The organism is Antarcticimicrobium sediminis (assembly GCF_004348975.1).
Lineage (GTDB): Bacteria > Pseudomonadota > Alphaproteobacteria > Rhodobacterales > Rhodobacteraceae > Antarcticimicrobium > Antarcticimicrobium sediminis.
Genome location: NZ_SMFP01000007.1, coordinates 168,050 through 225,720, shown reverse-complemented (window position 1 = coordinate 225,720; position 57,671 = coordinate 168,050). Strand labels below are relative to the sequence as shown.

Here is a 57,671-nt window from a genome sequence, read left to right as displayed (position 1 = left end):
GGCCGGATCGAGGCGCAGTTGACCCCGGCGGGCCGCAGTGCCGCCTGTGCCCTGTCCGACTGGATATGGCCGCGCAACCTTGTGCTGTTCGCCAGCCCGCAGCACCGCGCGCAGGACACGGCGCGCCTTGGCTTTCCGGGGCGCACGCCGGTCGTGCTCGAGGGGCTGCGCGAACGGGATTGGGGCGCGTTCGAGGGGCGCCCGGTGTCCGAACTACCGCCGCGTGAACAGACCCCGCCGGCGGGTGAGGCGTGGCTTGATATGCTCCAGCGCGTCGCCGCCGCGATCACCGCAGCGCAGGCGCAAGGCGCAGGTGGGCTGCCGGTCTTGGTCGCCCATTCAGGCGTCATTCGGGCCGCTCGCCACCTCACCGGCGGAACGGCGCACGGGCCATCGCCGGCCAACTCCACCCCCTATCTTTTCACACCCAGCACAGATGGCTGGCGCGAAATCATGCCAGCAAAGAAAGACAAAACATGGATTGCGTGATCTTCGACATAGACGGAACCCTTGCGGAATTCGATGCGGAGCGGTTGGGCCATCTGGTCCACGGGAAGACCAAGCAGTGGCAAGACTTCCACGAGGAAATGGCGAGCGCCCCGCTGATTGAACCTGTTGCGCGCCTGTTGCACAAGCTCAAGGCGCAGGGGGAGGCCGTCGTGCTTTGCACTGGCCGCCCCGAAGGGTGGCGCGGCTATACCCTCGCGTGGCTCGACGATATGGGCATCCCCTTTGATGCGCTTTATTTGCGCAGGCAGGACGAAGACCATGCCAGCGATCCAGATGTCAAACGCTCGGCGCTGGGGCGGATCCGCACGGATGGCTATCGGCCTTGGCTGGTTGTCGATGACCGCAGCTCGGTCGTCGCCTTCTGGCGCGAGGCCGGGCTGACCTGTCTGCAATGTGCGCCGGGAGACTTTTGACGGCGCAAGGCCCGTCGTGGCGTGCAGCGTTCGCCTGCCGATCTATCGCGTCGTGGCAGCGAGCGTGCGACAGGCCGGGGTCTTGACTCTTTCCTGCGCGCGCTTCCTTCTCGCGACAACTGAGAGGACGCCAGATGCAAAACAATTTCGCCAAAGAACTCGAAGATCGGCTGGTCCGATACGCCGCCATCGACAGCCAAAGCGACGAAGATTCCGCCACGTCGCCCAGCACCGACATTCAGTTCGACATTCTGCGCGTGCTGGAAGGGGAACTGAAAGGCATCGGGGCCACAGATGTGCAGCTTACCGAATATGGCACTGTTCTGGCGACGATACCGGGCACCCGTGCGGGCCCGAGCGTCGGTTTTCTGGCGCATGTCGATACCGCGCCACAATTCAACGCGACCGGGGTCAAACCGCGTGTTGTCCGTGGCTATAACGGCGGCGACATCACCTTTCCCGATGATCCGGCTCTGGTGCTGTCGCCCGAGGCCTACCCCTATCTGGCGACGAAACAGGGGCATGATATCATCACCGCCTCTGGCACCACGCTTCTGGGGGCTGATGACAAGGCGGGGGTTTCGATCTTGATGACCGCCGCGCGCCACCTGTTGGCGCATCCTGAAATTCCGCACGGGCCGATCCGCATTGCCTTTACCCCGGACGAGGAAATCGGCCGTGGCGTGGCCAAGGCGCTGCCCGCCGATCTGGGCGCGGATTTCGCCTATACGTTTGACGGCGGCAAGGTGGGCGAGATCGAATTCGAGACCTTCTCGGCCGATGCCGCCGAGATCACCGTCACCGGCGTGTCGATCCACCCCGGCTTTGCCAAGGACAAGATGGTGAACGCCATCCATCTGGCCGCGAAAATCATCCAGACCCTGCCGCAGGCGACCATGACGCCCGAGGTCACCGATGGGGTCGAAGGCTTCATCCATGCCACCGAGATGACCGGCGGTTCGTCCGAGATGAAGATCAAGCTGATCCTGCGCGATTTCGAACGCGATGGCCTTGCCGCCAAGGGCGACTTGGTGCGTCAGGTCTGTGCGGCGGTGCAGGCGACAGAACCGCGCGCCAGCATCACCTGCGACATCCATCCGCAATACCGCAACATGCGCTATTGGCTGGAAGAGGATATGACCCCGGTCGATCTGGCCCGCGACGCCTGCCGCAAGCTTGGGATCGACCCTGTTTCTGTCCCGATCCGCGGCGGCACAGATGGCTCGCGCCTGACCGAAATGGGGGTGCCGACGCCGAACCTGTTCACCGGGATGCAGAACATTCATGGCCCGCTGGAATGGATCTCGGTGCAGGATATGGCGGTCGCGACCGAGCTTTGCCTGACCCTTGCCGAACTGGCAGCAAAAGAGGCCAAATAGGCGGCCCTGAGCCGAGGTCTGATCCACAGTAAAAGAAGATCTGAAAAGATTGCAGAAGGCGGGTGCACGATCGAGAGTGTGCCCGCCTTTTTGCTGTGCCCGCCTTTTGATCGTGGCTGATCCTGTTCCGGCCCCTGTGAAATCACGCAGGAACGACCATGCCCAAAGGCCTGCCGGACAAGATTCAGCACTCGCAAAGCCCGACGGGCGGGCGAGTTTGACCCCCCGGGGCCACCTTGACACATGTCATTCCGTCCGCGCCGGATCGGGCGTAGTCAGAACGCGCCCCGAATTCTACAGCGAAAGTCGACACACCATGAAGAACATCAAGATCGCCTTGTGGGGAATATTGGCCATTCTCAGCGGTCTTTGGCTTATTGCCAATCTCCCCTTTCCTGACGCTCCCGGTGTTTTCGGGGTCCGAAAGCTGCTGGTGCAATTCTCTGGCGTGATCGCCCTTGGCGCCATGAGTGTCGCGATGATCCTTGCCACCCGCGCGAAATGGCTGGAGCCTTGGCTGAAAGGGCTGGATAAATCCTATCGGCTGCACAAATGGCTGGGGATCACGGCGCTGATCGTCGCGATTGCGCACTGGCTGGCCGTCAACGCCCCGAAATGGCTTGTCGATCTTGGCCTGTTGGAGCGCCCCAATCGCGGACCCCGATCCGGCAATGGGGCAGAGTTGGGCGGGCTTCAGACCTTTTTCAACAGCCAACGCGACACCGCCGAGATGATCGGCGAATGGGCGTTCTATGCCATCGTGCTTCTGATCGCGCTCGCGCTGATCAAACGCTTTCCGTACAAATATTTCGCCACCACCCATACGGTGATCGCGGTGGCCTATCTGACGCTGGTGTTTCACGGCGTGGTGCTGATGGATTTCGACGCATGGATGCAACCGGTCGGTCTGGTCACGGCGGCCTTGATGATCGGCGGCGTGATCTCGGCGGTGCTTGTGCTGAGCCGGCAGGTCGGGCGCAGCAAGACGGTCTCGGGCACCATCGAAAACGTGCGGACCTTCCCGAAGATGGGGGTTACAGAGGCCCAGATCAGGCTGGACGAGGGCTGGGCCGGGCACGAGGGCGGGCAGTTCGCCTTTGTCACCTTCGAGCGGCGCGAGGGGAAACACCCCTTTACCATAGCCTCGGCTTGGGATTCGGCCACGCGCAAGGTCATGTTCATCACCAAGGGGCTTGGCGATTATACCGCCCTGTTGCCTGAGCGGATCCACCCGGGCGACGCGGTGCGGGTTGAAGGCCCCTATGGGTGTTTCACCTTTGATGACAACAAAAAGCGGCAGATCTGGATCGGTGGCGGTATCGGCATCACGCCGTTTATCGCCCGGATGCAGCAGCTTGCCCAAGGCACGACACCGCAGAAGATCGACTTGATCCACAGCGTCAACGAGATCGAGCCAGAGGCGTTGGAGCTTTTGAAAGCCGACGCCGAGGCCGCCAACGTCACCCTGCATGTCATGCTGCCCGACCGGGACGGGTTTTTGAACGGGGACCGGCTGCGCGCGATGATCCCGGATTGGAAATCGGCCAGTGTCTGGTTCTGCGGCCCTGCGGGGTTCGGTCAGGCGATCCGCAAGGACATGATGGCCCATGGCCTGTCGGGGGATGCTTTCCATCAGGAGTTGTTCAACCTGCGTTGAGCGCGCATCGACCTGTCGTGTGATGTCACAGGGCGCCCGGAACCGAGTCCGGGCGCCTGCATATTCGAGTGCATAGGGGGGAGCCATGCCAGAAACTACAAGGAACGATCAACGGAGTGCGGCGAAGGGGGCGCTTGGCGCGGTCTTCGGGGCCATCGCTCTCGTGTCTGGGCTGAGTGCGACTCCGGTCGCTGCCGGGGCGCTGGAGATTCAACCGGTGGCGCCGGATGTCTGGGCGTTGGTCGGGCCGATGGACCAGCGAGACGCTGAAAATCTGGGAAATAACGCGACCTTTGGCGTGGTGGAGACGACGCAAGGTGTGGTGTTGATCGACCCGGGCGGGTCCTGGGCCGGGGCGGCGATGATTGATGCCACCATTGACCAGATCACCGATGCACCGGTCGCCTATGTCATCGACAGCGGCGGGCAGGATCACCGCTGGATCGGCAACGGCTATTGGCAGGCGCAGGGGGCAAAGGTCATCGCGTCCGAAGCCGCCGTGCGCGATCACAAGGATCGCGGCTCGATGCAGATGACGGCGCTCGCCGCCTTTCTGGGCGACGCGCTGGCCGGGACAGAGCCGTCCTATGCCGATATCACCTTTGCAGACAGCTATACGCTGGAACTGGGCGGTTTGAGCCTTGAGATCACCCATGCCGGGCAGGCCCATACCCCGGGGGACAGTTTTATCTGGCTCCCGGCGCGGGGCACGATGTTCACCGGGGATATCGTCTATGTCGACCGGGTGTTGGGGGTCGGGCCGCAATCCAACGTGCGCAGTTGGATCGCTGTGTTCGAGGCGATGGCGGCGCATGAGCCGGTGCATCTGGTGCCCGGGCACGGCATGGTGACGACGCTGGAACAGGCGCGGGGCGACACATATGCCTATCTCGTCAACCTGCGCCATCGCATCGGCGCGCTGCTCGAGGCGGGCGGAGATATCCTGCAAGCGCCAGAGATCGATCAGTCTGCCTTTGCCCATCTGGCGCAATTTGACGCGTTGGCCGGTCGCAATGCGCAGGCCACCTATGAACAGATGGAGTGGGAATAGGGCGCCAGTTCAGACCGGGGAGGGGGACCTGAGCTGGCCTATTCCGCCGCCATATGCCTTTCGCCCCGGGCATGGGCCAGCGCGATCTGTTTTTGCCGCTCGCGAAAGCGCGCCTTGTCCGCCTCGGAGGTCTCGTTGATGCAGTGATGACAGGAAACGCCGGCCTCGTACTCCGGGCGGGCCTTGTCCTGCGGCAGAATCGGGCGGCGGCAGCCGTGGCACAGCTCGTGCGGGCCCTCTTTCAGCCCGTGGCCGACCGAGACGCGGCTGTCGAAGACAAAGCATTCGCCCTGCCATGTGCTGTCCTGTTCGGGCATTTCCTCAAGATAGCGCAGGATGCCGCCTTTGAGGTGATAGACATCCTCGACCCCCTGTTCGAGCAGGAAGTTGGTGGATTTCTCGCAGCGGATGCCGCCGGTGCAGAACATCGCGATCCGCTTGTTGTGAAAGCGGTCCTTGTTCTTTTCCCACCAGGCGGGAAAGTCGCGGAAGGTGTCGGTTTCGGGATCGACCGCGCCTTCAAAGGTGCCGATGGCGACCTCGTAATCGTTGCGGGTGTCGATCACCGCCACATCGGGCGCGCGGATCAGGTCGTTCCACGCCTCGGGCTCGACATAGTGGCCGACGCGGGCGCGCGGATCGACATCGGGTTGCCCCATGGTCACGATCTCGCGCTTCAACCGCACCTTCATACGGGGAAAGGGCGGATGGTCGCTGGTTGCCTCTTTCCACTCCAGATCGGCACAGCCGGGCAGGGCGCGGATATGGGAAAGTACCGCATCGATCCCGGCGCGGGGACCGGCGATGGTGCCGTTGATCCCCTCCTGCGCCAACAGCAGGGTGCCCTTGACGGTCTGCGCGAGACAAAGATCCAGCAGCGCCGGTTTCAGCGCGGCGGGATCGGCGAAGCGGGTGAAGTGATACAGGGCGGCGATGGTATACATGGCGACGGATTTAAGCGCTTGGCTCGGGCGGAGCAAGGGTACAGATCGGCGCAGCCCCGGGTGCTATCGTTGGCGCTGTCGCCGGCACAGGTCCAGCCAGCGCGGCAGTTGCCATTGACTAGGCCGCGACGGGTTTCTACCCCTTGTACAAAGGAGAGTGCCCATGACCCATGCCCTGATCGTGATCGACGTCCAGACCGATTTCTGCCCCGGCGGCGCATTGGCGGTGCCCGAGGGTGATGCCGTGGTCGACCCGATCAACGCGATGATGCCCGATTTTGATGCGGTGATCCTGACCCAGGATTGGCATCCCTCGGGCCATTCCTCTTTCGCGTCCTCGCATCCGGGCAAGGTGCCCTATGACGTGATCGACATGCCCTATGGGCCGCAGGTTCTTTGGCCTGATCACTGCGTCAAGGGAACGCCGGGGGCCGAGTTCCAGGCCGGGCTGCGCACCGATGCGGATCTGATCCTGCGCAAGGGGTTTCGCCCCGCGATCGACAGCTATTCCGCGTTTTTCGAGAATGACCACGAGACCGCCACCGGGCTTGAAGGCTATCTGCGCGCCCGCGGAATCAACCAGCTGACGCTGGTCGGGCTGGCCACCGATTTCTGCGTGCATTTCTCGGCGATGGATGCCGCACGGCTGGGATTCGACGTGACCGTGCGGCTTGACGCCTGCCGCGCCATCGACCTTGAAGGATCGTTGCAACGGGCGCTGGACGAGATGAAAAACGCCGGTGTCGCGCTCGCCTGAAGAGTTTGTTAACGCTGCGGTGGCTTACTGGGCTGGAGACGGGTTCAGCCAACAGGGATCTACCGATGCCCAACGGGATTTTAGCGTCCTGCGACCCGCGTGCGGAGTTCGAGGCGCGCAATAGCAAATCCGGTCTGATGCGGCGCTATGCGCGTGGGCGGGTTGATAATTTCGGCAGCCGCCAGATCATGACCGTCGCGGGCGGGGTGTTCTTGTGGATGATGAACGGGCCGTTGCTTGGTCTCATCGCGATGTCGATCGCCCTGATCGGGGAAGCGGTGGATTGTCTGTATCTGCGCAGCGTCGCGGGGCGGCTGGAGGAGGGGGAGGCGCAGAAGCGGGTCTATGCGATCAGCACGGCGACCGCCGGGTTTCAGGCCGTCACCATCGCGATCTGCATCTGCCTGTCCTGGTTCGGCCCCGTTTCTGGCGCCTCGCCGTTGTTTGCCATCGCCTTTCTGACTGGCGCGGCGATCAACGGCGGGCTGGTCCTGCCCTATCACCGGGCGGCGGGGACGATCCGGTTGTCGGTCTACGCGGTGGTCGCCTTTGCTCTGTTCCTGCTAAGCGGGATTTTGCACGGTCCGCCTGACACCGAGTTTTCGATGAACGCCGCCGGAACGTTGATGCTGGGCTTCATGGTCTTTTCCTTTATCGATTACGTCGTCGGTGGGTTTCAAAGGCATAGGGTCGTCACCCGTGACGTGATCGAAAAAAGCGCGGAGCTTGAACAGGTGAACCGCGCGCTGGCGGCACGGCAGAAAGAGGCGCACAGGCTGTCTCTGGTTGCACGCAACGCCCATGACAGCGTGCTGCTGCTGGACCGCACCGGCCGGATCACATGGGTCAACGAGGCCTTCACCCGTATCACCGGCTATGCCTTGGAAGAGGCCGTCGGGCAATGGCCCGGTGATCTTCTGAACGCCCCGGAAACCGATCCCAAAGCCATTGCGGCGCTGAACGACTCGCTCGCGCTCGGGGTGCCGTTTCGCGGCGAAATCTTGAACCGCACCAAGGCGGGAGAGCTGATCTGGATCGAGACCAACCAAGTGCCGGTCGTCGACGAGGCCGGGCATGTGGACGTGATCGTAGCGATCGAACGCGACATTACCGCAGCCAAACGGCACCAGCGCGAGATGATCCTGGCCCGTCAGGCCGCCGAAGAGGGGGCGCGCGCCAAATCCGAATTCCTCGCAACCATGAGCCATGAAATCCGCACGCCGATGAACGGAGTGGTCGGGATGGCCGATCTGTTGGCTGAAACCGGTCTGTCGGCGGACCAGCGCGTCTATGCCGATACCATCCGCAGTTCGGCTCTGGCGCTGTTGACGATCATCAATGACGTGCTGGACCTGTCGCGACTGGATGCCCGCAGGGTGAAACTGGACCCGGTGGATTTCGACCTCAAGTCCTGCATGCAGGAGCCGGTTCGCCTGCTGCGTCCACAGGCCCGCGACAAGAATCTGTGGCTTCGCTTCGAGTATCAGGGATCGGGAGGGCAAGGATCGGAGGGGCAGGAACAGGGGGGCGCGCGGCTGCACGGGGATGACAGCCGGTTGCGCCAGATCCTGATCAACCTGATCGGCAATGCGATCAAGTTCACCCAGACCGGCGGCGTGACCGTGCGCGTGCGCAGCCGCAAGGTGGTCGCGGGGGCGGCCGATCTCAGGATCGAGGTCGCGGATACCGGCATTGGCATCCCCGAAGACAAGCAAGACCATATCTTTGAGCGTTTCGCGCAAGCCGATGCCTCGACCACCCGGCAATTCGGCGGCACTGGGCTGGGGCTGACCATTTCGCGGATGCTGATCGAAGAGATGGGGGGCACGATCTCGCTCAGCTCCGAACCGGGTCGGGGATCGTGTTTCGCCGTCGAGCTTCGCCTGCCGCGGGCCCAGGGCGCGCAGGGGGCCGCAATCGCGAATGCCCGGGGGCCGGACAAAAGTGGTCTTGCCCTGCTGGTGGGCAAACATGTCCTTGTGGCCGAAGATGCCGAGGTCAACCGTATCCTGATCAGCAAGTACCTTAAGGGTCTCGATCTCAGGCTTAGCTATGCCCATGACGGGCAGCAGGCGATTGACCAGACACTGGTTGAGCAGCCGGATATCGTGCTGATGGATATGTCCATGCCCTTGCTCAGCGGTATCGAGGCAACCCGACGCATCCGTGCCGAGGCAAAGAAACAGCCGGTCATCATCGCGCTGACCGCCAATGCCTTTGACACCGACAAGGCGGCGTGCCTTGAGGCCGGGATGAACGGGTTCCTGACCAAGCCGGTGCGCCGGGCAGAGCTGTTGTCAGGCATGGTGGCGCAGGTCGGCAGATTGCACCCGGAACCGGCGCAATAGGGCCGCGCACCGGATTTCCCTTGGCCAGAGGGGGTGGTGTGACGTATCAGGCGTGGACAGAAATTTACGAGGCCCGCCTTGGACATCGCAACCCGCGTCTATAATCACAAATGGAAGATCGACCCGATCGTCCGTTCCCTGATCGACACAGACTTTTACAAGCTGCTGATGTGCCAGTCGGTGTTTCGCAACAAACCCGACACCCGGGTGACCTTTTCGCTGATCAACCGCTCCGATCACGTGCCCTTGGCCAAGCTGATCGACGAGGGCGAGTTGCGCGAACAGCTTGATCATATCCGCTCGCTCAGCCTCAGCCGCGGAGAGAGCACATGGTTGCGCGGCAATACCTTCTACGGCAAGCGGCAGATGTTCCGCTCCGATTTCATGGAGTGGTTCGAAGGGTTGCGCCTCCCTCCCTATCATCTGGAACGGCGCGGCGATCAGTATGAGCTGACCTTCGAGGGCACCTGGCCCGAGGTGATGATGTGGGAAATCCCGGCGCTTGCAGTGCTGATGGAGCTGCGCGGCCGTGCGGTGCTGAACGAGATGCGCCGGTTCGAATTGCAGGTGCTTTATGCCCGCGCGATGACCCGGGTCTGGGAAAAGATCGAACGCCTGCGCTCGGTCGGTGGCCCGCTGATCGCCGATTTCGGCACCCGGCGGCGGCATTCCTTTCTGTGGCAGGATTGGTGCGTACGCGCCATGGTCGAAGGGCTGGGCAGCAGCTTTACCGGCACCTCGAACTGCCTGATCGCCAAGAACCGCGATCTCGAGGCGATTGGCACCAATGCGCATGAACTGCCCATGGTCTATGCCGCGCTGGCCGAAAACGATCAGGACTTGGCCCAGGCCCCCTACAAGGTGCTGGAAGATTGGCACGAAGAACACGATGGCAATCTGCGCATCATCCTGCCCGATACCTTCGGCTCGAAAGGGTTTTTTGACAACGCACCCGACTGGCTGGCCGGCTGGACCGGCATCCGCATCGACAGCGGCGATCCGGTCAAGGGCGGCGAGATGGCGATCAACTGGTGGAAATCCCGTGGCGAGGATCCGCGCGAGAAACGGATCATCTTCTCCGACGGGCTCGACGTCGAAAAGATCGTCGCGCTCCATGATCACTTCAAAGGCCGGGTAAAGATCAGCTTTGGCTGGGGCACGCTGCTGACCAATGATTTCCGGGGTCTGGTGCCCAATGACGCGCTGGCGCCGTTCTCTCTGGTCTGCAAGGCGGTCAGCGCCAATGGCAAGCCCACGGTAAAACTGTCGGACAACCCGGAAAAGGCGATGGGCCCGGAGGCCGAGATCGAGCGCTACAAGCGCATTTTCGAGGTCGGCGAACAGGAGCGGATCAAGGTCGAGGTGTAAGGCCCCCCGACCTTTGATTTCGCCTCGCGCGGCTCCCCCAAAACAAGCCCGTCCCGGCTTCTTCTTGTCCCAAATACTCCCGCCGGAGGCCTCGTCGCCGCAGGCGGCGATTTTCGCCCCTATTACGCGGCCCCCAGTTCGGGGAGCCGGGGCGCGGCGGCGATCAGCGTCTTTGTATAGTCATGCTGCGGATCGGCAAAGACGCGTTCGGTCTCGCCCTGTTCCACGATCTCGCCCGCCTGCATCACCAGCACCCGGTCGGTGACGGTGCGCACCACGCTCAGGTCGTGGCTGATGAACAGATAGCTCAGATCATAGGCGCGACACAGATCGGCCAGAAGATCGAGGATCTGGGCGCGCACAGAAACGTCCAGCGCGCTCACCGCTTCGTCGAACAGGATCAGATCGGGCCGGATGATCAGGGCGCGGGCGATGGCGATGCGCTGGCGTTGGCCACCGGAAAATTCGTGGATGAACTTGCTCGCGTCCTCGGGGCGCAGCCCGACGGCGCTCAGCGCGTCACCGATGGCGGTGCGCCGCGCCGCGCTGCGCGGCGGATCGTCGAGCAAATGGAACGGTTCGGTGATTAACCGCTCGACCCGATGGCGCGGGTTGAACGATCCGAACGGGTCCTGAAACACCACCTGCATCCGTCGGCGCACCTCCAGATTGGGCCGCTGTCCGGTAAAGACCGGCGCGCCGCCCATCAGGATTTCACCGCTCTGCAAGGGCTCCAGCCCCAGAATTGCGCGGGTCAGGGTGGATTTCCCGCAGCCCGATTCGCCCACCAACCCCAGTCGCTCGCCCCGATTGAGGGTAAAGCTGACCTCGTTCACCGCCCGGTAGTGGCCGGGCTCGCGGAACAGGTGGCGGCGCGGCAGGGTATAATCGCGCACCGCGTTGCGCACTTCCAGCAAGGGCACCGCCGGCGGCGGCGCGGGGAGCGCGACCTGATGCCCCGAGGCCTCGAACAGCGCGCGGGTATAGGGGTGTTTCATCTGCGCAAAAAGCTGCCGCGTCTCGCCCTGTTCGACCACCTCGCCCTGTCGCATCACCACGATGCGGTCGGCCAGATCCGAGACCACGGCAAGATCATGGGTGATCATCAGCAACCCCATGCCGGAATCCGCCACCAGCCCCTTCAAAAGGTCGAGGATCTGCGCCTGCGTCGTCACGTCCAGCGCCGTGGTCGGCTCGTCCGCGATCAGCAGCTTGGGGCGCAGCGCGATGGCCATGGCGATCACCACCCGCTGCCGCTGCCCGCCTGAAAGCTCATGCGGATAGCGCGACAGCGGAAACCGGTCTTGCGGCAGGCCGACCCGGTTCAGCACGTCGATGGCGCGGGCGCGGGCGGCGGTGGGGTCCATCGCCTTGTGGATCAGGATCGTCTCCATCACCTGATCGCCGATTGTCTTGACCGGGTTCAGCGCGGTCATCGGTTCCTGAAACACCATGCCGATTTCGCGGCCCCGGGTGGCGCACATTGCCGCCTCGGACTGGCTCAGCAGATCGCGCCCCTCCAGCATGATATGGCCGGTGGCCTGCATCTGCTCGGGCAACAATTGCATCACCGCCAGCGCGGTCATCGACTTGCCCGAGCCGCTTTCGCCGGTGACGGCCACGATCTCTCCCGGGGCGACGCAAAGGCTCACCCGGTCGAGGATCTTGAATGCCCCGATATGCAGGGACAGATCGGTGATCTCCAACAGGTTCATGGGCGTTTCTCCCGCAGTCGGGGGTCAAGCCAGTCGCGCAGCCCGTCGCCCATCAGATTCAGCCCCAGTACGGTCAGGATGATGGCCATTCCGGGGATCAGCGCCATATGCGGGGCAAAGCTGACCATGGTTTGCGCATCCGCCAGCATCCGCCCCCAACTTGGCACCGGCGGCTGTGCGCCCAGCCCGACATAGGACAGCCCGGCCTCGGCCAGGATCCCCAGTGAAAACTGGATGGTGCCCTGCACGATCAGCAGGTTGGCCAGATTCGGCAGGATATGTTCCGCCGAGATGCGCGCCGCGCCCTTGCCCGCCACCCGTGCGGCCATGATGAATTCGCGTTCCCAAAGGCTGAGCGCGGCGCCACGGGTGACGCGGGCAAACACCGGGATGTTGAAGATGCCGATGGCGATGATCGCATTGACCGCGCCGGGGCCAAAGACGGCGGTGATCAGAATGGCGATGACGAGCGAAGGAAAGGCAAAGACCAGATCGTTGCTGCGCATGATCAGCTCGTCGGCCCAGGTGCCCCTGCGGGCCGCCGCCGCCAGCCCCAGCGGGATCCCCAGCATCATGCCGATCCCGACCGCCAACAGCGCCACCGCGATCGAGGTGCGCGCACCGACCATGATCATGCTGAACATGTCGCGCCCGAAATGATCGGTGCCGAACCAATGCAGCGCATTGGGCGATTGCAGCTTGTCGGGGATGTTCATCGCCGCCTGGTCGAACGGGGTCCAGACGAAAGAGGTCAGCGCCGCCAGCAGCACCAGCGCGGACAGGAACCCGCCCAGAATCAGATTGCGGTTCATGTGCGCTGCCTCAGTCTCGGGTCGACCAGCGCATAGGCCAGATCAACCAGGAAATTCACCGCGATCACCGCAAAGACCAGCAGCATGACCACCGATTCGACCACGATCAGGTCGCGGGCGCTGATCGCCTGAAACACCAGCCGCCCGAGGCCGGGCAGATAGAACACCTGTTCGATGATGATCGAGCCGGCCAGCAGGAACGAGAATTGCAGCCCGATGATGGTCAGCACCGGGATCATCGCGTTGCGCACCGCGTGTCGCCACAGCGCCTGTCGCCGGCTCAGCCCCTTGGCGCGGGCGGTGCGCATGAAATCCTCGCCCAGAATGTCCAACAGCGCCGAGCGCATGACCCGCGCCAGAATCGCCGCTTGCGGCAGCGCCAGCGCGATCGCGGGCAGGGTCAGTGAATGCAGCCCGACCCAAAGCCCCTTGTCCCAGCCGGCAAAACCGCCCGCGCCGAACCAGCGCAGGTTGATGGCAAAGATCAGCACCAGCATCATCGCGAACCAGAAGTTCGGCACCGCCACCCCCAGCTGCGTGGCCCCCATCACGACGGCATCGCCGGGTTTGCCCCGGCGCGCGGCGGCATAGATACCGGCGGGAAAGGCGATCAGCGTGGACAGTGTCAGCGCATACAGCGCCAGCGGCAGCGATACCCACATCCGATCCATGATCATGCCCGCCACCGGCGTGCGATAGGTGTAAGAGGTGCCGAAATCGCCGGTGACCATGCCGCCGACCCAAGCGAGATAGCGCTCGACCGTGGGCAGATCGAGCCCCAGCTCGGTCCGCAACGCGGCCACGGTGTCGGGTTGGGCGTTGAGGCCCAGCATGAATGTGGCCGGGTCGCCCGGCGCGACCTCGATCACCGCAAAGATCACCAGACTGGCGACGGCCAGACTGAGGACAAGCGAGATGAGACGTTTGAGTGAATATCGAAGCATGGCCGGCACGTTAGGGATGGTTTTCGGGGGCGTCCATAGCCATCCGACCAATGATGTGCACGGTTATTCCGGGGCGCGCAAATAATCGGCGTCGCTGACCTGCTCCAGCCAGTCTGCGGCGCTGTCGCCCTGTTTCTCCTGGATCGCCAGGTGCACCATCGCGGTATCGGGGGCGGCGCCGTGCCAATGCTCTTCCCCCGGCGGAATCCAGACGGTGTCGCCGGCGCGGATGCGGCGCGGCGCGGCGTCGCGCAGCGCGACCAGCCCGGCGCCGGAGAGCACGTGCAGCGTCTGGCCCAGCGGATGCGTGTGCCAGGCGGTACGCGCGCCGGGTGCAAAGCTGACCCGCAGGGCGTTGACGCGGGCCGGGTCCGGCGCGTCGATCACCGGATCGAAGCTGACCGATCCGGTGAAGTAATCGGGGTTCGGGCCGGTGGTCGGGCGGCTGCCCACGGGGTGGATGTCCATCATGCTCTCCGGGTCAACGTCAGGTCGGTCAGTCAGGAAAAAGGGCCCCGGTCGGGGCCCTTTGCGGTTTCGGTCGCGGGCTCACTCTGCCCAGCTTACCCCGGTCAGGTCGACGGCCTGGGTCGGCGCATTGGGCCAAAGCCCCTGCACCCCGGCTTTGGCCACGCTCATCGCGGCAAACTGGAACAGGTATCCGTTGACGTAATCATCGGCGATGATCTTTTGCGCCTGCTGCAACATCTCGGTCCGTTTGGCCGGATCTGTGGTGGCGTCCAGCGTGGCCATCAACTCCTGAAAGGCCGGGTTGTCATACTGAAAATAGTATTCTGGCCGGGCATAGATCCCGATATCCATCGGCTCTGTATGGCTGACGATGGACAGGCCGAAACTCTTGCCGCGAAACACGGTTTCAAGCCATTGCGCCCATTCCACGTTAATGATCTCGGCCTTGATGCCGACTTGTGCCAGCTGGGCCGCGATGATCTCGCCGCCGCGCCGCGCATAGGAGGGGGGCGGCAGGTGCAGCGTGGTTTCGAACCCGTCGGGAAAGCCTGCCTCGGCCAGCAAGGCCTTGGACTTTTCCGGATCAAAGGCGGACTGCCCGGTCAGATCGACATAGGCCGGGTTATGCGGCGCGAAATGAGAGCCGATCGGCGTGCCATAGCCAAACATCGCCCCGTCGATGATCGCCTGCCGGTCGATGGCATGGGCCACCGCTTCACGCACCAAGACGTTGTCAAATGGCGGCTGCTTGTTGTTGATCGACAGGATGGTTTCGCCCTCGGTCGAACCGATCAGAACCTGGAACCGGGGATCTGCCTCGAACTGCGGCAGGTTTTCCGGTGCCGGAAAGCTGACGAACACGTCCACATCCTCGGCCATCATCGACGCAAAGGCGGCTGTGGGATCGGAAATGAACTTGAAAGTGGCGTGATCCAGCATTGCCGGGGTGCCCCAGTATGCGGGGTTCTTTTCCAGAACGATCTTGTCGCCCTGCACCCATTGGCTGAATTTGAAGGCCCCGGTGCCGACCGGAGTCTGTTTGATCGCGTCGATGCTTTCGGGCGCGACGATCACCGCATCGCCCCAGGCCATGTTGAACAGGAAACTGCCGTTGGGTTCGCTTAGCGTGACCTTGACTGTCAGCGGATCGACAACCTCGACATCCGCGATGCCGGCAAACAGCGCCTTTTGCGCGTTGGCGCTGTCTTCGGCGCGGGCGCGGTCCAGGCTGAATTTCACGTCCCCGGCATCCAGCGTGGTGCCGTCGTGGAATGTCACCCCATCGTGCAGATGAAAGGTATAGGTCAGCCCGTCTTCCGAGATGTCCCAGCTTTCGGCCAGCCCCGGCACGACAGAGCCGTCGCCCATGAACCGGGTCAGCCCTTCGAATACGTTTGAGTAGACGACGTTGTCGATGGCCCCGGCGGCGGCGCTGGTCGGGTCCATATGCGGCGGTTCCAACTGCATCGCCACGGTGATGTCGGACTGTGCCAGCGCTGCGCCAGCGCCGAGACTGGCGCTAAGTGCAATGGCCGATCCAAGGCCTCGAACGAACCGAATATGTTGCATGGTCTGAGTATACCTCCTGTTGGCCCCGCCTGTGTCGGGGCGTTCCAAACCAGTGTCTCCTCAAATGTGCCCCGTGATCAAGGGAATGTTGGCGCAATCAGGGTGGAACCGTGGGATTGGGGTTGTTACTGCCTGTCGACCTTGCCGCCCGTGGTTTTTCGGGTGGCGCGGCGAAGGACAAGGCGATGCGCGCGCGCCGATTTTCCGGCCCCGACCACGTCTTTTCCGATGCCGTGAACGGCCCATTGATGTGAAAGGCGCCTCGAAATGACTGCTCCGATCCTGCGAAAACTGGCTGATATGCGTGCAATGACGGCGCAATGGCGCGCCGAGGGCGCGCGCATCGGCGTGGTGCCCACCATGGGCGCGCTGCATTGCGGACATATGTCGCTGGTCAAGGCCGCCAAGGCGGACTGCGACCGGGTGATCGTCTGGATCTTTGTGAACCCCAAGCAGTTCAACAGCGCGCAGGATCTGGCGAATTATCCGCGCACCGAACATGAGGATGCGCAAAAGCTTGCCCCCTACGGCATCGACGCGGTCTATGCCCCCGATGTCGATCAGGTCTATCCCGACGGCTTTTCCACCACGGTGTCGGTCACGGGACTGACGGATGTGCTGTGCGGCGCGCACAGGTCGGGGCATTTCGACGGGGTCGCCACCGTGGTCAGCAAGATCTTTCTTCAGACCGGGGCGGACCGTGCCTATTTCGGCGAAAAGGATTTCCAGCAGCTTCAGGTGGTGCGCCGCATGGCGCGCGATCTGGATATCCCGATCGAGGTCGTGGCCTGCCCCACCGTGCGCGACCCCTCCGGGCTGGCGTTGTCGTCGCGCAACCTGCGGCTTTCGCCCGAGGGGTTGAAGCGGGCCGCCGGGCTCTATCCCGTGCTGCGGGATATGGCGGCCGAGCTGGCCGATGGCAGCCGCTTTGCCCCACTGGCCGAACGCGCCCGCGCACGTCTGGCCGAGGCCGGGTTCGACGAGGTGGAGTATCTGGAGCTGCGCAGCGAAGAGGGGCTGAGCGCCCTTGACCATGCCGACCGGCCCGCGCGCCTGTTCGCGGCGGTTTGGATCGATGGGGTGCGCCTGATCGACAATCTGGCGGTTCCGGCGGTCTGAGTGAGGCCGCGAAGGTCTGGGCAAGTTACCCTGTGCGGTTTGCCCTGAGGATCGGATGTGCCCACGCGCCTCTTGAGGCTGGCACCCGGCCGTCCGGCTGATACTCTGCGCCCAATGTCCGGGGGAGGGAGCACATGCGTTATATTCTTGCCATTGATCAGGGCACCACATCGACCCGCGCGATCTTGTTCGACGCGTCGATGACGCCGGTGCAGATTGCGCAGCGGGAATTCACCCAGCACTATCCGCAGGCGGGCTGGGTGGAGCATGACCCGGAAGAGATCTGGACGACCACCGTCGAGGTCTGTCGCGCCGCGCTGGCCAAGGCCGGGGTAGAAGCGGATCAGGTCGCCGGGATCGGCATCACCAACCAGCGCGAGACCACGGTGATCTGGGATCGCGACAGCGGCACCCCGATCCACAACGCCATCGTCTGGCAGGACCGGCGCACTGCGCCGATCTGCACCGCGCTGCGCGAGGCGGGGCATGGCGAGATGGTCCACGCCCGCACCGGGCTGCTGCTTGATCCCTATTTTTCGGGCACCAAGGTGAAATGGCTGCTCGACACGGTTCCCGGCGCCCGTGCTCGGGCGGACCGGGGCGAGCTGCTGTTCGGCACCATCGACAGCTTTCTGATCTGGCGGTTGACCGGCGGGCGGATCCATGCCACCGACGCCACCAATGCCGCCCGCACGCTGATGTATGACATCCACCGTGGCGCGTGGGACGACGAGATCTGCGGGTTGCTTGGTGTGCCCATGGCGATGCTGCCCGAGGTCCGTGACAGCGCCGCCGATTTCGGCGCGACCGAACTGGACATTCTCGGCGCGAAACTCCCCATTCTCGGGGTCGCGGGGGATCAGCAGGCGGCTACCATCGGGCAGGCCTGTTTCAGCCCCGGCATGATGAAATCGACCTATGGCACCGGCTGTTTCGCACTGCTCAACACCGGCGCGACGCCGGTCGCCTCGACCCACCGCATGCTGACCACCATCGCCTATCAGCTGGAGGGCAAACCCACCTATGCGCTGGAGGGGTCGATCTTTATCGCCGGGGCGGCGGTGCAATGGCTGCGCGACGGGCTCGGGATCATCGAGACCGCAGCGCAGTCGGGGGAGCTTGCGGCGCAGGCCGATCCGGGGCAATCGGTCACGCTGGTGCCTGCCTTTACCGGGCTGGGCGCGCCCTATTGGGCACCCGAGTGTCGCGGCGCGGTGTTTGGGCTGACGCGCAACTCCGGCCCCGCCGAATTCGCCAAGGCCGCGCTGGACAGCGTCGCGTTTCAGACCCGCGACTTGTGGGAAGCGATGCGCGCCGATTGGGAGGACGGGGCGCAGGTGGTGCTGCGGGTCGATGGCGGCATGAGCGCGAGCGATAGGACCATGCAGGGGCTGGCCGATCTGCTGGGGGCCCCGGTTGACCGCCCGGTGATGCAGGAAACCACGGCGCTGGGCGCGGCTTGGCTGGCCGGGATGCGCGCCGGGCTTTATCCCGGAATGCAGGCGTTCGCGGCCAACTGGGCGTTGGATCGGCGGTTTGAACCCGTGATGGCCCCAACAGATCGCGAAGCCGCCTATACGCGGTGGCGGCGTGCGGTCCGGGCGGCGATGGCGTTCTAGGCGGGGCGTATTTTCGGGCGGGACGTATTGCCCCGAAAATGGGCAAACCCCGGCGCCGCCCCTATTGGCAGCCCCCCGCCGCCCAGCTTTTCATTGCCTGCTTTACGCCGCCGCCAAACGGGTGCTTCTTGTCGAGAGAGCGCGCCTTTGATGCCTCCTGATAGACCCCGGCTTGGGCGCAGAGCCGCTCTTTCGACCATTGGTGGCAGTTGCTGCAGGTCTTGTCCTTCCAATAGCTCTCGGGCAGCCCGTCCATCGGTGGGAAAAGTGGGCTGGCCTTGATCAGCTCGGCCAGAGATTTGCCCGATATCGCCGGATCCGCCGACAACAGCGGGCTGGCAAAGGTGATCGGCCCGGCCTCCGGTGCCGGTTCGGCGGGGGCCTCGGCGGCCCGCGTGGGCGCGGCGGCGGGCGGGCCTGCGGGATCGGTTGTGGCGTTCTTTTCCAGCGCGGCGATCTCTTGCGTCACGAACTCGGCATAGACGCTGCCGGGGAAGCTGTCGAGAAAGGCGCGATACAGCACAACACTGCCCGCCTGCTGTGCCGCCGCCAGCTGCGTCTGTTCTTGCCCGGAAGGCCCGGCGCGGGACGGAGAGGGTGGTGTCTCTTTGCCGGTGGTCAATTCGTACTCCATCACCGAGCCCAGCAACCGCCGCGCCTCCTCGGCATAGGCGCTGTCGGGATAGGCGCGCAGGAACAGCATCAGCTGCACCGGATCACTGGCCGCCTGCACACTGCGCCAGACCTGAAGCTCTTGCAGCGTGTCGGTCGGTGTGGCGGCGGGGGCGAAGAAGAAATCGCTGGTCAACGACGAGGTGTCCCACGGCGTCTGCTGGTTGCCGGTCTGCTCCAGCACCGTGACCCGCACCTGTTTGAACAGCTGCTCGATCGGCTTGCCAGGTTCGCGCAACCCTTTTGCCAGCGCCTGGGTAAAGGGGCTGTTGCCGCCGGATCCATCCAGCGCCACGCCGCCCGGTTCGGTGGCATAGGCCAGAAAGGTCCCGGTGGGGGCCTGCATCTCGGCAAGGCCGCTGTCGTTGAACTCTGGCAGCGACGAGAACGGGTTGTTGCGGCAGGCGTCGAGGATCACGATATTGGTGCGGTTGCGCGCCGAATACATCTGGCGCAGCACCGATTGCGCCTCGACCGCCACCAGATCAAGATCGGCGGGATCGGCCAGCGCCACATCCACCGGCAGCAGGTAGTTGGTGCCAAAGCTCTGCACCCCGTGCCCGGCATAATAGAACAGGCCGGTGGCGTCTTTGCCGGCCTCGCGCAGGGCGCGGCCGAACTGGGCGATGCCGCGTTTCATTGCGATCTGATTGGCATCGGTGATCAACGAGACCTGAAACCCCAGCCCCTCCAGCGCGCCGGCGATCAGGTCGGCGTCATTTACCGGATTATCCAGCGCGGTGACACTGCCATAGGCGGAATTGCCGATGATCAGCGCCAGCCGTTCTTCGGCCCCGGCCGGTCGCGCCATCCCGATCGCCAGCATGAGAAGAAGCAGCGCACCGCGCAGAAGGGGGTAGACTTTGTTGTGCCAACGCATTCGGTGTTCCCGGTCCCGCCCGACCGTCCCGCAACCGGGGCCAAGGTCGACATGTCGCATCGAAATTATTTAATGCATTGAAACTATCGCTTTTTCCGTCGTCTCGGGCAAGATTGCTGTTACGCTGATTTCAACGCAACGGATAGCCTGCGAAAAGGAGGATCGCATGACGGCAGTGTCACGCCTTTGGTCCCTGGTGGTAAGGGGCCCGCTTATGGTGCCCGTTTTCGCATCGATTTTTGCGGTTGCTTTGGCACTCGCCTTTGTGCCGGCTGCGCGGGCTCAGGGGGTGCAGCCGTTTGTGGGTGGCTGGCACCTTGATCCTGCGGCGTCCGAGTTGCGGTTCCTGTCGATCAAGAACGGTGATCTGGCCGAAGCCAACCGGTTCGACACGATCAGCGGCCTGATCACCGATCAGGGCAAGGCGCAGATCCGCGTGCTGCTGGATTCGGTGGATACCGGCGTTGACCTGCGCAATGTGCGGCTGCGCTTCATGCTGTTCGAGAGCTTTCAACACCCCGAGGCGGTGATCACCGCCCAGCTTGACGCGGCCTTGCTGCGCGACCTGCCCGCGCTGACCCGCAAGGAGATCGACCTCAGCTATGCGCTGTCGCTGCACGGTATGACGTTGAGCAACCACGCACGGGTTTCTGTTGCCCTTCTGGGGGAGGATCGGGTCGAGGTTGCCTCGGTCGCGCCGATCCCGGTTTCGGCGGCCAAGCTCGGCATGGCACAGGGCATCGCCACGATGGAGCAGGCCGCCGGGGTGTCGATCGTGCCGGTCGGCATCGTCAGCTTTACCCTGGTGTTTGAGCGTGGCAGCCCCGACGCGCCCAATACGGCTGCGGATACGGCGTCAGCGCCGCAGGCAACCGCGCCTTCAGCGGCGGGGCGCGCGGGGTGCGCCGACAGCTTGGCAGAGGCATCGCGCGCCGGCGGCATCCAGTTTTCGCCCGGCAGCACGCGGCTACGCGCCAACAGCGGTCCGGCGCTTGATCGGGTGGCCGAGATCGCCAAGGGCTGTGCTGGCCTGCGTCTTTTGATCGCCGGGCACACCGATTCCGATGGTGCGGCACAGGCCAACCTGCGGCTTAGCCGGGCCCGCGCCGATGCTGTGGCCGCCGCGCTGGCCACGCGCGGCATCGCGCGGTCGCGGTTGCAAACGCGGGGGCTTGGCGAGGCCGAGCCGCTGGTGCCGAACAGCACCCCCGCCAACAAGGCGCGCAACCGGCGGATTGAATTCACACTGGCAGAGTGAGCGGGGGCAGAGTGAGCGGATTTTCCGCGCCCGCGCTTGCCCCGAATCAGTGGACCAGGTCACTCTGCATGAACGCATTGTTTGATTTACTTGTTTCTTTCGCCGGATTTCACGGTGAACATTTTTCTGGAGCCCGCGCCGATGCCCGATGGCCTTACCCCCGAGCAGATCGAATTCATCAACACGTATATTCGGGTGCCCAAGCGCATCGGCAAGAAAAAGGCCCGCAAACGGCGCGATGAGGCGGCGCGTGAATTCGGAAAGTTCAACGTACGTCGTGACGCGGTGGAGGAGCGCATTCTTCTGATCGAGGATCCGAACATGCGCGGCCCCCTGCTGGCCGAACTGGCGCGCGCCGAAGACATCATCGAGGCCAATCCGAAAAAGTTGAACTTCGAGGGCGGGCTCGAAAAGCTGTCCGAGGTGAACACGCTTGTCTGGATCCGGGTGCAGCAGAAAGAGGCCGGCAAAAAGGTCGACGCCATGCGGGATCGGGTTGAAGCCTTGCTGGGCGCGCTCCGCTCCGGCCCCGAGGCGCTGGCGCTCGACAATCAGGGTGACATCGCTTTGGTCTGGGGCTTTGCGCAGGACAAATATCAAAGCGGGGTTGATACCGACTCGGTCGCGGATCTCGACAGCGCGGGCAAGGCGCTGGACCGGTTGTCGGCCCTGTTGGAGGCGGCAGAGGTCGTCAGTCCCTTTGCTTTGCGCGTCGAGGTTCTGCAAGAGGTGCGCGAAAGCGCCGAAGAGGGGCTGGAGGACCGGGTGCAGCAGGCGCGCCGCGACCTGACCGAGGTGTTCAACGGGATGCTGCAACTGCGCGACCGGGCAACGCGGGCGTTTACCGCCGCTGCGATCCCCGACGATATTGCGGCGGTGCTGGACCGAGTCGACCGGCGGTTGGATACGGCGGGCGAGGCGGCGGCGCGGGATCTTCCGGCAGCGGCAACCGCGGCGCGAACGGCCTTTGAGGCAGCCACTGCCGCGGTCGACAGACGGATCGACGACAAGACCGCATGGCGTGAGCTGGAGCGCCGCTTTCTGCGCCCTTGGGATATGCTCACCGGTCACGCGCACAGGGACGAGCCGACCTTTGTAAAGCCGAAATTCGACGTCATCGCAGCCGCCTATGACAGCGCGCAGGGCAAGGCCGATCATGGCGATTTTGCTGGCGCGCATGCCGATCTATTGCCGCAGGCGGCGCGCGCGGTGACGCTGCTGGATATCGCCGATGATTACGGCCGCTACCTTGTGATCGAGGCAACCCGGCAGGCGATGCTGGATGATTTGCCAGCTCCCGGGGGCTATGCCGGGGCGCCGCAGATCAAGACGGCGATCGAGGCCGCGCTGCAGCTGATGGTGGATGCCAAGGCCGCGCGCGACACGGATGACATGGCCGAGGCCGTGCGCAATCTGGATGCGATCCCGGCGGCGGTTGGGGCTTGTGATCGGTTGTTGGTCGCATTGCGCAGCTACAACAGGAATTTGAAAGCGGTCGCCGCAAAGCTCAAGGCCTATGATAAGATGGACGCGGCGGTGACCGACAAGGTCGCAGATGAAATCGACCTGCTGCGCAGCACCCTGAGGGATGCCGTCCAGCTGGCCCGCACCGGCGACTTGCTGGGGGGATCGCATAGGCTGCAGGCGGCGCGGGGACATTTTGTTGCGCTGGACAGAAAGATCGCCCGCGTGACTGCCTTCAACACCGAATATCCGCTTTTCACTGCGCGCCGACGTGCAGCCCGCAGCCGGAAGGGGCCGGGCGGGCGGATCGCGATCGAGGACTACTATCAGCGGCTCAAGGATGACGCGGCGCGTATCAAGGATTACACCACCGGCACCGACAAGGATTTCGGCCTTGCGGTCGCGGCGGCCGTCGCGCTCAAGGACAAGCATGATGCGATGATGGCGCTGGCCGATCAGGCGCAGGATTATCTGCAGAGGCGACAGGATCTGGGCGACGAGATTGCCCGGCTGGAAGGCGGCGCACCGGGCGGCGAGCAGGCCGCCGAGGCCATCGCCATCGTCCGCCAAAGCATGGCAAACGCGCAAGCGGCCAGCCAGTCCGGCGATTGGGCCGACGCTGTGCGTTTGCTGGAGCATGGTGCCATAGAATTGGCCCGGGGCACCCGTGCCGCCGATATTGCCACGCAGATCGACGGCCTGCAGGACGCGACCAAGCTGGATAACATCGTCCGCGATTTTGATGCGGCACTGGCCGAGGTGCAAAACATCGCCCGCGCGGTTGCGACGCTGGATCCCGATAAGGTGTTCGCGGGCAAGCTGAAGGCCGCCGAGCAAACCGCCGCATCGGGCCGCGCCTTGCTGGGCGCGGTGCCGCCAGATGCCGCCGGGGCGCGCGCCTGTATCGAGCAGGGCATCGTCGCCTGCAAGGCGGTGGCGACGCAGATTGGCCAGCGCGAGTTGGTCCAGCAGAAACAAGAGCTGATCGAGCTGGATCGCGATATTCTCAAGGATGGCAATGTCGACAAAAGCCTTGATCCTGAACTGGACGAAGTCAAAACGCGGCTGCGCGCCGCCGGGCGGCTGGAACAGCGCGGCAATTACGCCGCTGCGCTGAACGAGCTGAGCGAGGCGAACCGCCAGATCGGCATCGCCGAGCAGGTGCGCGACGTCTATGCAAGCTGCTATAAACCCGCGCGCGACAGGATCAAGGATGGGCTCAGGGCGTTGCGAAAAGGCACTGTTGCACCCGGCTTGGGGGACGAAATAGCCCGGCTTGAGCGGATCAAGACAGACATGGACGCGGCGCTGGGCGCGCGCGACATTTCTCGCGTCAGGGCGCTGGCCAAGGAAGGAGATGGGCTGCTCATGCCCTATCTGGAACTGGCAGCGAGCTATAAGATGGCCGTTGCAGCGTATAAGACCCACTATACCGATACCGGCGCGAAAGACCTTCATCATCCGGCGATTGCCGAGCAGATCGCGCGCCTGCACGAGGTCATCGCGGGGGTTGATCGCCTGATGGAGCAGCACGCCTATCGCGCCGCCTATGTTCAGATCCTGCGGACCTCTTATCTGGTGGATCGGGTGGTCAAGGCGATTGCCGAGTATCCCGCCTATGAGAAGGCCAAAACCCCTGCCGAGGCTGCGATCCGGTCGCTGCAGGAGCGGGACGATGCGGTGATGGGGCCAGCACATGATCAGATCGATGCGCTCAAGCTGCGCTATGATGCGGCGCTCAAGGATGGCGAGATGACCCAGTTCGCTGGCGCCCTGCGCAAGCTGGAGGGGTTTGTCGCGGCCTGCGACGCGCTTGAGGATCAGGTCGATCACTTTGAACGTTTTGTCGCTGCGCGCGAGGCCGGTCTGGTCGCGCTGCAACGGATCACGGCGCGCGACACCGCCTCTATCGCGCCGCTGTTCGCAAGGTTGGAGGGCAAGCGCGACAATGCCCAGGCCAAGGCGGCTGCCTTTGATTTCACCATGGCCCGCGCCTTGTTCGAAGAGTTGCTCTCAGACTGTGCCACCGCCGCCAATACGATGGACGGGCAGGCGGCCTTTGGTGTGGTGATGGAGACGATCAAGGAGGTGGGGGAAGAGGATAGTGATGGGCTGAAAATGTCGATCAAGGCCGCCGATGCCACCTTCAAACAGCTGCGCGGTCGCCCCTCGGCCATGTATGTAAAGAGCCTGCTGGACGAGGTGCAGAACGCGCTGCAAGCGGCCCGTGACGCGGCCGAGGAAGACTTCGCGACCGCCCGCACCAAGGTCGGCGAGGCGGTCGATCACTGTCGCGCCATTGCCTCGGAAATGGGGCAGTTCGACCAGCTTTGCGATGCCGCCGATCTGGCGCGCGGGCTGGTTGCGACGCTGACGCAACACCCGGAGTATGACGCCAAGCGCGCTGCGGTGGAGGCCGAATCGGCCCGGGTCGAGACGGCGATGACCGAGGCCCGGCGCGATCGCGCCCGGCGCGCCGCCAGCACCGACACCATCGAGCAGGCGATCACGGCCTTGCGGGCCCTGCGCACCGAATTGGATCGGCACGCCACCTATACCGCCGAGCGTAACCAGATCCGGTTCGAGCTGGCCAATCGTCTGGAAAAACACCGCGACCGGCACCTGATCAAATCCGATATCGCCGCCGCCCGCACCGCGCTGGACGCGTCGGAAATCAAGGCGGCTGCCGATGATTACAAGGGCGCGGCAAGCGATCTGAAAACCGCCCGCGCCCAGATCCCGGCGGCCGAGCTGCGCCTGAAACTTGCCGCCAACGAGGTGCCCGATGGGGAAGATATCCGCGCCTTTCTCGGCGATGCGGAAAGCACCAAGGCGCTGGACCGGATCATCAACACGCTGGAGCCGGACATCCAGCGCAAGGTCGTCGCGGTCGCCTTCAAGGAGCGCTTTGGCTGCGATCTGACGCTGTCCAATGCGCGCTGGGTCCAGGGCGATGACGGCAAGTACAAAAAGAAATCGACCAAGGACGACGATTATGATCGGGCCGCCCCCAACCTGCGCCGGTTCTATGATCTGATGGCGGCGCTGCCGGGCAGTGACACGCTGGACAATGACAGTTTCCTGAGCTTTTCGCATCGTGGCGGGGTGCAGGACGGGTCCTATTTCAACTTCGTCTCCAAGGTCGTCGCCATGCATGAGGGCGAGGCCAAGACCAGCGCGATCTATGCCATCAGCCAGGAGGTCGAGTTGGGCCCGCAGGATGACAGGTACATGACCAAAGAGGACGAACCGGTCAGCTTCTTCAACTGGAACACCCTGCACGAGGTCGCCCATGCGGTTGACGACAAGATCGGCTTCATGACCCGGCATCTGGGCGAGGACAACGACACCTATGGCGGCTGGCGTCATTACCGCGCCGACGTGCGCCCGGTGGCCGAGGCGGTGTCGGGCAAGTTTGATTTCGACCCCGCCTATGTGGTCGAATACATGATCAAGGGCGAAAACTCGACGCCGCCGGTGCCCGAGCCGCGCGATTGCGACAGCGAGGAATGGGATCGCCGTCGGCGCGATTGCGAGATCTGGGTGGATCGCGCCCGCACCGGCAAAGCCCCGTGGAAAACCAAGGTGGCGGCGACGTCCTGCACCATCGGCAACCGGGCCTATCACGAAAGCCAGGAGGGGGACTGGGTCAGCTACCTTGCGTCGGCCCGGGGCAAGGGCGTGACCGGCTATCAGTTCCGCGCCCCTGCCGAATGGTTCTCAGAACTGTATGCCGCCTATCACAGCGGCAAGCTCAAGGATTCTCACCCGGCCATGGACTGGCTGAAAGACCTCTGATTCCCCGAAAGGACCGCCCGATATGTCCCTGTTCAGATCCACTGCGATTGGCTGCCCGTCCTGTGGCACCGATATCGCGTTCGAGGAATGCGACAGCGTCAATGCTGACCGCCGGCCCGACCTGCGCGACGAGATACTTGCCGCCACTTTTCAAAGCCTTGCCTGCCCGGCCTGCGCCAAAACGGTGCGGATGGAACCGCAGTTTAATTACCTCGAGGTCGGTGCGGGGCAGTGGATTGCCGTGTTCCCGGGCCGGATGCTGCCCGATTATATCGAGATCGAGGATGCGATCACCGAGGTGTTCGATACCTCCTACGGGGCGCGCGCCCTGCCTGCGGCGCGCGAGATCGGGGCCGATCTTGACGTGCGGCTGGTGTTCGGCTGGCCGGCGCTGGTGGAAAAGCTGGTGCTGCGTGCGGCGGGTCTGGATGATGTGACCATCGAGTTGCTCAAACTCGACCTGATGCGGCGGCTGCCTGAGGTGGAAATGGGGCCGGGGCGCGAATTGCGCGTGACCTCGGTCGAGGCCGATGCCCTGAATTTCAACTGGCTCCTGACTGAGGCAGAGGTGCCGATGGACGGGTTCGCCGCCAATCGGGCCCTTTATGACGCCATCGCCGATGCGCCCGAGCCTTGGGCCCCGATCCGCGCGCAGCTGAGCGACGGTCCTTTTGTGGACATGCAGAAGCTCTTTATCGGCGAGGGGCGCGCCGCCGCGGAATGAACCCGCGTCAGGCGGAGTCGAGGTCTTTCGAGGGGATGATGGGAAAGAACACGCCCGAGGACCACAGCCCGAACCAACCGTCGTGATGGCTGCCCAGATCGACCAGCCGATAAAAGCTTTTGCGGTCGATCAGCGCCTCCAGATCGGCGCGGATCAGGACATAGGGCGCGGGTTCGCCGGTGTCCGGATCGCGCACCACCCGGATCGGGTGCTCGGGGCCGGCTTCGGCCACATCGCCCACATGGGTGGTAAAGCTCAAAACCTGATCGGCGCCTTCGCCCGTCGCCTCAAAATCGACGGCGACGAAGGGCGCGTCATCGACGGTGATTCCCACCTTCTCCACCGGCGTGACGAGGAAATATTTCCCCTCCTCCCGCTTGAGAATCGAGGAAAACAGTTTGACCAGCGCCGGCCGCCCGATCGGGGTGCCAAGATAGAACCAGGTGCCATCGCGGGCGATGCGCATGTCCAGATCGCCGCAAAACGGTGGATTCCACAGGTGCACCGGCGGAAGACCGCGTGTTTTGCTGGCGCGCACCGCCTCGGCGATGCCTTCTGGCGAGGGTGTCACAGGTTTTTGTCCGCTCATCTGTTTTGCCATCTCTTTCCTGCGCTATAGTCTATCAGAACATAAGGCAGAACATATGCCCCCTGAAAGGAATGTCATGTCCGATCCTGACGATCTGCTTGCCGAGATTGAAGCGCTGGAAGCCAAGCTGGCCCAGGCCCGGGCCTCGATCACCCGCCGGTTCATCGGCCAGCAGCGGGTGGTGGACCTGACGCTGGCCGCGTTGTTGTGCGGGGGGCACGCCTTGCTGATCGGTCTGCCGGGGCTGGGCAAGACGCGGCTGGTCGAGACACTGTCGACGGTGATGGGGCTTCACGGCAGCCGCATCCAGTTCACGCCCGACCTGATGCCCGCCGATATTCTGGGCTCCGAGGTGCTGGATACCGCCGCCGATGGCAGCCGCAGCTTTCGCTTCGTGCCGGGACCGATCTTTTGCCAGTTGCTGATGGCCGATGAGATCAACCGCGCCAGCCCGCGCACGCAATCGGCGCTGTTGCAGGCGATGCAGGAACAGGTGGTGACCGTGGCGGGCCAAGATCGCCCGCTTGGTGCGCCGTTCCATGTGCTGGCGACCCAGAACCCGATCGAACAGGAGGGCACCTATCCGCTGCCCGAGGCGCAGCTGGACCGGTTTCTGGTGCAGGTCGATGTGCTTTATCCCGACCGCGAGACCGAGCGCGACATCCTGCTGGCCACCACCGGCGTCGCCGAGGATCGCGCGGTCGAGGTTTTCTCGGCCAAGGAATTGATCGCGGCGCAGACCCTGTTGCGCCGGATGCCGGTGGGAGAGTCGGTGGTCGATCTGATCCTTGATCTGGTGCGCGCCTTCCGCCCGGAGGAGCCGGGGGTGTCGGCACAGGTGGCCGAGACCGTGGCCTGGGGGCCGGGGCCACGCGCGGCACAGGCGTTGATGCTGATGGTGCGGGCGCGGGCGTTGTTGCAGGGGCGGCTGGCGCCCAATGCCGAGGATGTGATCGACATGGCCCGCCCGGTGCTGAGCCACCGCATGGCGCTGAATTTCGCCGCCCGTGCGCGCGGTGACAGCCTCGCCGATCTGATCGAAACAACCGCCGCCGCCCTGACCCGCAGCGAGGCGGCAGCGTGACATCACCCTCTGCCTTGCGCGAACGGGCCGAGGTCGAAGCGGCGCGGTTGCCGCCGCTGCTGGCGCGGGCCGAGCATCTGGCCGGCACCGTTCTGCTGGGCGAGCATGGCCGGCGGCGCGCCGGGCAGGGGGATGATTTCTGGCAATACCGCCCGGCCCAGCCCGGCGACAGTCGGCGGATGATCGACCACCGCCGCTCGGCGCGGGGGGATCAGCAATTCGTGCGCGAGCGGGAATGGCAGATCGCGCAGTCGGTGATGCTTTGGGTTGATCAGGGCGCTTCGATGCGGTTTGCCTCGGGCGACACCCTGCCGAGCAAGGCCGACCGTGCCCGGCTGTTGGCGCTGGCACTGTCGATCCTGCTGATACAGGGGGGCGAACGGGTGGGGCTGACCGGAAGCGCGCTGCCACCCCGGCGCGGGCGCGACCAGATCCTGCGCCTGACCGAGGCGTTCAGCCACGACGATCCGACCGATTACGCCCCGCCCGAACACCGGGCGATGATCCCACATGCCCGCGCCGTGTTCCTGTCTGATTTTCTTGGCGATCTGGGCGAGGTTGAACGCGCCCTGACCAAGGCCGCCGACCGGGGCGTGCGCGGGGTGCTGTTGCAAGTGCTTGACCCGGCCGAGGAAAGTTTTCCGTTTCAGGGGCGTACCATCTTTGAAAGTGTCGGCGGCACGCTGCGACATGAAACGCTCAAGGCGGGCGACTTGCGCGATCGCTACAAGGCGCGGTTGGCGGCGCGGCGCGACCGATTGGCGGCGCTTTGTCGCGTCACCGGCTGGCGGCTGAGCCAGCACCACACCGGCGACAGCGCGCAATCGGCGCTTTTGTGGCTGTACCGGGCGCTTGACGGGGGCACGGCATGACCGTTCTGGGCGGCATCGGCTTTTCCACACCTTGGCTGTTGCTGGGGCTTCTGGCCTTGCCGATCCTCTGGCTGATCCTGCGCGCGATTCCACCGGCGCCCGTGCGGCGGCGGTTCCCGGGGGTGTCCTTGCTGTTGGGGCTCAAGGATGACGAGGCGGTCTCGGATCGTACGCCGTGGTGGTTGTTGCTGCTGCGGATGCTGGCGCTGGCGGCGTTGATCGTCGGGCTGGCTGGCCCGGTGTTGAACCCGCAACAGGACAAGACCGGCAGCGGGCCGGTCCTGATCGTGCTGGATGCCAGCTGGGCCGGTGCGCCGCGCTGGGGCGCGCGGATGGATCTTCTGGATGCGTACCTGGCCGAGGCCGGGCGCGCCGGGCGGCTGGTGGCGTTGCTATCCCTGACCGCGCCGGAGGGGCTGAACTTTCAATCAGCTGATATCTGGCGCAGCCGGTTGCCGGGGGTGGTCCCGGCGCCGTGGCAGCCGACCGAAGCGCAGTTGCAGAGTGCTGGCACGGCGATCGCTGAGGTCGAGGGCGGTTTTGACACCCTGTGGCTGAGCGACGCGCTGGCCTATCCGGGGCGCGCGCCGCTGCTTGCGGCGCTGCAGGCGCGGGGCGCTCTGCGGGTGGTAGAGACCGGGCAACCGGTATTGGGGATCGCCCCGGTTGGGTTCGAGGATGGCGCGGTGCAGCTGACCCTGCAACGCTCGGATCCGGGCCCCGCGCGCGAGGTTACGATCCTGGCGCAGGGCCGCGATCCGGCGGGCACCGCGCGGGTGCTGGTCAGTCTGCCCACACGGTTTGACGATGGGGCAACGCAGGTCACCGCCGCCCTGTCGCTGCCTGCCGAACTGCGGGCGCGGATCACCCGGTTCGAGATTCAGGGCCAACAGTCCGCCGGGGCGATGACGCTGGCCGATGACCGGCTGCGGCGACGCGAGGTGGCGCTGATCGCCGGGCGTGAGGACCGCGAGGGATTGGAACTGTTGTCGCCGCTGCACTATCTCAAACAGGCGCTTGCCCCCACGGCCGATCTGTTGGAAGGGGCGCTGCTGGATCTGCTTCCGGCCAACCCGGATGTGATCGTGATGGCCGATGTCGCTACCCTGTCGCAGGCCGAGCAAGAGGCGCTGACAGGTTGGATCGAAAAGGGCGGCCTGTTGCTCCGTTTTGCCGGGCCGCGACTGGCCGCTAGCGATATGGGCCGCACCGAAGAACACCCGCTGATGCCGGTTCGGCTGCGCAGCGGCGGGCGCACCGTGGGCGGCGCGATGAGCTGGGGCGAACCGAAATCCCTTGCGCCGTTTTCGCCGGGTTCGCCCTTTGCCGGTCTGCCGATCCCCGAAGACGTGCGGGTGCGTGCGCAGGTGATGGCGCAGCCCGACCCGGTGCTGGCCGACCGGGTGATCGCCGCGCTCAGCGATGGTACGCCATTGGTCACGCGCAAGCGGCTGGGTCAGGGGCAGGTGGTGCTGTTTCATGTCACTGCCAATGCGGAATGGTCGAGCCTGCCGCTTTCGGGCCTGTTCGTGCAGATGCTGGAGCGGCTGGCGGTGTCCTCGTCCGCGAAACCGCCAGAGGCGGGCGATCTGGCGGGCACCACATGGCGACCGGTGCAGGTGATGGACGGGTTCGGCGTGCTGCGCGAGGCGGCAAACCTGCCCGGTGTCGCGGGCGAAGCCTTGGCCGGGGCGCCGCTTGGCCCCGATCTGCGCCCCGGCATTTATGACGATGGCGAACGGCGGCTGGCGCGCAATGTGCTGGGCGTCGAGGCTGTTCTGACGCCCGCCACCTGGCCCGATAACGTGCCGGTCGAGACCCTGAGCGGCACGCCAGAGCGACCGCTTGGCGGGCCGCTTCTGGCGCTGGCGCTGCTGCTGTTGGGGATCGATGTGATCGCCGCGTTGGCGCTGGGTGGGCGGTTGATGCCGTCGCGCGGGCGGATCGCGGCGCTGGCGGCGGCTTTGCTGCTGACAGGGCTGCTGGTGGGACTACCCGATGCACCCGCACTGGCGCAGGAGGCGCCGAGCGCGGCAGAAACCGATTTCGCCATCGCCGCCACGCAAGAATTGACGCTCGCCCATGTGCTGACTGGTAACGCGAAACTGGACGACATCGCGCAAGCCGGGTTGCGCGGGCTGTCCGACACGCTTTTCTTTCGCACCTCGGTCGAACCTGCCGCCCCGATCGGGGTGGATCTGGAGCGGGACGAACTGGCGTTCTTTCCGATCCTCTACTGGCCCATAACCCCGGAACAGCCGCGCCCCTCTGACGCGGCTTATGCGCGGTTGAACGCCTATCTGCGCTCGGGCGGGATGATCCTGTTCGACACCCGTGATGCGAATATCGCCAGCTTCGGCGCGGCAAGCCCGAATGGGCGCAAATTGCAGGATCTGGCCGCGCCGCTGGACATCCCCCCGTTGGAGCCGCTGCCGCGCGACCATGTCCTCACCCGCACCTTTTACCTGTTGCAGGATTTTCCGGGCCGTCATGCCGAGGGCCGGATCTGGGTCGAGGCGGCGCCGCCGGGTGCGGAACAGATCGAGGGGATGCCGTTTCGCAACCTCAATGACGGGGTGACGCCGGTCGTGATCGGCGGCAACGACTGGGCCGGGGCCTGGGCGGTGGATCGCGACGGGCGGCCGCTGCTGCCGGTCGGGCGCGGCTTTTCCGGTGAACGACAGCGTGAACTGGCGCTGCGCTTTGGCGTTAACCTGATCATGCATGTGCTGACCGGGAACTATAAATCCGACCAGGTGCACGTGCCCGCATTGCTGGACAGGCTGGGACAATGACCGGAACGATCATCTTTGACCCGCTGATCCCATGGCCGGCGCTGGCGGCGCTGGCGGTGCTGTCCCTCGCGGCGGTTGCGCTGGCGCTGTGGCGGCGCCTCTCTGGCTGGGCGCTGCGGCTGCTGGCGGTTTTGGCGATCCTTGGCGCGCTGACCGGCCCCGGTTATCAGGTCGAGGATCGCGCGCCGCTCAGCGATATCGTGCTGCTGCTGGAAGATGACAGCGCCAGTCAAAGCCTGTCGGACCGGCCCGATCAAATGGCGGCGGCCGCCGATGCGCTGGCTGCGCAACTCAGCGCGCGCCCAAATACCGAGCTGCGCCGGGTGCGGGTGCCCGACGGTGCAGGCGATGCCGGGACCGAGCTGATGACCGCGCTCTCCTCCGCATTGGCCGAGGTGCCGCGTGGGCGTATCGCCGGGATCATCGCGCTGTCGGACGGGCGGGTGCATGACATCGAACGCGCGCCCGATCTGCCCGCGCCGCTGCACCTGTTGCTGACCGGGCGCGCGCGCGATTGGGACCGCCGATTGATCGCGCGCAACGCCCCCGCCTTTGCCATTATTGGCGAACCGGTCACCCTGACGCTTAGAATCGAAGACAGCGGCGCCGCGCCGCAAACCGACGCGCAGGCCCCGCTAGACATCTCGGTGGACGGGGCGCCGCCGCAGCGGTTCACCGTGCCGATCGGGCGCGATATCGACCTGCCTGTTACCCTCCCCCATGGTGGGCGCAACGTGATCCGGTTTTCGGTGCCCGAGGCGAATGGCGAGCTGACCACGCGCAACAACAGCGCACTGATCCAGATGAACGGGGTGCGCGACCGGCTGCGGGTGCTGCTGGTTTCGGGCGAACCGCACGCGGGCGGGCGCACCTGGCGCAACTTGTTGAAATCCGACAGCTCGGTCGATCTGGTGCATTTCACCATCCTGCGCCCGCCCGAGAAACAGGACGGCGTGCCGGTGGACGAACTGTCGCTGATCGCCTTTCCCACCCGCGAACTGTTTCTGGAAAAGATCGACGATTTCGACCTGATCATCTTTGACCGCTACCAGCGGCGCGGCATCCTGCCGGCGATCTATCTCGATAACGTGGCCAACTATGTGACCAAGGGCGGCGCGGTGCTGGTGGCGGCGGGGCCGGATTTCGCCACCGCCGACAGCATCTATCGCTCGCCACTGTCTCCGGTGCTTCCGGCGCGCCCCACCGCCCGGGTGATCGAGCAACGCTATCGCCCCAAGGTTACCGAACTGGGCGCGCGCCATCCGGTCACCGCCGACCTAGGCGGCGGCGATCACTGGGGCGCATGGTTGCGCCAGATCGAGGTCGAACCGGAAGCCAGCGGCGAGGTGGTGATGACCGGCTATGAGGGCAAGCCGCTGCTGATCCTCGACCGTGTGGGCGAGGGGCGGGTGGCGCTGCTGGCCTCGGATCACGCTTGGCTGTGGAGCCGGGGATATGACGGCGGCGGCCCGCAGTTGGAACTGTTGCGGCGGTTGGCGCATTGGATGATGAAGGAACCCGAACTTGAGGAAGAGGCGCTGACCGCCGAGGCCACCGGACAAAGCATGCGCATCACCCGCCGCACCCTGGGCGAGACGGTGGGGCCGGTGACGGTGACCCGCCCCGACGGGTCCGAGGAGGAGATCGCCCTGCAGCAGGTCTCACCCGGCCGCTATGAGGCGAGCTATGACGGGGCAGAGATCGGGCTGTATCGGCTGGCAGAGGGCGACCAGAACGCGGTGATCGGCCTTGGCCCCGCCGCGCCGCGCGAATTCGAACAGACCATTGCCACCGGCGATGTGATGGCATCGGTGATCGCCCCGCTGCGCGGTGGCATCCTGCGGCTTGAGGACGGGTTGCCGCGCCTGCGCGATGTGCGCGCGGGGCGGCCCGCTGCCGGGCGTGGCTGGATCGGGCTGACCCCGCGCGGGGCTTATGAAACCCGCGATGTCCGCCAGACCCCGCTGCTGCCGGCTTGGCTGGTGCTGGTTCTGGCCTCGGCGCTGATCCTTGGCGGCTGGCTGCGCGAGGGGCGGCGTTAGGCACCGGCGCGCTTCTGGAACCTAGTCGAGTTGCACCGTGACCCGGTCGCTGCGCCCGGCGCGATCCACCACCACCAGCGTCGAAAACCCTCGACCGGGGGCCGGGATGTCGAATTCGCGCGCGAATAGCCCGGTTTGCACCGGCGCGCCGTTGGCCAGCACGGTGAACGGGGCGGCACCGCCGTTCAGCTTTAGCGTCAGCCGCCCATCCCCTGCCGCCAGCCGCGCGCCATCGGGCGGAAAGGTCAGCGCCGGCCCGCCGCTGGCGCTTAGCGCGGCGCCACGGGGGCGGTAGCGGCGCAGTGGTAGCGGCAGGTCTGAGGTGCCAAGGATCAGCGTTTCCGGCGGTGGCGGCGGCAGCGGATCGAACGCCGGTTTCAGCCGTCCGAACGCCTCGAACAGCACCGGCGCGGCCAGATCGCCACCAAAGGCCCCGGGCACCGGCGTGCCATCGGCGCGCCCCATCCAGACCCCGATCACATGGCGCCCGTCAAAGCCGATCGCCCAAGCATCGCGGTGGCCATAGGATGTGCCGGTCTTATAGGCCAGCGCCTGCGCCGGGGCACCGGGCGGCGGCGCCAGACCGCGCAGGATATCGCCCAGATGCCAAGCAGCGGCGGGTGAGATCACGCGGGGCGTTTCGGCAAAGGCGGCCTCCTGCCTGTCGCGCAGGACCGGACCCTGTCCGCCCTCGGCGATCACGGTATAAAGCTGAACCAGATCGTGCAGGCTGGTGCCGATGCCCCCCAGCGCGATCGCCAGCCCCGGTGCGCCACCGGGCAGGCGCGGCGCGGTACCCGCACGGCGCAGTGCGCCCATCACCCGCGCAGGCCCCAGATCATTGGTCAGTTTCACCACCGGGATATTCAGCGACATCTGCAGTGCCGCGCGCACCGTCACATCGCCGCGAAAGCGCCCGTCAAAGTTATGCGGCGCATAGCGCCCGAACATCACCGGGCCGTCTTGGATCAGGGTTTCGGGATGCACCAGCCCCTGATCGAAGGCGAGCCCATAGACCAGCGGTTTCAGCGTCGAGCCGGGCGAGCGCAGCGCGCGGGTCATATCGACAAAGCCTTGCCGCCGCTCTGCCCCGCCATAGCCGGGCGAGCCGATACTCGCGAGGATCTCGCCGGTTTGGTGATCCGCGACCACAAGCGCGGCCGAGACACGCGGCCCGGCCTTGCGCGCGGCCTCGGTGACCAGCGCCGCCATCCGCGCCTGAAGCCCGGCGTCGAGCGTCACGTCATGGCGCGGCGCCATCGGATCGGCGGCGCGCAGGGCATCGCCCAGATGTGGCGCCAGCATCGGAAACGGCTGCATCGCAACGGGCAGCGGCGCGCGGATCGCCGTGGCCGCCGCCTCGGCGGTGAGTGCGCCACGGTCCTGCATCCGCGCCAGCACCCGGGCGCGGGCCGCGCGGGCGGCTTCGGGGTGGCGGTCGGGGCGGCGCGATTCCGGCGATTGCGGCAGCGCCACAAGCAGCGCCGCCTGTGCCGGGGTCAGCCGCGCTGGTTCCTTGCCGAACCAGGCGACGGTGGCGGCGCGGATGCCTTCGAGATTGCCGCCAAAGGGGGCATGGGTAAGATACAGGTTCAGGATCCGGTCCTTGCTCAGCCGTCGTTCCAGCGTCAGCGCGACGCGGACCTGTCGCAGCTTGCCGGACCAGCGCCCGGTGCTGCCATCCTCCAACAGCCGAGCCACCTGCATGGTCAGGGTCGAACCGCCGGAAACGGCCCGCCGATGCCAAAGGGCCTGCGCCACGGCCCGCCCCATCGCCATCAGGTCGACGCCGTGATGGCTGCGAAACCGCTTGTCCTCATAGGCCAGCAGCATCTCCAGATAGTGCGCATCAACGTCGCCCAGCGGCGGCGGGGCCAGCCGCATCAGCCCGTCCGCCACCGGATAGGCGCGCAACAGGACGCCGTTGCGATCGCGGATTTCGACTCCGGTCTCGGCCAGCACAAGCGGCAGCTCGGTGGTGGCGATCCATCTGTCGAGCCAGCGCTCGGCGGTATCGCGCAGCGCCGCTGCCGAAAACAGCAGCAGCGCCAACGCGAAGGGCCAGCGCGCCCTCATTCGTGCACGATCACCTGACCGGTATCGCCATGCGCGCGATAGCGGGGGCGATACATGTCCTCGACCGCTGCCGCCGGGTGGTGGAACAGGCCCGGTGTCACCGCCCGCACGATATAGGCCAGCGTCACCTTGCCCGCCTCGCGCATGTTGATGGCGGCGAGGAACCTATCGCTGCGGAATTCCACATGTTCCGCCTCTGAGGGTTTCAGCCAGTCCAGCGCCCGCACATCGCCCGAGCGCAGCAGGTTCGGATTGTCGATCTCGAACCCGGCGGGCAAGGGATCATCCACCATCAGCCGGGCACCGGTTTTCTCGAACGGGGTGACCTCGATCACCGTGACCAACCGCTCGCCCACGGTAAAGTCGTGGCGCTCTACCGGCGCCCCTTCAAGGCTGTAGTAGCGCCGCGTGATCGCATAGCCGGTGCCGCCCGCTTTTGGCGCCACCTCGGGCACGCCCAGCGTGGTCAGCGTGATATTGGTGGCCTGCCCGCTGGCGGTGGTGATCTCCGCCCCCGGTCCGGTGGCATCATCGCCGCGCATCTGCACAAAGGCTCCTGCGACCGGCGCCCTATCCACCAGCAAACCCGAGTGTTCGGGCGATTTGATCAGCGCATGCGCCGCCAGCAGCGACCACGCCGCCTCCTGCGTTGAAAGCCGCAGATCTGCCCCTGTGATGCGCGCGCTCAGCGCATCGGCATCCACCGCCGCGCTGCCTGCCTCGCTGGCCAGCGCAAGAACCCCCGCAGAATCGCGCAGGTCGGTGCCATAGTCGGCGCGCCAAGCGCGTCCGGTTTCTGGCCGGGTCTCGATCAGCCGTGCGGCGCGGGTGAACATCGCGTCCGCGCGCGGTTGATCGCCATAGGCCGCCAGCGCCGCGCCCAGTTGCGCCGCCGCCAGCGGGGTGGTGAAATCGCCGCCCTTCACATCGGCGTAATAGCGCAGGTCGCCCATCGCCGCCGCGCCTTCGCGAGCCAGCACCATCAGCGCATAGGCGACATCGCTGCCCGCGTCGTCGCCCGCGTCGAAATCGGGGACGTAGTTGACCCGGTTGCGCAGATTGTCCAGCGCTTGGCGAAGCGCGCGTTCGGGCACCTCATGGCCTTCGGCCTGCGCCCGCGACAGGAAGTCGGTGACATAGGCGTCCAGCCAGAAATCCCCCGATTCCGCCCGCCACAAACCAAACGAGCCGTTGGGCGCTTGCCGCGTCAGAACCTGCGAGATTGCACCGGCGATGCGGGCCTCGACCGCCGGGCCATTGCCCAGCCCAGCGGCCTTTGCCACCGATGACAGGTACAACAACGGCAGCGCCTTTGACGTCACCTGCTCGGTGCAGCCATAGGGATAGCGGTCAAGCCGCGCCAGCAAGCCCGGTGCGTCGAACCGCGCCAGCGGACCCGCCGACAGGATCGCGCTGGCCGTGCCCGGCATCAGCCCGGCAAAGACGTCGTTGCTGAACACGAACCGGTCGCCCGCCGCGAGCGAGAAGCGCCGGGTCTGCGCCACCTCGGGATCGTTGCTGCGCACCGGCAGCCGCAGGCTTTGGGTCAGGGTCTTGCCATCCGGCGTGCGCAACGCCAGGTCGATCACCGGATCGCCCACGGAGCTGGCGTGAACCAGCACCTCGAACACCGCTTTGCCGCCTTGGGTCAGCTCAAACGGGGCAGGGTCCCCGCCCAGCACGATGCCGGTGCCGCGTGTGCTCAGGTCCAGTTCCATCTGGCCCACCGGACCGTCGGCATGGACCACCTCAAGCCGGATCCGGCTGTCGTCGCCGGGGGCGAGAAAGCGCGGCAGGCTGGCGGTCACCACCACCGGGTCGCGCACGATCATATCGGCCTCGGCCTGACCGACAGCGCCCCGTGTCCAGGCCACCGCCATCAGCCGTACCGTGCCGTTGAAATCGGGCAGGTCGATATCGATCACCGCCTCGCCCTCCGGCCCCACTTGAACCGGGCCAGAGAACACCGCCATCAGATCCTGCGTTGGCGGCGGCGATTGCATCCGCATCCCGGCATCGGCATCGCCGCCCGAGCGGACGGTTCCCATCGCGCCGTTCATGCCGTCGATCAACCGACCATAGACATCGCGCAGTTCGACCCCTAGCCGCCGCTGGCCGAAATAATAGCCTTGCGGATCGGGGCTTTGAAAACCGGTGAGGTTGAGGATGCCCAGATCCACGGCAGACAGCGTCAGCCAGGCCTGGTCGCCCTGTTGCGCCCCCGTCACCGCGACGCGCACCTGTTGGGTGCCGCGCGGGCGGGTCAGGTCTGGCGCGTCGATGCTGACCTGCAAGGCCTTGTCGCCGGGGGCGATGGCCGCATGGACAAGACCAATGGCGCGCGCCGGTGCCTGTCCCGTGGCCACGTCCATCGGTCGGATCACGGTGGCGGTGACATAGGCGCCGGTGCCCCAGTCCGCCGTCACCTCCAGCGGAATCACGGCTTCGCCCGCGTCAACCGTCACCGACCGACGGGAAATCACCCGATCCCCCATCACCGTGATCAACGCAGTGCCCCCGGCACGCGGCACGATGCGCAGCTTGGCGGTGTCGCCCACGGCAAAGGTCTCGCGGTCCAGCGACATCTCTAAACGGTCGGGGGTCGAGGAGGCATCCGCCGCGCCATACCAACCGGCATAAAAATCGACCGAGGCCGCCGTATCGACCCCGTCAAGATGTTCCACCACCAGCTCATATTCACCCCAGTCCACGGGGGCCGAGAGCGTCAGCGGCGTGCCGTCCAGCGTGGCCGTGCCGCTGGCGATGCGGCTGCGCCGTGTCACCGGCTCCCAGTCCCAGTTGCCGTAAAGCTGGTACCACTGGTACCGGGTGGTGACCCGGTTCAGGGTCCAGCGCACCGGCATCGGTTCCGGCGTCAGCTCGGGCGACAGGGCGATCACCTCGAACCGGGCCTCGGTGCCCTCGGAGACCACCTCATCGAACAGCGGCTTGATCCCGATCACCGGGCCATCGGGGCGCACCGGCACGCTCAACCGGCGTTCCACCGGGCGGGCTGAACCATCGGCAAGCCGCGCGATCACGGTGGCCTCCAGGGGTTGACCGCCGACTTCGGGGCGGGGCAGTTCGATCGCCACGCTGGCATGCCCTTTGGCGTCGGTCTTGCTGCCACCGAAATAGCTGCTTTGCGCATGGGCCGTGGTGTCGTGGCGGCCAAAGCGATAGCCGGGCCAACCGGCCACCGTCGACGCAGGGCGCAGCATGACCTGCCCCTCGATGTTCAGGTCCGCACCCGGTGCGCCGAACAGATAGCGGGCCTCGATGTTCAGCGGCGGCGTATCGCCCGCGCGCAGCGCCGCCTCGGGCAGCGTCAGGTCAAAGTCGATCCGTTCGGGCAGGAAATCCTCGACCAGAACGGTCTGGCGCGCCAAGGCGGGCGCATCCGGGTCGGTCTTGATCTCCAGCTGCCAAGACCCGCGCGGCGCGCTGGCCCCGACGGGAAAGGCGAACACATGGCCGCCCGCATCGCCGCCGCCAGAGATGTGGCGACGGTATTCCACCCCGTCGGGTCGGCTGAGGATGGCGATCAGCGGCAATCCCTCGATCGCCAGCGCGGTGTCGTCGCGGGCCAGCGCAGTGGCGTGGATCGTCTCGCCCGCGCGATAGGCACCCCGGTCGGTGGTCAGGAACACATCCACCGGCCCGGCGGGCGCGCGCCCCTCGACGCCACGGTCGGACAGGTCAAAGGCGGGTTCGGTCAGCGATAGAAAGCTCAGGTCATCCTCGCCCAATCGAGCCACGACCAACGCCGGTGCCGCGCCACCGCTGCCCCGGGTCAGGCCGGGCGCAAACAGCGCATGACCATCGGCCCCGGTCTGCACCGTGCCCAGCACTGCATTGGCGCGCGAGATCAGCGTCAGTTCGACCCCGGCGCGCGCTTGCGCATCCGACAGCCCGGCGACCTGCACATGCAGTCCGTCGCTGCCCGACAGGGTGGACAGCCCGAGATCGGACAAGACGAACCACTGCGTCGCGCCGGGATCATCATAAGGGTCGGCCCCCGGCAGCTTGGCGCTGAGCACATAGATCCCCGGCCCCTGTCCGGCGATGGCCTCGCCCATCGGCAGGCGGGTGGTCATGTCGTGGTTCAGATCATTTTGCACCTCGGCACTGCCGGTCCAGACGTCTTGGGCGACGCTGTCGGCGAAGTCCTCTTGCTGCCACTGCGACAGGGGCCGGGCGAAATAGTCTTGCTGCATCGCGCGGATCAGGTTGCGGTCGCTGACGCGGCGCAGGGTCAACTCCAGCTTGTCGACATTGACGGTCTCGACCGGCAGCGCGGCATCGGCGGATTTCGCCAGCACATAGGCGCGGCCCGGGAACCGTACAGTCGGGCTGCGATCCTGTACGTAGTGGGTCAGCTCGATGTCCTTTTGCAGCTTTTCACCGCTGGCCGCCGGAAGCCCCCGGCGAAAGGTGATGCGATAGCGTTTGCCATGCTCGATCCCGTCAACGCAGAGTTGCCGCCCCTTGGCCTGAACCGCCAGCCCCGGTTCGGGGAGCTGCAGAAAGGGGTCATACTCCACCCCCGCCGCGACCAGATCCTCGGAGAAGGTGGCGCAGATGCGCGGCGCGTCGGTGTCGCTTTCGACGGTGCTTTCGGTGATGCGGAACCCGTATTTGCCGATCGCGGCATCAAGAGCGGCAAGGCTGTCGGTGCGCGGCTGGATATCATTGGCCAGACGCAGCGCCGGGATCATGTCACGCCCCCGGTCGTTCCGCTCCAGCGCCTGCGCCAGAATGTCGAGTGCACTGGCGCGCGCGCCGTCGCTGTCGGCGCGCAGATAGCCATTGATCGCGGCCTCTTGTGCGCGGCGGTCATAGGCGCGCTGGCGGCTGCTGCTGTCGCTGTGCAGGTCCAGCAGCAGGCGGGCATAGTCTGTCCAATAGGCCCCCGCATCGGTCAGCGACACCGCCGCGCCGGTCCAGTTCGCCGCGCTCAGGGTATTGCCGGACTGCAGGCTGGTGGTCATCGCGTTCAGAACCGTACTCAGCTCCACCCCCCCGGCGCGGTGCATCAGGCCCAGATCGCGGGCTCGGTCGCGGGCCTTCGCCATATCGTCTTCGCTCAGGAAATCCAGATCGGCGGCGCGTGTCGTTCCGCGCGCGAGGGCTGCGGCGGAGGTGGCGATTTTTTCCGCCGAGAGCGCGCCGACATAGGGGCTTCGCTCGCTGACGCGGCTTTTGGGGAAACAGGCGTTGGCGCGGGTGTTATAGGTAAAGGCGATACAGCGCGAATTGGCGCTACAGGCGCGCAGACAACTGGGCAGGTCGGTCTCGAACAGCGGATCAAGGTCAGATCCGTAGAAATCCGTGTCGTTGGTCACGACATAGCGAAATTCTGGCAGCGGCTGCTGGGGCTGTTGGGCCAGTGCCACCACACTCCAGAGAGCTGCGAAAATCAGGCCGAGGGCCGCGCGCATAATATGGGTCATGAAATTGTCTCCGTGCTATGACCCAAGGGTCGCACGGGGCGGCAGGAGTTGGCAACGATTCCTGTCCCGCTTTGCGTCCCGATCCGGTCGTGTCAGCCGGGCCGGGACGGGGGCGCGTCAGGTCTTTCCGGCGTCTTGGGGGCGCACGAAAACCGGCTTGTTTTGCTCAGACAGATCCGGGCGATAGACATAACCGCCAGTGTCGAAATCGCGCAAGCTGTCGGGGTCGCTTAGCCGGTGCTGGATGATGAAGCGGGCCATCGCGCCGCGCGCCCGCTTGGCGTAAAAGCTGACGATCTTTGGCGCGCCGGCCTTATCCTCCATGAACACCGGCGCAATCACTCGCGGTTTCAATGTCTTGAGATCAACGGCACCGAAATATTCCTGACTGGCGCAGTTGACCAGAATGTCGGTACCCAGCGTCTCGGCCTGTTCATTCAGCGCCTTGGAAATCCGGTCGCCCCACCAGGCATACAGCGAGCCGCCGCGCGCGGTTTTCAACCGGCTGCCCATTTCCAGCCGATAGGGCTGGATCGCGTCACGTGGACGCAGCACGCCATAGAGACCGGACAGGATGCGCAAATGGTCCTGCGCCCAGTCCATTTCCTCGGGGTCGAGCGAGGCGGCCTCAAGCCCCTGATAGGTGTCGCCGGCAAAGGCCAGCGCGGCGGGCCGGGTGATGTCGGGCGCGGGGGTATCCGCGAAATCACGGAACCTGTCGCGGTTCAGCGTGGCCAATGAGGCGCTGATTTTCATCAGTTTTTGCAGATCTTCCGCGCTCAGCCCCCGGGCGACCTCGGCCAGCGCCACGGCGTCCGCGCCGAAGCGCGGTTCACTCGTCTCGATGTCGCGTTCGCTCCAGTCCAGCTTCTTGGCTGGTGAGATCAAAACCAACATATTCTGCCCCTTGGATGTATCTTCAACCCGATCTAGCCCGCGTCGCGCAAAACGTCCAGAAAGGCCGGGCCGAAACGCTCCGCCCGCCGCTCACCCAGCAGCCGCACCAGCGCGGTTTCGTCGCTGGGCCGTTGTTGGGCCACCTTGGCAAGCTGCGCGGCGGAACAGCTGAGCGGTTTGTCGATGCCGCCTTCGCCCCGTGACAGCCCGGCCTGCGCCTCCAGCAACTGGTCAAACAGGCTGCCCGCCGCACGCCCGGCGAGCTTGCGGCGTTGCGGATGGGCTTGCGGCTCTGCCGCGCCGTTGATCACTTCAAGAAAGGCGGCACCATAGCGGTCGAGTTTCTTGGCCCCGACGCCGTTGACGCGCGCCATCTGATCAAGGGTCGCGGGCCGGGTTTCGGCCATTTCGATCAGCGTGCGGTCGGGGAAAATGACATAGGCGGGCACCTTGGCGGCCTCGGACAGGGCGCGGCGTTTGGCCTTGAGCGCCGACAGCAGCGGCGCGTCCTCGTCCGAGACCAGCGCTTTGACGGCGGGGCGGCGTTGCTGCGCGGCGCGGCGCAGCACATCGCGGCGCAGCGTGATCGTCTGTTCTCCGCGCAGGATCGGCAGGGCGGTGTCGGTCATCTTGAGCGCGCCGTGGCGTTCGGCGTCGGGGCGCAGCAGGTCGCGCCCCATCATCTGGCGAAAGATCGCGGACCATTGGCGTTTGTCATACTCTTTGCCGACGCCGTAGGTGGGCAACCGGTCATGGCCTCGGTCGCGGATGCGGTCGGTTTCGGTTCCAGTCAGGATGTCGGTCAGATGGCCAGCACCGAACCATTCCTCGGTGCGCAGGATCGCCGACAGCGCCATACGCACCGGTGTCGTCGCATCAAACAGCTCGGGCGGGGTTTCGCACAGGTCGCAATTGCCGCACGGCTCTGACGTCTCGCCGAAATAGGCCAGCAGCGCCTGCCGCCGACAGCCCAGTGCCTCGGCCAGCCCCAGCAGCGCGTTCAGCCGTGCGTGATCGGCGGTGCGGCGCTCTGGCGGGGCCAGCCCCTCGTCGATTTGCGAGCGGCGCAGGCGGATGTCGTCGGGGCCATAAAGCGTCAGCGTCTCGGCCGGAGCGCCGTCGCGGCCAGCGCGGCCGATCTCCTGATAATAGGATTCGATGCTTTTGGGCAGGTCGGCATGGGCGACCCAGCGGATATCCGGCTTGTCGATCCCCATGCCAAAGGCGACGGTGGCGACCACGATCAAACCATCCTCGCGGGCAAAGCGCGTCTCGACCGTGCGGCGATCCTCGGAGTCCATGCCGCCGTGATAGAAACAGGCGCTGTGGCCGTCGTCCGACAGCGCCTTGGCCAGCGCCTCGGTCTTGGCGCGCGTGCCGCAATAGACGATGCCGGAATGGCCCCGGCGCGCTGACGCAAAGTCGAGGATCTGGCGGCGCGGCCCGTCCTTGGCGGTAAAGGCAAGGTGGATGTTGGGCCGATCAAATCCGCCGAGAAAGCTGCGCGGCGCGATGCCATCGAACAGCTTTTCGACGATTTCCTCGCGGGTTTCTGCATCCGCCGTGGCGGTGAAGGCGGCGAGCGGAACATCCAGCGCGCGGCGCAATTCCCCGATGCGCAGGTAATCGGGGCGGAAATCGTGGCCCCACTGGCTGACGCAATGGGCCTCGTCGACCGCGATCATCCCGACCCCGATCCGCCGCAACATCCCCAGCGTCGCCCCCGAGGCCAGCCGTTCCGGCGCCATGTACAGCAGCTTCAGCCGCCCGGCTTCCAGCGCGGCCCAGACGGCATCGGTTTCGTCCTGAGTATTGCCCGAGGTCAGCGCGCCGGCCTCGACGCCGGCCTCCTGCAACCCTCGCACCTGATCGCGCATTAAGGCGATCAGCGGCGAGATCACCACGGTCACCCCGTCGCGCAACAGCGCAGGAAGCTGAAAACACAGGGATTTGCCGCCCCCCGTGGGCATGATCGCCAGAACGTTCTCGCCCTGCGTCACCGCATCCACGATCTCTTCCTGGCCGGGGCGGAAGGTTTCGAATCCGAAGACATCGCGCAACAACGGGGAGGGGCCGGGCATCGCAATCGCCTCGTTCATTCTGTTTGCCTGCTCTTGTGCAAGAGTTTCACACACTCGGATTCGGCGAACAAGAGCGGGGCGAACAAGAGCGGCAGGATCACGGCAGGGACGGTGTCAGCCGAGCGGCTGGCAGGGGGGCCAGATGACCGGCCAACAGACCGGCCAACAGACCAGAGTGCGCAGGTCAGTAGAACAGCGCGATGTTGTTCTGCAGCACGATGCGGATCACGACGATCGCCAGCAAGACGACCAGAGGCCCCAAATCAAGCCCGCCCATCGGCGGCAGCACCCGGCGGATCGGACCATACAGCGGTTCAAGCACACGGTTCAGCCCGTACCAGATCTGCGCCACGATTTGCTGGCGCATGTTCAGCACCTGAAAATTGATCAGCCAACTCATGATCACATGCGCGATGACAAAGAACCACACCACGTCGAGGATCAGCATCAGGATTTGAAACAGCGATTGCATCGGTTTTTCCCTATTCGAAACGTCTCCGACCTAAGACGGGCGCGGGTAAAGGGCAAGGGGGCGGTCTGTGTCCCACCGGAAACAGGGCGAAAACCTGATGCAAACAGACGCGAACGGGCGGAAACACACAGAAACATACGGAAACAGAATGTGCCGCAAAAGACGCGATGGCCCGGCGTTTGTTCCGCAGTCCCGGCTTTTCCTGTTTCGCAAGCGGGGCGGAAACCATAGCATCGCCCAAAACGCGGGGGCGGGGCATGACGGCGATTTCCACACGCAAACGGATCTGGGGTTGGTTCTTTTTCGACTGGGCCAGCCAGCCTTACAATACCCTGCTGATCACCTTCATCTTTGCACCCTATGTCAAGGAGTTGATGGGCGACGGTAGCGCGGCGCAAGCGGCTTGGGGCTTTGGCGTCGGGGCTGCGGGGCTGGTGATCGCGTTGCTGGCGCCGGTGTTGGGGGCGATGGCGGATCTGGCAGGCAACCGGCTGCGCTGGATCTGGCTGTTCTCGGCGTTTTACGTGATCGGCGCGGCGGGGCTGTGGTTTGCCGCGCCGGGGGATTTCAGCCTGATGCTGACGCTGGTGCTGTTCGCCATCGGCATGATCGGGATGGAGTTCGCCACCATCTTCACCAACTCGATGCTGCCCGATCTGGGCAACAAGGAAGAGATCGGCCGCCTCTCGGGCAATGGCTGGGCCTTTGGCTATCTCGGTGGGCTCTTGACGCTGGTGATCATGCTGGGCTTTTTCGCCGAAAGTGCAACCACCGGCAAAACCTTTCTGGGGTTTGCCCCGGCGCTGGGGCTTGATCCGGTGGCCCGTGAAGGCACCCGGTTCGTCGGCCCGCTGACCGCGCTCTGGTACGCGATCTTCATGATCCCGTTCTTTCTTTGGGTGCGCGACCCGGCGCCGCGCCGGGCGCCGCAGGGCGCGGTTGCCGCCGCCTTGCGCGATGTGGCACACACGGTGCGCAGCTTGCCGCGGACGCCGTCGCTGTTTGCCTATCTGGGTTCCTCCATGTTCTATCGCGATGCCTTGAACGGGATGTTTACCTTTGGTGGGATCTATGCCGCCGGGGTGCTGAACTGGTCGGTGGTGGACACCGGCGTCTTTGGCATCCTTGCAATCATCTTCGGGGCGATCTTTGCCTGGATCGGTGGCCGGGCGGACAAGCATTTCGGCCCCAAGCCGGTGATCACCATCTGCATTCTGGTGCTGACGCTGGTCGCGATTGCCATCGTCTTTATCAGCCCGACAAGCGTCTTTGGCCTGTCCGTGGCCGAGGGGTCGTCGCTGCCTGATGTCGCCTTCTACGTGGTCGGGGCCACCATCGGCGCGGCTGGCGGTGTGATCCAGTCGGCCAGCCGCACGATGATGGTACGACAGGCCAATCCGGCGCGGATGACCGAGGCGTTCGGCCTCTATGCGCTGGCGGGCAAGGCCACCTCGTTCATCGCGCCGCTGTTGATTGGCACGTTGACCCTGGTCAGCGGCAGCCAGCAGATCGGCGTGTCGCCGCTGATCGCGCTTTTCCTGATCGGGTTGATCCTGCTACGCTGGGTAAAACCGCAAGGAGATTATGCCGCATGACCCGCCTGTTCGCATTGCTTGGCCTGATCCTGGCGCTGGCCGCCCCGCAGGCCATGGCCGAGCCGCTTGCGAAACAGCTGTTCGGGGCCAAGAAGACCGCCTCGCAACAGCGCGCGGCGCCCTATGGTGGCTATTCCAAGGGCTGCGTCGCGGGGGCGGTGCAATTGCCGGAAACCGGGCCGACCTGGCAGGCGATGCGGCTGAGCCGTAACCGCAACTGGGGCCATCCGGACGCGATCGCATTCGCCCAGAGGCTCGGTGATTTTGCCGCCACCCTGCCGGGGTGGGAGGGGATCTATGTCGGCGACATCAGCCAGCCGCGCGGCGGGCCGATGGCATCAGGGCACCGCAGCCACCAACTGGGGCTGGATCTCGACATCTGGATGTTGCCGCCCAAGCGGCTCGACCTTAGCCGTCAGGCGCGCGAGAACATCTCATCGATCTCCATGCGCAGGGCCAAGGGCGCCTATGTGAACGCGAGCTGGACACCGCAGCACCACGCCTTGCTGCGCGCCGCCGCCAAGGATAAGCGTGTCGCGCGCATCTTTGTCTTTCCCGGTGCCAAGGTGCAGATGTGCAAGGATGAAACCGGGGATCGGCGCTGGCTGCGTAAAATCCGGCCCTGGTGGGGGCATCATTACCATTTCCACGTGCGCCTCAGCTGCCCGCGCGGCGCGCGTGGCTGCGAGAATCAGGCGGCACCGCCGCGCGGCGATGGCTGCGCCGATGCGCAGAAATGGGTGAACGATATCGTGAATCCGCCCAAGCCCAAGCCACGCGACCCCAACGCCCCGCCGCCCAAAAAGCGCCGCGAATACCTTTTGTCTGACCTGCCTCGCCAATGCGCTTCGGTCCTGCGCTCGCGCTAGCGGCGCTGCTGCTGTTCGTCTGTGACCGGGACAGCCCCGGCGGCGACGGCGCAGCGCGGTTCCTTGACGCCCATGCGTGGGCGAGGGGCGAGGATTGGTTTGGCGGGTTTTCGGCGCTGCATCTTTCTGCTGACGGGGGCCATGCCACGCTGCTGAGCGACCGCACGATGGTGGTCGAGGCGCAGGTGCATCGGGATCAGGACGGGCGGATCATCGGGCTGACTCCGCTGTCCCATTGGCGTCCACACGCCAGCACCGGCAAAAAGCTGACCCGGGCGATCGCGGATTCCGAGGGGTTGGCGATCGGCCCGGACGGAACACTCTATATCTCGTTCGAGGGGGTGCCCCGCGTCGCCCGCTATGCCCGCCCGGGCGCGCGGGCGCAGGTGTTGAACGCCCCGAGCACCTTTCGCGGGCTGGAAGGCAACCGTTCGCTCGAATCGCTGGCGATCGACGCGCGCGGCCGTCTCTATACCCTGCCCGAGGGCGGTCGCGACGCGCAGGGGCGCATCCCGGTCTATCGCCGAGATGCGGGCCGCTGGCAGGTTGTGTTTTCGCTGCCGGCGCGGGGGCGGTTCCTGCCGGTGGGCGCCGATATCGGCCCCGATGGGCGGCTGTATGTGCTGGAGCGCGCGGTCACCCTTTTGGGGTTCCGCAGCCGGTTGCGGCGCTGGACCCTGACCGAGACCGGCGCAGGGGCCGAAATAGGGGCGGAAGAGACCCTGCTGACCACCGCCGTCGGGACCCACGACAATCTTGAGGGCCTTTCGGTCTGGCGCGACGGGGAGGGCGCGCTGCGGGCCACGATGGTCTCGGATGACAATTTCATGTGGTTTCAACGCACCGAACTGGTCGAATACAGCCTGCCGGATTAACCTTGCGCGCATGGGGGCAAGCCGCTAAATGCGCCCCTTCCTCTCTTAATGGGGGATCAAGTCGCCGCAACCTTGTCAAAACGGGCACATATTATGACTCGCACTCACATACCCGGCATCCTTGCCATGGCCTCCATCGTGGTGGCCTCCAACATCCTGGTCCAGATCCTGTTCGGCCAATGGCTGACCTGGGGGGCCTTTACCTATCCGTTCGCCTTTCTGGTCACCGACGTGATGAACCGCGTCTATGGCAGCCGTGCGGCGCGCAAGGTCGTCCTTGTCGGGTTCGTCACCGGCGTGATCTGTTCGCTGATCGGCACCCAGATCAACGGCGCGTTCGGCCCGCTGGTCACCCTGCGCATCGCGGCGGGATCCGGCACCGCCTTTCTGGTCGCGCAGATGCTGGATGTCAGCATCTTTTCCGCCCTGCGCGGCGGGCGCTGGTGGCGTGCGCCGCTGGCCTCGACGCTGGTCGGCTCTTCCCTGGATACGATGCTGTTCTTTTTCATCGCGTTCTCGGCGCAACTGGCCTGGCTGGAGCCGGTCAACGATGTGTCCTGGGCCAATGAGACACTGCCGCTGCTGGGCGCGGGGCCGATGGTGCCGCTCTGGGTCTCTCTGGCGGCGGCTGACTGGATGGTGAAACTTTCGCTGGCGCTGGTCGCGCTGATCCCGTTCCGCCTGATCGTTGCACATTTGACCACCACCCGCCGCCCCGGTTGACGATTTTGTTTTGCGTTTTTCCGATGTCGTGCCAGTCTGAGGATACCGGAAACAGATAGAAAAGGAGGTGTCCAGTGTCGAGAAAGGTATTGGAGCGAGGTGTCGGGACAGCGTGGGAGGGAGCCGTTTAAGGCAGCCCTTGGCGGAGATACCGCCCACGTGGATCGGTTGATGATCTAACCGACCCCACTTCCAGAAACTTTCGAAAAGGGCCGCCTGTAGGCGGCCCTTTTTTGTGCCCTTTTTCAGGACAGCGCAACGGGGTAGTCTGCGCCCATGCTGTTGATCACCGACTCCATTCAAATCGCCGACTGGGAACTGACCGAACAATTCGTTCGCGCCTCGGGGCCCGGCGGGCAGAACGTGAACAAGGTCGCCACCGCGGTCGAACTGCGGTTCGAGGCGGCCCGCTCGCCGGCACTGTCGCCGCCAGTCAAGGCGCGGCTCAAGCGGCTGGCCGGACGCCGCTGGACCAAGGACGGGGCGATCGTGATCCAGTGCGACCAGACCCGCAGCCAAGCCCGCAACCGCGAGATCGCCCGCGAGCGTCTGGTCGAACTGGTGCGCAGCGCTCTGAGCACGCCCAAGCGCCGGATCGCGACCCGGCCGACCAAGGGCTCGGTCCGCCGTCGGCTGGATGCGAAAACCGCCCGCGGCACGGTCAAATCGCTGCGCGGAAAGGTCGACGGCGACTAGCTTGTGCCGCGCCCCGCGTCCTCCTAAACTGCCGTGACCGCGACCGGGGACGAGAGAAGAACATCATGAGATTGCAGGGGAAACTTGCCGCCCTCACCGGTGCTGCCGTCCGTCTCTCGCGCCCGGATGCGACCTGCGTGATCGCAGGCAAGGCCAAGGAGGACGGGCGTTGCCTCTGATGCGACCGCTTCCATTTCCTTTCACTGAAAATATCCCCGCCGGAGGCCGCACGTGCCCTGCACGTGCCGTCCCGAACAAAGGACCAAAACGATGATTCCCGGCCCCCGCAACCTGATTACCGATGTGCCCGGCCTGAAGGTCGGCAATGCCCACGACGAGCCCCTGAAATCGGGCAGCACGGTGTTGATCGCCGAGCGTCCCTTTACCGCCTCGGTTCATGTGATGGGTGGCGGCCCCGGCACCCGCGAGACAGATTTGCTGGCCCCCGACAAATCGGTCGCAAAGGTCGATGCATTGGTGCTTTCGGGGGGCTCGGCCTATGGGCTGGATGCTTGTTCGGGGGTGATGGATGGGTTGCGCGCCGCCGGGCGCGGCTTTCGCATCGCAGATGCGGTGATTCCCATTGTTCCGGGGGCGATCCTGTTCGACCTGCTGAATGGCGGGCAAAAGGACTGGGCCGAGAACCCCTATCGTGCGCTGGGTCGGGCGGCGTTTGAAACAGCGTCCGAGGCGTTCGAGATTGGCACGCTCGGGGCCGGCACCGGGGCCTTCACCGCGATGCTCAAGGGCGGGCTCGGCTCTGCCTCTTTCGTGCTCGAGGATGGCACGACCGTCGGGGCGCTGGTGGCCGCCAACCCGATGGGCAGCGTCACCACCCCCGGCGACCGGCATTTCTGGGCCGCCCCGTTCGAGGTCGATGGCGAGTTTGGTGGCTTGGGCCCCGACCCGTCCGCCGGGTTGGGTCGCACGCTCGACAGTCGCAAGATGGCGATCATGCTCGCCCGGGCGAGTGATGTCGCGCAGGACCGCGCCAATACCACCATCGCCATCGTCGCCACCGATGCCGACTTGAGCAAGGCGCAATGCCTGCGCGTTGCCACCGCTGCCCATGACGGGATCGGGCGGGCCACGGTGCCGGCGCATTGCCCGGGGGATGGGGATCTGGTCTTTGCCGTCTCTACCGGCGCGCGCCCGATGGCGCGGCCCGAGCGTGATCTTGCCCAGATCGGCCACGCCGCCGCCCTGTGCCTGAGCCGGGCCATAGCGCGCGCAGTGCACGCGGCCCAGCCCAGCCCGGGCGATCTGCTGCCCTGCTGGTCGCAGATAGGCGATTGATCAGGGCTGCGATCCGGTCTTGCGCCCCCGTGTCACTGTTGCGCCTGCGTCGCATCCGCGCGGGACGGTCGGCTATGGATTGACTCTTCACGCTTGGGCCTACCTTATCTGCAACAACCAATTCAAATGGAGGAAATTCCATGAACCGTCTGATTGCCACTGCGATTGTTGGACTGCTCGCAACCCCGGTTCTGGCCGAAGGCGACGCGGCCAAGGGTGAGAAGGTTTTCAACAAGTGCAAAGCTTGCCACATGATCGTGTCCGATTCTGGCGAGACCATCGTCAAGGGCGGCAAGACCGGCCCGAACCTGTTCGGTGTGATCGGTCGCACCGCTGGCACATATCCCGATTTCAAATATGGCAAGGACATCGTCGCTGCGGGCGAGGCCGGGCTGGTCTGGGATGAAGACACCTTCGAGGAATATGTGCAGGATCCGCGCAAATTCCTGCGTCATCACCTGGACGACAAGAAGGCCAAGTCGATGATGAGCTTCAAGCTCAAGAAGGGCGGCGAAGACGTCTACGCCTATCTTGTCAGTGTTGCTCCGGTTGCGGCCGAAGACACCACAGAAGACGCTGCCGAAGAGACCTCGACAGACGACGCCGCCGCCAGCGAATAAGTCTCCTACACCAAGGCAGGCAGACTTCAGGTCGCCGCCCCTCTTGCGGGGCGACGACCTTTTGCGAATTGCGGCAGGCCCGTGCGGCGGGTTTCTGGATCGACAATCGCCCTGTTCTCCGCGCCGGGGGTCAATGCGGCCGCGTCTTGTCCTGCAGACGTCTGTCAAACTGCCGTCCGTCAAACAATTGCCGCTCAACAACAGCCTCCCAACAGCCGAGTATCCGATGATGAGCCTCAATTTTGCGTCTCTCACCCAAACCGCCCTCTGTTGCGGGGTCCTCTGTCGCGGGGGGCGGGAATGGGCTTGAAGATTCCGGCCTGGGTCGACGGTGCGCTGATCCCTGTGGACAAGCTGGAGGTCCACCAAAAGGGGCTGCGGCACAAGGCGGTCTCGGTCTTTGTCCTGCGCGGCGACGAGATCCTGTTGCAGCGGCGCGCGCTGGGGAAATACCACACGCCCGGGCTCTGGGCGAACACCTGTTGCACCCACCCCCTATGGGAGGAAGATCCCGCCACCTGTGCCCTGCGCCGTCTGGAGGAGGAGTTGGGGATCACCGGACTGGTCCCCGACTTTCGCCACCGGCTGGAATATCGCGCCGATGTGGGCGGTGGGTTGATCGAACATGAATTGGTCGATGTCTTTGTCGCCCATGTGCAAGGGGCGGTCGCGCTGCGCCCTGATCCGGATGAGGTGATGCAGACCCGCTGGATCGGTGCAGATGCCTTGCGGGTTGAGATCGTGCAGCATCCTGATTGGTTCACGCCCTGGCTGAAAATCTATCTCGATCAGCATACGGAAGATATTTTTGGCTCCGGTCCCGGTGACGATACCGGTGATGGCGCGCCGGGCTAAGACTTGCGCAACAGGCTTCGGGCTGGTTGATAGGCGACCAAATGGGGGAGGAGTGTCATGACCATTCTTATCGCCGGGGGCGGCATTGCCGGGCTGAGCCTTGGCCTGACCTTGCACCAGATCGGGCTGCCGTTCCGCATCTATGAATCCGCGTCCGAGATGCGACCTTTGGGTGTAGGCATTAATCTGCAGCCCAACGCGGTGCGCGAATTGTTCGATCTGGGGCTGGAGGGGGATCTGGCCGCGATCGGGGTGCGAACACGGCAATTGTCCTTTTATTCCAAGCTTGGCAACAGGATCTGGGAAGAGCCGCGCGGCACCCGTGCAGGCTATGCCTGGCCGCAATATTCGGTGCATCGCGGGCAGTTGCAGATGCTGCTGTATCACACGCTGATCGCGCGTGCGGGGGCCGAGTGTATCGTCACCGGCGCGCGTGCCACCGGTTTCGAGGCCGGGCCAGAGGGGGCAACCTTGCTGCTGGAGGATGGCACGCGGGTGGCGGGCGATCTGATCGTCGCCGCGGATGGCATCCATTCGGCGCTGCGGGCGCAGATGTACCCGGAAGAGGGCGCGCCGATCTGGGATGGCCGCATCCTGTGGCGCGGCACCACGCTGGCCGCGGACTATCACGGCGGCGGGAGCATGGTGATGATCGGCCATGATGACCTGCGCGCGGTGGCCTACCCGATCACCGGGCCGGATCCCGACAGCGGCCTTGCCACGATCAACTGGATAGCCGAGAAGCGCTTTGACACCAGCGCCGACTGGCGGCGCGAGGATTGGACCCGCGCGGCGCGGGTCGCGGAGTTTCTGCCTGATTTTCAGGACTGGCGCTTTGGCTGGATCGACTTGCCAGCGCTGATCGAGGGGGCCGGGCAGGTTTATGAATACCCGATGGTCGATCGCGATCCGCTGCCGCGCTGGACCGAGGGGCGCGTGACCTTGATGGGGGACGCGGCACATGCGACCTATCCGGTGGGCTCCAACGGCGCGAGTCAGGCCATCGTTGACGCCCGCATGATTGGCGCGCGGCTGTTGGATCATGGGGTCACCGCGCAGGCATTGACAGCCTATGAGGCGGAGGTCCGCCCGCTGACCACGGCCGTGGGGCTGGCCAATCGCGCCGGTGGCGGACCCGATGCGGTGATGCAATGGGCCGAGGATCGCTGTGGCGGTAATTTCGACAACATCGACGACGTGATCCCGCGTGCCGAGCTGGCGGCCCATGCGGCCAAGTTCAAATCCATCGCCGGGTTCTCGGTGGCCGAGTTGAACGAAAAACCGCCGATCATTGCGCCGGGGGCAAGGGCTGCGATGGCCTGAGCTGGGCCGCGCGCCGCGCTCTCACTTTTCCGAGGTGCGGACAAAGAAATAGACCCATTCGCCCTTGAAGCCGGGATCGCGCGCGCGGGCCTCCGCCACGCGGGACTTGAGCCAGTCCAGATAGGGGGCGGCGGGTTCCGACAGCGGGCGCAGCCCCTCGTACAGCGGGGCCGAGGCGGCAAAGGCCACCGCGATTTCACGCCCGTAGGGGGGGCCGATCAGCAGGCGCAGCCCGTCGTCGCCCTCCGTTCTCGCACCGACCCGCAGCGCGCTTTTGGCCTCGGCCAGCCGTGGCGGCACGTGATCGTTCGGCACCAGATGCAGCACCTGCCCGTCGGCATCGAAATAATCGACATAGACCCAGGCGGCATAGTCCGGCGCGGTCAGATCGAACGAAAGCGGATCGCCCCCGACATAGGAAAAGACCCGCGCCTGCGTTCCGGCCCCGATCAACAGCGGGTTGGTGATCTGGTCGGTGGATTGCGCCAGACCCACAGTCGCGATGCCGCTCAGCGCGCCACATTGCGGGCGCGGCAGGATCAGGATGTTGTCCGACACCGCGATATCGGCCCCCATTTGCGCCCGAAGCGCCGCAAGGACCGGCGCGCGCATATCGTCTTCGGGGATATGGCCATTCACCTGCAGCGTGGCGGTTTCGGGATCGAACCCCACCTGCAACCGCCCGCAAGGCACGCCAGAGAGCAACCCGGCCACCCCGTCGCGCAGCGCCTGCGTTTGTGCCCCGGCGGCGTCTGGCCGCACGAAGCTTTGGAACGCGGCAAGCGAGACCGGGTCAACCTCGCCGTCGCCGCCCTGAAAGGCCAGCGTCGCGGTGACACGTTCGGCGCTGGGCGCGGTGGTTTGGGCCTGAACCCCCTGCGCGCGCTGCGGCGAGAGCGGTCGCGCTTCGGGGGCTGCGCTGGGGGTGGGCAGGGCGGCCGGGAGGATCGCACCCAGATCCGCGGCGCGGGCGACAGCGGGTTGGACAGAAGTGGGGGATGCGGTGACGGCGGTCGTGGTCTGCGCCGGCGGGGTGCGGGGCGTCAATTGCGCATCGGCGGCAATCGGGCGGGCGCGGGCGGGGTCGGTCTGGGCCGCGATCGTTTGGATCGGGGGGACGGCGGCACTCGGTTGCACCGCCGGTTCGGGCCGCGTCTGGTCCGGGGTGAGCTTGCGGCCCTGTGTCGGGGTCGGTTGCGCCGCCTGCGTTGCCGGGGCCTGTGCCTGCGCCCGGCTGCGCGGGATCGCGCCCGCGCCCAATGCCGCGCCCTGCGCTTCGAGCTGTTGCGCGGCTTCGGTGTCGGGGCGGCGTTCCGGGGCCTCGACCCGGTCGAGCTGATAGGCCTGCACATCAAGCCGGGTTTCGGGCTGCGGCTGGTCCTCCATCTGTCCGGGCCGGATCGTCATCAGCACCAGCCCGAGCAAGCCCCCATGCGCCAGCATCGAGGCGCCAAGCCCCGCGGCCCAGACCAGCGGGCGGCGGCTCATGGCACCGGGCTGGGGGTCACCACCAGCACCACATCGCGCACCCCCAGCGCCTCGGCCATGCCGACCAGCGGCAGCACATGGCGCAACTCTGCCGTGCGGTGGGCGTTCACCCGCAGCCGCAAATCTGGCTCGTCCATGAGCCGCTGCGCCAACACCGCCTGCAGGTCAGCGGGCCCGGCAATCGGTCGCCCGTCCAGTGCCAGATCGCCCGCCGCGCCCACCGACAGGGTCGCACCACCCGCCGGCATGTCGCTGCCGCTGTCGGCCACGGGGGGCATCACCTCGAACGGGGCGGTGGCATCCATTCGGCCGATCAGCATGAAGAACACCAGCAGAAAGAACACCACGTCGATCAGCGCGACGATGGTTTCCGAATAGGGCGGCGGGCTGGGGCGGTTGAGCTTCATGGCCGTGCCTCCAGCCGCACCACCCGCAGCCGTACTGCACCGGCCTGCGTGGCTGCGTCCATCACCGAGACCAGCGCCTGCGTCGTCGCCGCGCCCGAAGGCAGCACGATCACCTGGGTCAGCGGGGCTTGCGCCAAAAGCGCCGCCAGCGCCCCGGTCAGATCCGGTCCGCGCAGCGCTTGCCCGCGCAGCACCGGCACGCCATCCGCGCCCAGCCGGATCATCACGGTTCCGCCTGAATCCTCTCCGGCCCCGCCGGGGGCGTCGCTGCGCCGCGCCGCCGGGATCATGTCGAGATTCAGATAGGTCGAGGTGACCATGAAAAAGACCAGCAGGATCAGCATCACGTCGATCATCGGCACCAGCGAGATCAGCGCGCGGGGGCGGGTGGGACGTTTCAGCGTGAGGCCGGCCATTGCAGCGCTCTCCGGTCTAGACGGGTGGGTTTTCGTCGGTCAGCAGCATCTCGCCCACGGCGCTTTCGATCCTTTGCGCCGCGCCCTCGATCCGGGCCGAGAGCAGCCCGGCCCCCACCGCCGCCGGGATCGCCACCAACAGCCCCGCCGCCGTGGTCAAGAGCGCCTGCCAAATCCCGCCCGCAAGGACCGAGGCATTGGCCGCGCCTTCTGCCATCTCCAATTCCTGAAACGATTGGATCATGCCCAGAACCGTGCCCAACAGGCCCAGCAGGGGCGAGATCACCGCGATCAACTCGATGGTGCGGATCATGCCGGACATCCGCGCCACCTCGTCATTGCCGCGCCGCATCAACTCGGACTCCAGCCGGGGGCCGCGAAACCCCTTGGCCAGCGCCTGCATCGCATAGGCGGTGACCCGATCGGCGGGCGAGCTGCCCGCCGTCACGGTTTGCTGCGCCGCGTGTTTGTCGCCCTCGCGCCATTGCCGAAACGCCTCGGCGCGCCGGGCCAGACCAGATCGCACCGGCCAAAGCTGAATCACCTTGACTGCGATCAGCGTCAGCGAAAACAGTGACAGGACGGCCAGCAGGGCGATGATCGGCCCGCCGGTCCCAAGGGTTTCCCACGCGACTGGCATGGCCTATTTCACCAGCGCTGTCGGGGTTTTACTGG

At 65.5% G+C, this 57,671-nt stretch carries 45 protein-coding genes (2 of these 45 running past the window's edge); 27 read left to right on the top strand and 18 right to left on the bottom strand.

Annotated elements, in window-relative coordinates:
* The 5 genes from E1B25_RS12605 to E1B25_RS12585 all read left to right on the top strand — a co-directional run.
* Positions 1 to 489, top strand: the 3' portion of a protein-coding gene (locus tag E1B25_RS12605; RefSeq protein ID WP_245510707.1) for a histidine phosphatase family protein. It extends 75 nt beyond the left edge of the window; only the last 489 of its 564 coding nucleotides appear in the window; the start codon falls outside the window, past its left edge; it ends in the stop codon at positions 487 to 489.
* Complete coding sequence (locus E1B25_RS12600; protein WP_132829744.1) at positions 477 to 923, top strand: phosphatase domain-containing protein; 447 nt, start codon at positions 477 to 479, stop codon at positions 921 to 923. Before E1B25_RS12605 ends, E1B25_RS12600 begins: the two co-directional genes overlap by 13 nt.
* A 134-nt stretch (positions 924 to 1,057) precedes the next feature.
* Complete coding sequence (pepT, locus tag E1B25_RS12595) at positions 1,058 to 2,302, top strand: peptidase T (RefSeq protein WP_132829742.1); 1,245 nt, start codon at positions 1,058 to 1,060, stop codon at positions 2,300 to 2,302.
* Positions 2,303 to 2,618: 316 nt separating this feature from the next.
* Entirely contained in the window at positions 2,619 to 3,959 is a 1,341-nt protein-coding gene (locus E1B25_RS12590) for a ferredoxin reductase family protein (protein ID WP_132829740.1), read from the top strand.
* 85 nt (positions 3,960 to 4,044) lie between these two features.
* Entirely contained in the window at positions 4,045 to 5,010 is a 966-nt protein-coding gene (locus E1B25_RS12585; protein ID WP_132829738.1) for an MBL fold metallo-hydrolase, read from the top strand.
* 38 nt (positions 5,011 to 5,048) lie between these two features.
* On the opposite strand, the gene trhO is transcribed toward E1B25_RS12585, so the two are convergent.
* Positions 5,049 to 5,954: an oxygen-dependent tRNA uridine(34) hydroxylase TrhO gene (gene trhO, locus E1B25_RS12580; RefSeq protein WP_132829736.1), complete on the bottom strand. Its 906-nt coding sequence runs from the start codon at positions 5,952 to 5,954 to the stop codon at positions 5,049 to 5,051.
* Between the two features lie 163 nt (positions 5,955 to 6,117).
* Between trhO and pncA the strand changes: the two genes are divergently transcribed.
* The 3 genes from pncA to pncB all read left to right on the top strand — a co-directional run bounded on the left by pncA (position 6,118) and on the right by pncB (position 10,427).
* A complete protein-coding gene (pncA, locus tag E1B25_RS12575; protein ID WP_132829735.1) occupies positions 6,118 to 6,711 on the top strand; it encodes a bifunctional nicotinamidase/pyrazinamidase in 594 nt (197 codons plus the stop codon).
* A 65-nt stretch (positions 6,712 to 6,776) separates the two neighbouring features.
* A complete protein-coding gene (locus tag E1B25_RS12570; protein WP_132829733.1) occupies positions 6,777 to 9,059 on the top strand; it encodes a PAS domain-containing hybrid sensor histidine kinase/response regulator in 2,283 nt (760 codons plus the stop codon).
* Between the two features lie 78 nt (positions 9,060 to 9,137).
* Positions 9,138 to 10,427, top strand: coding sequence for a nicotinate phosphoribosyltransferase (gene pncB / locus E1B25_RS12565; RefSeq protein WP_132829731.1), 1,290 nt, complete (start codon positions 9,138 to 9,140; stop codon positions 10,425 to 10,427).
* A gap of 122 nt (positions 10,428 to 10,549) precedes the next feature.
* Here pncB and E1B25_RS12560 read toward each other — a convergent pair whose 3' ends face one another.
* The 5 genes from E1B25_RS12560 to E1B25_RS12540 all read right to left on the bottom strand — a co-directional run bounded on the left by E1B25_RS12560 (position 10,550) and on the right by E1B25_RS12540 (position 15,938).
* Positions 10,550 to 12,142, bottom strand: a complete 1,593-nt coding sequence (locus tag E1B25_RS12560) for an ABC transporter ATP-binding protein (RefSeq protein ID WP_132829729.1) — start codon at positions 12,140 to 12,142, stop codon at positions 10,550 to 10,552.
* Complete coding sequence (locus tag E1B25_RS12555; RefSeq protein WP_132829727.1) at positions 12,139 to 12,954, bottom strand: ABC transporter permease; 816 nt, start codon at positions 12,952 to 12,954, stop codon at positions 12,139 to 12,141. Before E1B25_RS12555 ends, E1B25_RS12560 begins: the two co-directional genes overlap by 4 nt.
* On the bottom strand, positions 12,951 to 13,898 hold the full coding sequence (locus E1B25_RS12550) for an ABC transporter permease (RefSeq protein ID WP_132829725.1): 948 nt from the start codon (positions 13,896 to 13,898) through the stop codon (positions 12,951 to 12,953). Before E1B25_RS12550 ends, E1B25_RS12555 begins: the two co-directional genes overlap by 4 nt.
* A gap of 63 nt (positions 13,899 to 13,961) precedes the next feature.
* Entirely contained in the window at positions 13,962 to 14,366 is a 405-nt protein-coding gene (locus tag E1B25_RS12545) for a (R)-mandelonitrile lyase (RefSeq protein WP_132829724.1), read from the bottom strand.
* Positions 14,367 to 14,447: 81 nt separating this feature from the next.
* Entirely contained in the window at positions 14,448 to 15,938 is a 1,491-nt protein-coding gene (locus tag E1B25_RS12540) for an ABC transporter substrate-binding protein (RefSeq protein WP_132829722.1), read from the bottom strand.
* A gap of 116 nt (positions 15,939 to 16,054) precedes the next feature.
* Here E1B25_RS12540 and E1B25_RS22145 point away from each other — a divergent pair, with 116 nt between their 5' ends.
* From E1B25_RS22145 to glpK, 3 genes are all read left to right on the top strand, one after another.
* Positions 16,055 to 16,192: a hypothetical protein gene (locus E1B25_RS22145; protein ID WP_165937612.1), complete on the top strand. Its 138-nt coding sequence runs from the start codon at positions 16,055 to 16,057 to the stop codon at positions 16,190 to 16,192.
* A 13-nt stretch (positions 16,193 to 16,205) separates the two neighbouring features.
* Complete coding sequence (gene panC / locus E1B25_RS12535; RefSeq protein ID WP_132829720.1) at positions 16,206 to 17,057, top strand: pantoate--beta-alanine ligase; 852 nt, start codon at positions 16,206 to 16,208, stop codon at positions 17,055 to 17,057.
* A gap of 134 nt (positions 17,058 to 17,191) precedes the next feature.
* Positions 17,192 to 18,676, top strand: a complete 1,485-nt coding sequence (gene glpK, locus E1B25_RS12530) for a glycerol kinase GlpK (protein WP_132829718.1) — start codon at positions 17,192 to 17,194, stop codon at positions 18,674 to 18,676.
* 61 nt (positions 18,677 to 18,737) lie between these two features.
* Here the strand turns inward: glpK and E1B25_RS12525 are convergent, their stop codons facing one another.
* Positions 18,738 to 20,228 (bottom strand): caspase family protein, encoded by a 1,491-nt coding sequence (locus tag E1B25_RS12525; RefSeq protein WP_132829716.1) that lies wholly within the window; start codon positions 20,226 to 20,228, stop codon positions 18,738 to 18,740.
* 214 nt (positions 20,229 to 20,442) lie between these two features.
* Here E1B25_RS12525 and E1B25_RS12520 point away from each other — a divergent pair, with 214 nt between their 5' ends.
* From E1B25_RS12520 to E1B25_RS12510, 3 genes are all read left to right on the top strand, one after another.
* Positions 20,443 to 21,486: an OmpA family protein gene (locus E1B25_RS12520; protein ID WP_165937611.1), complete on the top strand. Its 1,044-nt coding sequence runs from the start codon at positions 20,443 to 20,445 to the stop codon at positions 21,484 to 21,486.
* A 114-nt stretch (positions 21,487 to 21,600) separates the two neighbouring features.
* Positions 21,601 to 26,748, top strand: a complete 5,148-nt coding sequence (locus tag E1B25_RS12515; protein WP_132829712.1) for a hypothetical protein — start codon at positions 21,601 to 21,603, stop codon at positions 26,746 to 26,748.
* Between the two features lie 22 nt (positions 26,749 to 26,770).
* Positions 26,771 to 27,472, top strand: a complete 702-nt coding sequence (locus tag E1B25_RS12510) for a CpXC domain-containing protein (RefSeq protein WP_132829710.1) — start codon at positions 26,771 to 26,773, stop codon at positions 27,470 to 27,472.
* Positions 27,473 to 27,479: 7 nt separating this feature from the next.
* On the opposite strand, the gene E1B25_RS12505 is transcribed toward E1B25_RS12510, so the two are convergent.
* Positions 27,480 to 28,061, bottom strand: coding sequence for a DUF1285 domain-containing protein (locus E1B25_RS12505; RefSeq protein ID WP_132829708.1), 582 nt, complete (start codon positions 28,059 to 28,061; stop codon positions 27,480 to 27,482).
* A gap of 76 nt (positions 28,062 to 28,137) precedes the next feature.
* Here E1B25_RS12505 and E1B25_RS12500 point away from each other — a divergent pair, with 76 nt between their 5' ends.
* From E1B25_RS12500 to E1B25_RS12485, 4 genes are read left to right on the top strand one after another with little or no spacing between them, the layout of a single operon-like run.
* Positions 28,138 to 29,145: an AAA family ATPase gene (locus E1B25_RS12500; RefSeq protein WP_132829707.1), complete on the top strand. Its 1,008-nt coding sequence runs from the start codon at positions 28,138 to 28,140 to the stop codon at positions 29,143 to 29,145.
* Positions 29,142 to 30,017 (top strand): DUF58 domain-containing protein, encoded by an 876-nt coding sequence (locus tag E1B25_RS12495; protein ID WP_132829705.1) that lies wholly within the window; start codon positions 29,142 to 29,144, stop codon positions 30,015 to 30,017. Before E1B25_RS12500 ends, E1B25_RS12495 begins: the two co-directional genes overlap by 4 nt.
* Positions 30,014 to 32,812 (top strand): DUF4159 domain-containing protein, encoded by a 2,799-nt coding sequence (locus E1B25_RS12490; RefSeq protein WP_132829703.1) that lies wholly within the window; start codon positions 30,014 to 30,016, stop codon positions 32,810 to 32,812. Before E1B25_RS12495 ends, E1B25_RS12490 begins: the two co-directional genes overlap by 4 nt.
* The gene (locus E1B25_RS12485; protein WP_132829701.1) at positions 32,809 to 34,854 is read left to right on the top strand and encodes a hypothetical protein; all 2,046 of its coding nucleotides are present in this window, start codon (positions 32,809 to 32,811) and stop codon (positions 34,852 to 34,854) included. The genes E1B25_RS12490 and E1B25_RS12485 overlap by 4 nt, the downstream gene beginning before the upstream one ends.
* A gap of 21 nt (positions 34,855 to 34,875) precedes the next feature.
* Here E1B25_RS12485 and pbpC read toward each other — a convergent pair whose 3' ends face one another.
* The 5 genes from pbpC to E1B25_RS12460 all read right to left on the bottom strand — a co-directional run bounded on the left by pbpC (position 34,876) and on the right by E1B25_RS12460 (position 45,833).
* Positions 34,876 to 36,930: a penicillin-binding protein 1C gene (gene pbpC, locus E1B25_RS12480; protein WP_132829700.1), complete on the bottom strand. Its 2,055-nt coding sequence runs from the start codon at positions 36,928 to 36,930 to the stop codon at positions 34,876 to 34,878.
* A complete protein-coding gene (locus E1B25_RS12475; protein WP_245510706.1) occupies positions 36,927 to 42,383 on the bottom strand; it encodes an alpha-2-macroglobulin family protein in 5,457 nt (1,818 codons plus the stop codon). The genes pbpC and E1B25_RS12475 overlap by 4 nt, the downstream gene beginning before the upstream one ends.
* A 117-nt stretch (positions 42,384 to 42,500) precedes the next feature.
* Positions 42,501 to 43,280 carry a peroxide stress protein YaaA gene (yaaA, locus tag E1B25_RS12470; RefSeq protein WP_132829698.1) on the bottom strand — a complete coding sequence of 260 codons (780 nt, stop codon included), beginning with the start codon at positions 43,278 to 43,280 and terminating at the stop codon, positions 42,501 to 42,503.
* Between the two features lie 32 nt (positions 43,281 to 43,312).
* Entirely contained in the window at positions 43,313 to 45,361 is a 2,049-nt protein-coding gene (gene recQ, locus E1B25_RS12465; protein WP_132829806.1) for a DNA helicase RecQ, read from the bottom strand.
* Positions 45,362 to 45,545: 184 nt separating this feature from the next.
* Positions 45,546 to 45,833, bottom strand: coding sequence for a YggT family protein (locus E1B25_RS12460; protein WP_132829696.1), 288 nt, complete (start codon positions 45,831 to 45,833; stop codon positions 45,546 to 45,548).
* Between the two features lie 257 nt (positions 45,834 to 46,090).
* Here E1B25_RS12460 and E1B25_RS12455 point away from each other — a divergent pair, with 257 nt between their 5' ends.
* The 9 genes from E1B25_RS12455 (at position 46,091) to E1B25_RS12415 (ending at position 54,685) form a co-directional block, all read left to right on the top strand.
* Positions 46,091 to 47,428: an MFS transporter gene (locus tag E1B25_RS12455; RefSeq protein WP_132829694.1), complete on the top strand. Its 1,338-nt coding sequence runs from the start codon at positions 46,091 to 46,093 to the stop codon at positions 47,426 to 47,428.
* Positions 47,425 to 48,297: a penicillin-insensitive murein endopeptidase gene (mepA, locus tag E1B25_RS12450; protein WP_132829693.1), complete on the top strand. Its 873-nt coding sequence runs from the start codon at positions 47,425 to 47,427 to the stop codon at positions 48,295 to 48,297. The genes E1B25_RS12455 and mepA overlap by 4 nt, the downstream gene beginning before the upstream one ends.
* A complete protein-coding gene (locus E1B25_RS12445; RefSeq protein ID WP_132829691.1) occupies positions 48,270 to 49,172 on the top strand; it encodes an esterase-like activity of phytase family protein in 903 nt (300 codons plus the stop codon). The genes mepA and E1B25_RS12445 overlap by 28 nt, the downstream gene beginning before the upstream one ends.
* Positions 49,173 to 49,265: 93 nt before the next feature.
* A complete protein-coding gene (locus E1B25_RS12440; RefSeq protein ID WP_132829690.1) occupies positions 49,266 to 49,895 on the top strand; it encodes a queuosine precursor transporter in 630 nt (209 codons plus the stop codon).
* Between the two features lie 276 nt (positions 49,896 to 50,171).
* Positions 50,172 to 50,591 carry an alternative ribosome rescue aminoacyl-tRNA hydrolase ArfB gene (gene arfB / locus E1B25_RS12435; RefSeq protein WP_132829689.1) on the top strand — a complete coding sequence of 140 codons (420 nt, stop codon included), beginning with the start codon at positions 50,172 to 50,174 and terminating at the stop codon, positions 50,589 to 50,591.
* A gap of 270 nt (positions 50,592 to 50,861) precedes the next feature.
* The gene (locus E1B25_RS12430) at positions 50,862 to 51,887 is read left to right on the top strand and encodes a P1 family peptidase (protein WP_132829687.1); all 1,026 of its coding nucleotides are present in this window, start codon (positions 50,862 to 50,864) and stop codon (positions 51,885 to 51,887) included.
* A gap of 140 nt (positions 51,888 to 52,027) precedes the next feature.
* Positions 52,028 to 52,507, top strand: a complete 480-nt coding sequence (locus tag E1B25_RS12425; RefSeq protein ID WP_132829686.1) for a c-type cytochrome — start codon at positions 52,028 to 52,030, stop codon at positions 52,505 to 52,507.
* Positions 52,508 to 52,807: 300 nt separating this feature from the next.
* On the top strand, positions 52,808 to 53,362 hold the full coding sequence (idi, locus tag E1B25_RS12420; protein ID WP_132829684.1) for an isopentenyl-diphosphate Delta-isomerase: 555 nt from the start codon (positions 52,808 to 52,810) through the stop codon (positions 53,360 to 53,362).
* A 57-nt stretch (positions 53,363 to 53,419) separates the two neighbouring features.
* On the top strand, positions 53,420 to 54,685 hold the full coding sequence (locus E1B25_RS12415) for a flavin-dependent oxidoreductase (RefSeq protein ID WP_132829683.1): 1,266 nt from the start codon (positions 53,420 to 53,422) through the stop codon (positions 54,683 to 54,685).
* Between the two features lie 21 nt (positions 54,686 to 54,706).
* Here the strand turns inward: E1B25_RS12415 and E1B25_RS12410 are convergent, their stop codons facing one another.
* The 5 genes in view from E1B25_RS12410 to E1B25_RS12390 are tightly spaced (at most 16 nt apart) and all read right to left on the bottom strand, a layout consistent with a single transcriptional unit that may run on beyond the window.
* Positions 54,707 to 56,173, bottom strand: a complete 1,467-nt coding sequence (locus E1B25_RS12410; RefSeq protein WP_132829682.1) for a DUF4384 domain-containing protein — start codon at positions 56,171 to 56,173, stop codon at positions 54,707 to 54,709.
* Complete coding sequence (locus E1B25_RS12405; RefSeq protein ID WP_132829680.1) at positions 56,170 to 56,580, bottom strand: ExbD/TolR family protein; 411 nt, start codon at positions 56,578 to 56,580, stop codon at positions 56,170 to 56,172. Before E1B25_RS12405 ends, E1B25_RS12410 begins: the two co-directional genes overlap by 4 nt.
* Positions 56,577 to 56,996 (bottom strand): ExbD/TolR family protein, encoded by a 420-nt coding sequence (locus E1B25_RS12400; RefSeq protein ID WP_132829679.1) that lies wholly within the window; start codon positions 56,994 to 56,996, stop codon positions 56,577 to 56,579. The genes E1B25_RS12405 and E1B25_RS12400 overlap by 4 nt, the downstream gene beginning before the upstream one ends.
* Positions 56,997 to 57,012: 16 nt before the next feature.
* Entirely contained in the window at positions 57,013 to 57,636 is a 624-nt protein-coding gene (locus E1B25_RS12395; protein ID WP_132829678.1) for a MotA/TolQ/ExbB proton channel family protein, read from the bottom strand.
* Between the two features lie 3 nt (positions 57,637 to 57,639).
* Positions 57,640 to 57,671, bottom strand: partial view of a hypothetical protein gene (locus tag E1B25_RS12390; RefSeq protein ID WP_425358934.1) — the end only. Its footprint extends 394 nt past the window's final position; the window shows 32 of its 426 coding nt (coding positions 395-426); its start codon lies beyond the right edge, outside the window; the stop codon is at positions 57,640 to 57,642.

Bases quoted from the DNA above. Each gene is read 5' to 3' on its own strand.
- E1B25_RS12490 (WP_132829703.1), top strand. From the start codon at position 30,014: ATGACCGTTCTGGGCGGCATCGGCTTTTCCACACCTTGGCTGTTGCTG.
- E1B25_RS12600 (WP_132829744.1), top strand. From the start codon at position 477: ATGGATTGCGTGATCTTCGACATAGACGGAACCCTTGCGGAATTCGAT.
- E1B25_RS12510 (WP_132829710.1), top strand. From the start codon at position 26,771: ATGTCCCTGTTCAGATCCACTGCGATTGGCTGCCCGTCCTGTGGCACC.
- E1B25_RS12505 (WP_132829708.1), bottom strand. From the start codon at position 28,061: ATGAGCGGACAAAAACCTGTGACACCCTCGCCAGAAGGCATCGCCGAG.
- E1B25_RS12395 (WP_132829678.1), bottom strand. From the start codon at position 57,636: ATGCCAGTCGCGTGGGAAACCCTTGGGACCGGCGGGCCGATCATCGCC.
- E1B25_RS12570 (WP_132829733.1), top strand. From the start codon at position 6,777: ATGCCCAACGGGATTTTAGCGTCCTGCGACCCGCGTGCGGAGTTCGAG.
- E1B25_RS12475 (WP_245510706.1), bottom strand. From the start codon at position 42,383: ATGACCCATATTATGCGCGCGGCCCTCGGCCTGATTTTCGCAGCTCTC.
- E1B25_RS12545 (WP_132829724.1), bottom strand. From the start codon at position 14,366: ATGGACATCCACCCCGTGGGCAGCCGCCCGACCACCGGCCCGAACCCC.
- E1B25_RS12525 (WP_132829716.1), bottom strand. From the start codon at position 20,228: ATGCGTTGGCACAACAAAGTCTACCCCCTTCTGCGCGGTGCGCTGCTT.
- E1B25_RS12550 (WP_132829725.1), bottom strand. From the start codon at position 13,898: ATGCTTCGATATTCACTCAAACGTCTCATCTCGCTTGTCCTCAGTCTG.
- trhO (WP_132829736.1), bottom strand. From the start codon at position 5,954: ATGTATACCATCGCCGCCCTGTATCACTTCACCCGCTTCGCCGATCCC.
- E1B25_RS12560 (WP_132829729.1), bottom strand. From the start codon at position 12,142: ATGAACCTGTTGGAGATCACCGATCTGTCCCTGCATATCGGGGCATTC.
- E1B25_RS12430 (WP_132829687.1), top strand. From the start codon at position 50,862: ATGATTCCCGGCCCCCGCAACCTGATTACCGATGTGCCCGGCCTGAAG.
- idi (WP_132829684.1), top strand. From the start codon at position 52,808: ATGGGCTTGAAGATTCCGGCCTGGGTCGACGGTGCGCTGATCCCTGTG.
- E1B25_RS12410 (WP_132829682.1), bottom strand. From the start codon at position 56,173: ATGAGCCGCCGCCCGCTGGTCTGGGCCGCGGGGCTTGGCGCCTCGATG.
- E1B25_RS12585 (WP_132829738.1), top strand. From the start codon at position 4,045: ATGCCAGAAACTACAAGGAACGATCAACGGAGTGCGGCGAAGGGGGCG.
- E1B25_RS12590 (WP_132829740.1), top strand. From the start codon at position 2,619: ATGAAGAACATCAAGATCGCCTTGTGGGGAATATTGGCCATTCTCAGC.
- E1B25_RS12500 (WP_132829707.1), top strand. From the start codon at position 28,138: ATGTCCGATCCTGACGATCTGCTTGCCGAGATTGAAGCGCTGGAAGCC.
- pbpC (WP_132829700.1), bottom strand. From the start codon at position 36,930: ATGAGGGCGCGCTGGCCCTTCGCGTTGGCGCTGCTGCTGTTTTCGGCA.
- E1B25_RS12405 (WP_132829680.1), bottom strand. From the start codon at position 56,580: ATGAAGCTCAACCGCCCCAGCCCGCCGCCCTATTCGGAAACCATCGTC.
- E1B25_RS12445 (WP_132829691.1), top strand. From the start codon at position 48,270: ATGCGCTTCGGTCCTGCGCTCGCGCTAGCGGCGCTGCTGCTGTTCGTC.
- E1B25_RS12555 (WP_132829727.1), bottom strand. From the start codon at position 12,954: ATGAACCGCAATCTGATTCTGGGCGGGTTCCTGTCCGCGCTGGTGCTG.
- pepT (WP_132829742.1), top strand. From the start codon at position 1,058: ATGCAAAACAATTTCGCCAAAGAACTCGAAGATCGGCTGGTCCGATAC.
- E1B25_RS12540 (WP_132829722.1), bottom strand. From the start codon at position 15,938: ATGCAACATATTCGGTTCGTTCGAGGCCTTGGATCGGCCATTGCACTT.
- E1B25_RS12440 (WP_132829690.1), top strand. From the start codon at position 49,266: ATGACTCGCACTCACATACCCGGCATCCTTGCCATGGCCTCCATCGTG.
- panC (WP_132829720.1), top strand. From the start codon at position 16,206: ATGACTGCTCCGATCCTGCGAAAACTGGCTGATATGCGTGCAATGACG.
- glpK (WP_132829718.1), top strand. From the start codon at position 17,192: ATGCGTTATATTCTTGCCATTGATCAGGGCACCACATCGACCCGCGCG.
- yaaA (WP_132829698.1), bottom strand. From the start codon at position 43,280: ATGTTGGTTTTGATCTCACCAGCCAAGAAGCTGGACTGGAGCGAACGC.
- recQ (WP_132829806.1), bottom strand. From the start codon at position 45,361: ATGCCCGGCCCCTCCCCGTTGTTGCGCGATGTCTTCGGATTCGAAACC.
- E1B25_RS12455 (WP_132829694.1), top strand. From the start codon at position 46,091: ATGACGGCGATTTCCACACGCAAACGGATCTGGGGTTGGTTCTTTTTC.
- E1B25_RS12400 (WP_132829679.1), bottom strand. From the start codon at position 56,996: ATGGCCGGCCTCACGCTGAAACGTCCCACCCGCCCCCGCGCGCTGATC.
- arfB (WP_132829689.1), top strand. From the start codon at position 50,172: ATGCTGTTGATCACCGACTCCATTCAAATCGCCGACTGGGAACTGACC.
- E1B25_RS12425 (WP_132829686.1), top strand. From the start codon at position 52,028: ATGAACCGTCTGATTGCCACTGCGATTGTTGGACTGCTCGCAACCCCG.
- E1B25_RS12520 (WP_165937611.1), top strand. From the start codon at position 20,443: ATGGTGCCCGTTTTCGCATCGATTTTTGCGGTTGCTTTGGCACTCGCC.
- E1B25_RS12485 (WP_132829701.1), top strand. From the start codon at position 32,809: ATGACCGGAACGATCATCTTTGACCCGCTGATCCCATGGCCGGCGCTG.
- pncA (WP_132829735.1), top strand. From the start codon at position 6,118: ATGACCCATGCCCTGATCGTGATCGACGTCCAGACCGATTTCTGCCCC.
- mepA (WP_132829693.1), top strand. From the start codon at position 47,425: ATGACCCGCCTGTTCGCATTGCTTGGCCTGATCCTGGCGCTGGCCGCC.
- E1B25_RS12460 (WP_132829696.1), bottom strand. From the start codon at position 45,833: ATGCAATCGCTGTTTCAAATCCTGATGCTGATCCTCGACGTGGTGTGG.
- E1B25_RS12415 (WP_132829683.1), top strand. From the start codon at position 53,420: ATGACCATTCTTATCGCCGGGGGCGGCATTGCCGGGCTGAGCCTTGGC.